Below are 57,671 nucleotides of genomic sequence, written 5' to 3'. Positions count from 1 at the left end.
TTTTTTCTTTTGAAAAAACAAGATTATGATCCTTCCGAATTGGAGTACAAAGATATATTTTGTTTCTTTGTAATCCTAATAAAATTTAGAAAAATGTCACACAAAGCAGGATTCGTAAGTATCATCGGAAAGCCAAATGCTGGTAAGTCCACCCTAATGAACGCTTTAGTGGGTGAAAAAATGTCTATCATTACACCCAAAGCGCAAACGACAAGACACCGCATTATCGGTATTGTAAACGATGAAGACCATCAAATTGTGTTTTCGGACACCCCTGGTGTCATCAAACCAAACTATTCTTTGCAAGAATCAATGATGAATTTTGTCCAAGGATCGTTGATCGATGCAGACATTATTTTATTTGTGACAGATATCCACGAAAAATACGATGAGAACGATGTCCTGGAGAAATTGCGTAAAACAAATTCCCCTGTTGCCGTGCTTATCAACAAAATTGATAAATCTTCGGAAGAAGAGGTCAAGGCTAAGATTGAATTTTGGCAGGAAAAATTAAATCCAGATACCGTTTTTGCGATTTCAGCAAAATTAAATCATAATGTCGCCGCCGTGATGCACTACATCAAGGACAAGTTACCGATTCACGAAGCCTATTATGAGAAAGATGAGCTAACGGATAAATCCATGCGTTTCTTCGTCTCTGAGATGATCCGTGAAAAAGTATTCAAACTATACGATAAGGAAATCCCCTACAGTACAGAGGTAATCGTCACATCATACAAAGAAGAAGCAAATATCACACGTATTGCTGCCGAAATTATTGTAGAGCGCGACTCTCAAAAAAATATTATCATCGGAAAAGCAGGTGCCATGATCAAAAAAGTCGGTACCTATGCCCGCCAGGATATTGAAGAGTTTATCGATGGAAAAGTATTCCTCGAACTTTTTGTTAAGGTGATTCCTGACTGGAGAAGTAAAAAGAACTACCTTAAACGTTTTGGTTACGATGATTAATTCGCTTTGAAAAGTTCGTACGGAGACCTTTTTTACCGACCTCGACTGCACGAACTATTCTTCTTCTAAATTTTTACGTTGCAAAATATTCACGAAGTGCTTTAATCTGTTTCAGATTAAGCACTTTTTTTAGTTCTTCATCGGAGGCTTCCTTCACTTTTTTTACCGATTTAAACTCAGTTAACACTTTCTCAACCGTTGTTTTTCCAATACCCGGAACATTTTCCAGCTCTGAAACGAAGGTTTTGCGGCTCCGTTGATTTCTGTGGAAGGTGATTCCGAAACGGTGTGCTTCATCCCGGAGATGTTGAATGACCTTGAGGGTTTCAGACTTCTTATCCAGATAAAGTGGATATTGATCACCCGGATAGAATAGCTCCTCCAGTCTTTTGGCAATGCCGATGACCGTGACTTTCCGTTCTATCCCCAACAAGCGCAGACTCTTTAAGGCTGCGCCCAGCTGCCCTTTTCCCCCATCGATAATGATCAATTGCGGCAAAGGCTGATCTTCATCCAATAATCGCCTATAGCGTCTAAAAACAGCCTCCTCCATCGTGGCAAAATCATTGGGCCCCTCCACGGTTTTCACATTAAAATGGCGGTAATCTTTCTTCGAAGGTTTTGCATCCTTAAAGACAACAATAGCCGATACGGGATAATTCCCCTGAATATTCGAATTATCGAAACATTCAATATGTTGCGGGAGCACATTCATGCGCAGATCTTTTTGCATCTGCTTTAAGATGCGCTCCGTCCGAATATCCGGATTAAGCTTTTCATATTGCAACAGACGCTCTTTTCTAAAAAATGCCACATTCTTTTGGGAAAGCTCCAGCAATTTTTTCTTTTCGCCCAACTTCGGAATCGTAAATCGAATCCGTTCGTTCTCTTCAATATCCAATTCAAAAGGTACGATAATTTCCCGCGAGAGGCTTTTGAAGCGCTCCCGAATCTCCGGTATCGCCAAGGCCAAAAGCTCCTGTTCACTCTCGTCCAAACGCCTTTTCATTTCGAGGGTTTGTGTCTGAATAATAACACCATTCATGACTTTCAGGTAATTGACAAAAGCGTAACCCTCGTCTGAAGCAATACTAAATACATCCACATTGGTAATGGATGAGTTGACCACCGTCGACTTGCTCTGGTAATTGTCCAGCTTATCCAACTTCGCCTTCATTAACTGTGCCCTTTCAAAATCCAAAGCCGCTGCTGCTGTCCCAATACTTTCCTTTAAACGATTGGTCACCACAGCAATCTTTCCGTTCAGAATATCCTTGATATCGCTCAGGTTCTGGTCGTAGTCGTCTTCGGACTGGTACCCTTCACAGGGCCCCTTACAATTTCCAATTTGATATTCAAGACAGATCTTAAACTTGCCTTTCCGTATATTTTCCTGTGTGAGGGCCAAATTGCAGGTACGTAGGGGAAACAATTCACGGATCAGATCCAGTACAATATGCATCATCCCCACCGAAGGATAGGGGCCATAATAACGAGACCCATCCTTGATATATTGTCTGGTCCAAAAAACCCGCGGAAAAGGTTCGTTCTTGATGACAATCCATGGATAGGTTTTATCATCCTTCAACAGAACATTATACTTGGGCTTGTGTTTCTTGATTAATGAATTCTCAAGCAACCAAGCATCAATCTCTGTATCAACTATAGTAAAAGATATACGGTTGATCTTGCGAACCAAAACACGGGTTTTGCCATTCAGCTGATTTTCATTCACGAAATACGAACCGACCCGATTACGCAGATCCTTCGCTTTACCGATATAGATCAGCTCACTATTTTTATCAAAATACTGATAGACTCCCGGTCGATGTGGTATCTTTTTTAATTCTTCTCTATAATCAAATACGTCCATTACGTTCCAATATCAAACATGTTCAGCAAAAAGGCCAGACAACAAATCTCGAAAAAATTTATTATCTGGCCCAATGGTATTCGTCAAAATAACTTAGAAACCTAAGCGATCATCTTTTAGTTTAGTCGCATCTTTACCGCTTGAATCAGTAGATCCATCTTCGACATCAGAGCCACCACCGCCCCAATACTGATTACAGTCAATGACACGGGTAAGCCCACCCTGCGGTTGCTCAAAATCGCCCTTGGTATACTTCAGATTTGAATCTTTATATACTTTCTGCATATAGTACGCAAATACAGGCATCGCTGCTGCGGCCCCCTGTCCGTACTCCATCCTGTCGAAACTAATACCTCGATCTTCTGCACCGGTCCAAACCCCTGTAACCAGTTCCGGTGTGATACCGATAAACCAGGCATCTGAGTTATCGTTGGTTGTACCTGTTTTACCACCAATTGGATTGGTGAGCTTATACATCCATTGAATACGTCTCGCCGTACCTTGGGATACCACTTTTTTCAACATATCAACAATAATATAAGCAGATTCACTATTTAAGGCTTTTACGACCTTTGGCGCTTTATCGTAGATCGGTGTACCATTTTTATCTTCAATCCGTAAGATCGCTGTTGGCTCAATCCAAGTTCCTTGATTTACAAATGCCGAATAAGCACCCACCATATCAAAGACCGACGCTTCATAAGCACCTAATGAGATCGATGGATAATTAGGCACATCACTTGTTATACCCATCCGTTTTGTCAATGCAGCTACTTCCGCAGCGCCAACTTCGTGCACCAGATAGGCCGTCGCATAGTTTTGTGAATAAGCCAATGCTTTCGCTAAAGTAATCGGGTTTCCACCTTGTGCATTTCCTCTTGGTGTCCATCCGTTATAAGTTTGTTGGTAATTAGGAATACTGTAACATGGTGAATAACCATTATCAATCGCCACCGCATACGTAAATGGTTTCGCCGTGGATCCGACTTGACGGGTACCCATTTTTACCTGATCATATTTGAAGTGGTCAAAGTCAATACCTCCAACCCAGGCTTTGATATGTCCGGTCTTCGGCTCCATAGACATCATCGCATTCCGCAACATAAGTTTATTATACTTAATGGAGTCCATTGGCGTCATTATCGTATCAACACTTCCCTTCCATGTAAATATATTCATCGGAACCTTGACATTGAAGGCCTTTTTGATCTCGTCTTCATTCAAGCCCTCTTCTTTCAAAATACGGTAACGGTCAGAGCGCTTCATTCCGCTAACGAGCAGCTTGGCTTTATCCCCTTTAAAAGGATCCCTATTTTTCCATTGCGCGGCAAATTTAGACTGCAGTTGCTTCATCCACTCTTTTTGCGAATCCTCGGCATATTGCTGCATCGACATATTGATCGTCGTATAGATTTTCAATCCATCACGATCGAGGTCATAAGGTGTGCCATCCGGTTTGGTGATGGACAATTTTGCAAATTCCTTTTTGATTTCATCCTTTAATACCGCTCTAAAATAGGGCGCCAAACCCTCACCGTAATTTGCAATCTTAAGTTCTAAACCAAGTGGTTTTTCTTTTGCTTTTGTAGCCTCCTCAGCCGAAATAAAATTTGCGGCAACCATATTATTCAACACCGTATTACGGCGTTTCATTGCATTTTGAGGATAACGTACAGGAGAATATACGCCAGGTCCTTTCAGCATCCCCACCAAAAGGGCTGCTTGATCAGCTGTCAATTTATCCGGAGTCGTATTAAAATAAGTCCGCGCTGCAGATTTGATTCCGTAGGTATTGTAAGCACCAAAGTCTACCGTGTTAAAATACATGGTAATAATCTCATCTTTGGTATAATTTCTTTCCAAGCGAACAGCTGTAATCCATTCCTGAAATTTCTGGATGACACGCTTTAGAAAATTCTTTTGCCGTCCATCCGAAAATAGATTAAGTGCCAGCTGCTGTGTAATTGTACTTCCCCCCTGTTTGTTACCGGTCAAGGTGTGAAAGATAACTGTAAATGTACGTGAGTAGTCGATCCCAGAGTGATCATAAAAGCGTTTATCCTCTGTCGAAACCAATGCTTTGACCAAATAAGGTGACAATTCACTATACTTTACATTGGAGCGGTTTTGGACATAATAGGTTCCCAATACCTTATGATCTTCCGTGATAACTTCGGAAGCTAAATTACTTTTGGGGTTTTCCAAATCACTGAAGGAGGGTAATTTTCCAAATACGCCAAGACGTATACTCAATATAAAAAGGAAACCTATCGCGACGATCCCGACGATAATTTTCCAAAAATTGAACGTATACCGTTTGACATCAGCCTCAGTAAGTTGATTTTTTTTTGATACTCGTTTCATCTATTTACTAAATTTCAGACGTAAATATTATTCAATTTAAAGACCGCAATGCAGAGACCATTTTTCCAACCGCAGTTGCATTTTGCAAACTTGGATAGGGCATCATTTTGATCTTTAAAGACTTCAATTAAGACATTAATGCTCACTCTATCAGATAGTGTGCCAAGAATCCCTACTTTGGCAAAGGTATTACTAATTGGGCCAAAAGCAAGAATTTAAACGTGAAAATATTGTGGCGAACTACGCGCGTTCAATCAAGCAAACCGCATAGGCAACCACCCCTTCCTGACGACCGATAAATCCCATTGTTTCATTTGTTGTTGCTTTAATAGAGATGTCATCGATATCCAAACCCGTTGCTTCAGCCAGTTTAACTTTCATTTGTGGAATATAGGGTTTGATCTTAGGAGCTTCGAGACACAGCATCGCATCAATATTGCCAAGCGTATATCCCTTCGCAGCAATCAGCGCCATACATTCTTTTAACAACAATAAGCTACTAATGCCTTTCCAGCGCATATCTGTATTTGGAAAGTGGTAGCCAATATCTTCTAAATTGGCAGCGCCCAAAATGGCATCACATATCGCATGGACCAACACATCGGCATCAGAATGCCCAAAGGCACCAGCATGATGCTCCAATTGCACTCCACCAACAATAAATGGATGACCTTCTTTCATCTGATGGACATCAAATCCAAATCCTACCTTAATTTTCATGACACGAATTATATACAATAAAATACAGCCAATGTATGCTATTTGATAACCTAACCTATGAGGTATAGATCACACCCGATTTATCTTCGCGGAGATCTCCTGGTATGAATAGCTAAAATCATTGACAGATTACTGCGAAGATAACAATTCGCAGCTACATTTACCGCGACAAAAGGTTTCTAGCAGGTAGCGCAACGAAAATCATTGAAATAACGGTTTGACCGGATGAAAAAAGAGACGCATAAAAAAAGGCTATCCTTGAGAATAGCCTTTTTTTATATTATTGTCTGTTTGTTTTTCGAAACGCTTCGAAAAGTAAAGCTTACGCTTCTACTTCTTCGGGCGCAAACTGATCATACACTTCTCCAAAAGCATCGTAGTCCTGATCGCCATTAGGCTCAAAAACCTGAATATCCTTTGAGCGAGCAAAATCAACTATTTCAGTGTTGACATTTTCGTCAGCGACAACCACCATATCGGTAAAATGCAAAGCACCTTTGTAGATCGCCTCATAACTACCATCACCGTACACCTGCGCATCCGCGGCTTTAAAGGAACCTTCTGGCGCCATTTCAGCATACTTTGTACCTAATGTACCTTTAAATTCTTCATTGAACAAAGAGTACATCACTTTTGCATCCTTGAATGTAGGATCGTCTTTATACGTTGTCTTCACGTAAGCCGGTACCAAAGCAGAGAACCATCCATGACAGTGTACTACATCAGGGGACCATCCTAATTTCTTCACAGTTTCCAACGCTCCTTTACAGAAGAACACTGAACGCTCATTATTGTCTGCAAAGAATTCGCCATGCTCATCACTAAAAACTTTTTTACGCTGAAAGTAGTCTTCATTATCCAAGAAATACACCTGCATACGGGCCGCAGGTAATGAAGCAACTTTAATAATTAGCGGATTATCATTATTATCCACAACAATGTTCAAGCCTGAAAGACGAATAACCTCATGTAATCTATTTCTACGCTCATTGATATTCCCAAAACGCGGCATTAAGATCCGGATCTCAAAACCCTTTTCTTGCATCGCTTGCGGAAGTTGACGTGTAATTTCAGAAATTTTAGTTAATTCGAGGAAAGGCGACATCTCGTGAGTAATAAACAATATCTTCGTTTTTGCCATCTCCAGTTATTTTTATTTATTATTTTCGAACAGTAAAATCGGTCTACAAAGGTACGAAAAAAATACTTACTATGCAATTTACTATTAATCATCGTTTTATATTCCCAAAATATTATGCACCTTTGCCAACAAAAAACTAAATAGCAAAGTGGAAATTTTCAAAACGAAAGCATCTCTCCAAGCATACCTGCAAGAAGCCCGATCAACAGGTCAAAAAATCGCCCTAATCCCTACGATGGGCGCTTTACATGAAGGACATTTATCCCTATTAAATTATGCAAAACCGATCAGTGATATTCGTGTTTGCAGCATTTTTGTAAACCCCACACAATTTAACGATCCGAAAGATCTCGAAAAATATCCACGGCCCATTGAAAACGACATCAGATTACTGGAATCCGTTGATTGCGACATTCTTTTCTTACCAAGTGTTGATGAGATGTACCCCGATAAAAATGAGGCCTGGCATCTCGATCTTGGCGAACTGGACCAAATTTGGGAAGGTGAAAGACGCCCCGGCCATTTCCAAGGAGTCACGCAGGTGGTCTATAAATTATTTACATTGGTACAACCGGATATTGCTTGTTTCGGGCAGAAAGATTTTCAGCAGGTCATGGTCATCAAACGCATGATAGCCATGAAGGATCTCGCGATTCAATTGGCGATATGTCCTATCATTAGAGACCAAGACGGCCTAGCACTGAGCTCTAGAAACGCGCGCTTAAGCGACGCTGGAAAAAGAACAGCTTTGGCGCTCTCCCGCTCCCTGCAATATGTAAAAGATCATATACATGACGCTATCCCGCTAGCGGAAATAAAGGACAAAGCCTTGCAGATTTTAACAGACACCGAAGGACTAACCGTTGAATATTTTGCCCTATGTGAGAGTTCGACCTTAAAAGAAGTCAATCACATCGATTTCAGTAAGCAGCATGTCGCACTTGTCGCTGCCTGGGTTGAAGGTGTTCGTTTGATTGATAATATGATTCTGAATAATTTGTCAAATTAATTGACAAATCTTTCAAATTCAGTAGAAAGCCCTACCTTTGCGCCATGGTAATAGAAGTAATGAAATCCAAGATTCACCGCGTTAAAGTCACACAAGCGGAATTGAATTATGTGGGTAGTATCACAATAGATGAAGATTTGATGGATGCCGCAAATATCATCGCTAACGAGAAAGTTCAAATCGTAAACAACAATAATGGAGCCCGTCTTGAAACATACGTCATCCCAGGTCAACGTGGATCAGGTATTATCTGTTTGAATGGTGCTGCGGCTCGCCTGGTTCAAGTTGGCGATATCGTCATCATTATTTCCTACGCGAACATGGACTTTGAAGAAGCTAAGCAGTTTAAACCTTCCGTTGTATTTCCAGACGACAACAATCATCTGATTAAATAATCAGGAAGCAAGTTAAGCTTAGCACATAGAAACTTTATAATTTTTTAATGAGTAGATCACGAATACTCACAAAATAAAATCGTATTTTTGAAGCGTTACCCTAAAAAGTAACGCTTTTTTATGTACCGAAAAACAACAAAATCCCCACGTCAGCTTATCGCATTATGCCAATTGGTATTAATGTCGCTGATTATTATTTCGGGTGTTGTTTTTATGCACAAGGAGGTAAAATCAACCGGTGAGATTGTCATGCACACCCACCCTTATGATTTTACAAAAAAACAAAAGCCGCAAGAAACAGATGACCAGATCGAATACCTCAATGTCATCTATCACAATACCTACGTACAAACCGAATTTACCGTCCTTGAACTTCCTATTCCGCGTGAAGTAAAAGAAGAGCATTATAATTCATTTTGTCCGGAGGCGATCACAACAACGATCGATCATTACCACTTACGTGGTCCCCCCAGCTTAGCATAAACCAAAAATCAAAGATTTCGAGGGCCTGTCCCTAGTTCCATAACGATCAAACGAACTTGGTGCAAACAAGTAAGAGATTACGTATGTGCTAAATCGCTTGGCTCCAGAACGACAGCATGAAATACCGCTATCAATATATCATCTTTGATCCCATTTTTATTTGCCTCTACTTTGAGAGTTGTCCCTGTTACAATAGCGAACTTTCGCTGAATACTGTTACTATGGTTTCAGTGAGCTCATCGGCATACATTACCTTGTCGGAAACAAGCTATTACCCTGCTTCCGATAAGACGCAATGCCTTGAACGCCGTTCATAACGAGGAACAGATCATGTTATACGAGGCCTGTATTTTTAAAATTTTCATAAAATTACGATGCTAAAGCAATACACTTTACTGGCCACATTACTGGTTGGTACATCCACTATATACGCCCAATCAAAACTTGAAGGCTACTTATTCAACAAAAACCATGAGGCGGTTCCCTCTGGTACACTGACTTTAAAAAACAGCAAGCTCGCAACTACATCCGATCCAAACGGGTACTTTAAGCTATCCGCCATACCAACGCAAAAAGTAACCTTAAATATATCGGCAGTGGGCTATCGCTCCTTCAGCAAAGTCATCTCTTTAGACACGTTGAAGTCGCCTTTGCAAATTCAACTGGAAGAAGACAACCTCAATTTGGATGAGGTCGTTGTTTCGGCTACACGCTATGGCGTCAAACGTAAGGACGCCCCCGTGGTTGTCAATGTCATAGGGCCTAAATTATTTAATGCAACACAATCTGTTGCCATGTCGGAAACATTGAATTATCAGCCGGGTGTACGGGTAGAAAACAATTGCCAGAATTGCGGCTTTTCACAAGTCCGCCTGAATGGCCTCGAAGGCCCCTATTCACAAATATTGATCAACAGTAGGGCGGTATTTTCCGCATTAAATAGCGTGTATGGATTGGATCAGATTCCAACAAGTATGATCGATCGTATTGAGGTTGTGCGCAGTGGTGGTTCGGCATTATTTGGTGCCAATGCGATCGCTGGAACAATCAATATTATTACAAAAGATCCTGTAGAAAACGACTGGCAAGTAAAATCCACCAACTCACTCATTGGCGGCAAAAGCTGGGATAATACAGTGGATTTTAATACCTCCACCGTTTCGGAAGACCTCAAAAGAGGAGCCACATTCTACGGTATGCACCGTAATCGGGAAGCTTACGATGCCAATGGCGATGGTTTTTCGGAAATAACCAAACTTCGTAACACCACGTTCGGCACAAAACTATTTTACAAACCGAGTGACCTGGATAAGATAACGGTTGATTTTAGCACCGTAAATGAGTTCCGCCGCGGTGGTGATCAACTCGATAAAGTACCGCACCTGACGCAGATCACCGAGCAGTTGGAAACCAGTTCGCTTGTTGGCGGAATTACATACGATCACTATTCCACAGATTATAAGCAAAAAATGTCGTTGTATGGCTCTGTACAGAAAACTGTTCGCGACAGTTACTATGGCGGTCTTGGAGGCGGAACAACCCTTGCGGACAGCACATTAGCCGCAAATGCCTATGGAAAAACGAATGATATCGCGCTAGTTGCTGGGGGACAATATACCTACAATTTTGAAAGAGATGTATTTACGGCCGGAGTGGAGTTTTCATACAACAATACCCAGGATGAAATACCAGGGTATAAACGAATCATTGATCAGCAGAATAAAGGACTAGGCAGTTATGCCCAATACGAATGGAAGCCTTTAAGCAATTTTAAAACGTTAATCGGAGCGCGATACGATTACACCTATGTTGACGGTAAATATAGTCTCGCAGGTATAAACCGAAACTCAGATCAGCGCTTCGGCACCTTTAGCCCACGGTTGACCATCTTATACGATATCACAAAAGACCTTCAATTTCGAGGAGGCTATGCACGGGGTTTCCGTGCACCACAAGCATTTAATGAGGACATGCACGTCACTTCCATTGGCGGAAACCAAGTATTTGTATTGATCGGTGAAAATCTGAAAACAGAATACTCCAATGCGTATACAGTTTCTTTTAGCTACAATAAAAATTTCGGAAATGTACAAACCAGTTTGCTCGTGGAGGGATTTTACACGGATCTAAATAATCAGTTTGTCAACGTCATGGCGTCTGAAAAAGACGGATTGATTATCCAGGAAATGCAAAATGGTGAAGGGGCCCGGGTGTATGGTTCTAATATTGAAATCAATATCGCGCCATCCTCCTGGTTTTCTATCCAAACCGGCGGGACGATCCAGCGCTCACGCTATAAAAAAGACCAACTCATCTATACAGGAAAAGAAGACGGGCAGGACATCCTCACCAAGAAATATGTCCGTACGCCAAATATCTATGGTTATATGAATAGCAACCTGAAAGCGACCAAACAATTTGCGATCGATCTGACGGGCGTGTACACGGGAAAAATGATTGTTCCACATATCCAACATGATGTAATGACCCTTAAAAATGCCCGGGACTTCGTGGAATTAAATCTCCGCTTAGGGTATACCTTTCCAATACATAAAGATTTCAGCATCGAAATTTTTGGGGGTGTACAAAACATGTTCAATGCTTTTCAGAAGGACTTCGACAAGGGAGCGCTACGTGATTCAGATTATATCTACGGTCCAACACGCCCTCGAACTTTTACATTTGGCCTTCGTGTTGGTCATTTTCATTAAGACAAATTTGGGATATGAAGCATTTCCAAAATATATATGTGCTATTGATCCTATTCTTTTATCCGCTCTGTTCTCAAGGACAGGAGCGGATAAATTGGATTGATTTTGCACAACTGGATTCACTCCTGAATGTTTCTCCGCGCGAAACGCTCCTCTTTATTCATACGGATTGGTGCAGCTATTGCCGGAAAATGGAACAGGAAATCTTTACAAAAAAGGAGATTGTCCAATTAATCAACAAGCGCTACTACGCCGTTCATTTAGATGCAGAATCTATCCAAGACATTTCTTTTGACCAAAGTATATGGAGGCCCTTAAGCAAAAGAAAGAAAACAGGACAATACCATCCTTTAGCTTTGCAATTGCTACAAGGAAGAAAAATGATCTTCCCAACTCTACTACGTTTTGACAGCGAATTTCGCCTAAAAAGTATACAGCAAAAATACCTGAACTCAAAGGAGTTATCGGTTTTTTTAGAATAATTTAACATTTACTTGTAGCGAACGCCATCATTCCTGCGTTTTGGATTTTATAATTAATACACACTTTAAGAAATTATGAAAAATATCACGAAATTTTTAATGGCGTTTTTGTGTCTGGGAACGATCTTCGCATCTTGTAGTAAAAGCGATGGCATTGACTGGGCAGCTGAACAAGAAAAACAAAGATTAGAAATGATCCGAATTGATTCTACAAGAAAAGCTCAGGCTCCCTTACTTGAACAATATGCCAAAACACATTTTCAAAATCCGGTTAAATCCGATTCTTCCGGAATTTGGTATGAAGTTCTTGCTGTAGGTCAATCAGATTCTTATGATTATAAAAATGGCTACCCATCAATCAGTGTAAATTACACTGGTCAACTTACGGATCAAAATGGAACTGTTTTTAGTAAAAGCAAAGAAGGTACTCCAGCTAATTTTTCCAATTTACTATTGGCAATTAGACAGAATTTTGGAATATGCTGGTATTATGCATTTGTGCCACAAACACTTAATCAAAATGGCCAAGATGCTAAATTAGGTGGCTTGCTACCAAAAGGACTACAAAAAGGTTCTAAGATTCGATTTGTGTCATCTTCGGTATTCGCATATGATAATCAAGAATATAAAGGTACAGAAAATGTAACTGTCCCTAAAAACTCTCCGGTTGTATATACTATTGAAGTAACAGATATTGCTAGAGCTACTTCCAACTAAGAAATAAAAACAATGCATTCATCGAAGCCGTTCTCCTAGTGAGAATGGCTTTTTTGTAAGTACACGTTCAGAAGTGTAAATTAATGTATCAAAATGTTAATTGTTATAGCGAAAACCTTTAACGAAGAAAAAATAATATACATTTGCAAAGCTACTTTCATAAAGAAAATAGCTTTTCCTTGAAAAACCAATAAAAAATATAATGAAAAAACTGTTATCACCACTATTCATGGGAATTGCAGCAATCGCTTTCCTTATTATCAGCTGTAACAAAAGCGACGATGCGCCGGTTTATGATGCGAATGCACAATTTAAAACGGATTCTGTAACACTTAAAAATTACGTTAGCCAAAATTACCCTGATGCGCAATACAACAGCGAAACAGGAATTTGGTATGAAATTCTTGCCGAAGGAACAGGGAACTATGAATATAAAGTGGTTGACACATTAAATGGCAAATACTTAAAATTTAAACCGACTGTAAAATACGTTGGAAAATTATTGAGTGGAAGTGTATTTGATCAAATTGATACTGCCAAAGAATTTGAAATCATCACAAACACAGGCTATCAATATCCATTTTACAGCACCATTATTCCTGCTTGGACCTTCGCATTTGCTCCGCAAAAAATCGGTGACATGAAATTAGGTGGCTTAACGGAAAAAGGTCTACAAAAGGGCAGTAAAATTCACATCATGGCACCTTCCCTTTATGGATACCAAAACCAGGCTGTGGGAACTATTCCGGCAAACTCGCCATTGGATTTTGTGATTGAAGTAACGGATATCAAATAATTATCGCTTCTCTTGAAGCAATAAAGCATAAAAGCTCCTAAAATGACATCATTTTAGGAGCTTTTTAGTTCAATGAGGTTTTCAACAATTAATTTGTTTATTGTACGATAGTTTTATATGCTAGCAAAATTATCCAAAACTTAAAAGTAAGATAGATCTTAAAACTGATATATTTTCATATCAACCTATACCTAATAACAATTTTCAATAGCTTTTTAAACAGTGATCAGTCATTGATCATTCAGTCTACACTGAGCAATCACTGAACAAGCACTGAACAATCACTGAATAAGCACTGAATAAGCACTGTCAAAAGAGTTAATTTGATCACTATCTGATCCTAATTTGCCGCTAAAAAATAAAAAAGTAGAAGCTATACTTACGTAACAAAAAGATCGCTGTTGTGCGACAATAGTATGATCCATAAACAATACCTTAAATTAATTAAACAAAGAAGGAAATTGAAACACGACTTGAAACAGGTGTATAGAAAAAATAAAAGCTCGAAGTGGGGAACTCCGAGCTTTACCTAACCAATTATTAACCTAAATTATGAAAAGTTCTTTATATATTATTTTTAAATATCTTTCGTTTCTTTTGATATATCAAAGGTACTACAGATCTGCTTTCATGTCAAGAAATTTAACAGCATTTAACGTTGTTAAAATTATGTTAAAACAATTTAGCACATTCAATACCGTCCCGCGTTGTAAAAAACATACATCTAAAACGATAGCAGCTCAACAGATAGGCTCACCATGGACTCACTGTGCATTCATTCCACTTACAGGCCATAGCTGGTAATACGATGTTCTTCAATTGATCGGAAGATAATTTAGCGCTTTTATTCGACCAAGGGCGGTCTGAGTATCAAAAAAAAGAAATAAATTTGTGAGAAGATCCGACATCAATTGGTATCTTATTTAGTTAGACGATTAATAGCATATGAAAATAGCTTTAGCACAATTGAATTACCATATCGGTAATTTTGAAGCAAATACTAAAAAAATAATTAGCGCGATCCAACAGGCCAAAGAAGCAACGGCCGATCTTATTATTTTCGCCGAACTCGCAATTGGTGGTTATCCTGCCAAGGATCTTTTGCGGAGTAAGGCCTTTAAACGTCAATGCGATGAAGCTATTCATCAAATCGCTGCTCATTGTCAGGATATCGCCTGTATCATCGGAGCCCCAGTCAAAAACAGTGATCCTGAGGGCAAAGAGCTTTATAATACCGCTGTATTTATTGAGCATGGGGCAGTCCGAAACATTGTTAAAAAAGGCCTTTTGCCCGATTACGATGTATTTGATGAATATCGTTATTTTGAACCCAGCAGACGTTTTGATTGTATCGAGTTGAAAGGCGTAAAAATCGCCTTAACCATATGTGAAGATTTGTGGGATGATGACGAAGGGGGCAACTCTTACGTTGGTGACCCCATGGCAGAGCTGAGAAAAGAAAATCCAGACCTCCTCATCAATATTGCGGCATCCCCTTTTTCCTATACCCATTTTGATGAACGGATCAAGGTCCTCAGCCAACAGGTAAAAAAGTCTGGCAGACCGCTAATTTATGTCAATCAAATTGGTGCTCACATGGATATTATCTTTGACGGCCGCTCAATCGCCCTGAATAATGAAGGAACAAAAATTGCTGAGCTAAAAAGCTTTGAAGAAGATCTTCAATTTGTCACCTACCATCAACAAAATATAACCTCCACCACAGCATCTTCGAAAGAGTCTATAGCTGAGATGGCTCTTATACATGATGCATTGATCCTTGGGCTACGTGATTATTTTCAAAAATCTGGTTTCAAGAAGGCGGTTTTAGGTTTGTCCGGTGGGCTAGATTCGGCCTTAGTTGCTGCTTTGGCCTGCGAGGCTCTGGGTGCCGATAATGTATTAGCCATACTGATGCCATCGGTCTACTCTTCCGACCATTCGATAAAAGATGCGATGGATCTTGTCAACAATACCGGTTGCAAACATTATATCGTTCCGATCAAAGATATTGCCAATGCCTTCGAACATAGTTTAGCTCCTCTTTTTGAAGGGCTGCAGCCAGATACGACTGAAGAGAATATTCAAGCGCGCGCACGTGCGGTAATTCTGATGGCCGCTTCCAATAAATTCGGCAATATTTTACTCAATACATCCAACAAAAGTGAGGCTGCTGTAGGATATGGTACACTCTATGGTGATATGGCAGGTTCCATCTCTGTAATCGGTGATGTTTACAAATCCAAAGCCTATGATTTAGCGCGCTATATCAATCGAGAAAGGGAGATCATTCCAGTCAATACCATTGAAAAAGCGCCTTCTGCGGAACTTCGGCCAGATCAAAAAGATTCGGACTCGCTGCCGGAATACGATCTATTGGATCAAATCCTCTTTGAACTCATCGAAAATGAGAAAGCGGGATCTGAGGTTGTAGCAATGGGCTTTGAAAAATCGTTAGTAGAAAGGGTATGTAAATTGGTTAATAATGCGGAATTCAAACGTTTTCAAGCTCCTCCCATCCTGCGTATTAGTCCAAAAGCTTTTGGTCCAGGAAGGCAGATTCCGTTGGTGGCAAAATATCCCTATTAATTTTACAATTCGGATTAAACCATATTTATAGTTTTTTGTCTAAAGTAATAGATTGTAAAATCAAAAAGGATGGCAGCATCCCAGACGATAAAAAAACAATTGCCATGAAGACCGTCAACTGTACTATTTTTTACAATTGAAAGGTATGCGGATAAAGAATAAGAACAAATTAGTTAAATAAATATAAGTTCCATATAGGCCATGAACCATCATGAGTGTGGTTGTCCAATGCAGCGACAGAATACTCATGGTAGATTCATCACAGTTGATAAATAAATTACTACGATGAAAAAGATTCTATTATTTTTGGTGCTTTGCGTTGCACTCGCATCATGTTCGTCTTATCAATACAATACCACTAGGGTAGAAAAGATGGATTTTACTCCTTTCAAGACGTATGCTTGGTTACCTCCGGTAGACTCGCTTTCGAAGTCTTATTTTGACAACGATATCGCCAAAGCTAATATCATGGATGCTGCGAATACTGCGCTGGAGGCAAAGGGCCTACAATATTCTAAAGATAATCCTGATTTACTATTTCGGTATATTACCATTGTCAACAATAAAAGCCGTTTGGTCTATGGCGGCGGCGGTTATTACGGATGGGGTGGCCCCTGGGGCTGGTACCGTCCATGGTTTTCACCATATTACTATGGCGGCGGTTATTACCCAGTTGCAAAAGAACGCTATCGTTATGGCCATTTGATTATCGAAGCCATCGATCGTAAAACAAACGCAGTGATCTGGCAGGCACGTGGTTCTGGCGATGTTGACAATCCAGAAAAAGCAATTAATAACATCAGCAAGGTTGCAAAAGGTGTTATTGATTTGTTCCCTGTGAAGACGTTAAAGAAATAAGAGATATTCTTATTTTAAAAAAGGCTGATTTACAAAATAAATCAGCCTTTTTAGTGAACTAAAATTATTAGATAGCATCAGTGCCCTCCCTGCCCTCCCTGCGCTCCCACAGCAAAAATATAAGCTGATTTACCATCTTTCCTCGGCAAATTTTGATTACTTTTAATTATTAATTACCGACAATTCATTGAAAAAATATTTGCTATTCTTAGATACGGAAACATCTGGTTTACCGAAAAAGTGGAACAAGAGTTACATGGACGGTGATAATTGGCCCCACATCTTGCAACTGGCTTGGATCATTTATGACGAAGAGCAACATGAAGTTAAACGAACCAATAAATATATTTATGAGCCGTTAATACCAATCAGTCCTGCATCCGAACAGATTCATGGATTGACACCACCTTTTCTAATGAAATATGGTGAGAAGAAAAAAGACGTATTACGGAAATTCAGTCATGACATCAAAAAATATAAGCCGCAGTTAATCGGCCATTTTCTATCATTCGACCTGCAGGTATTAGCAGCCGAATTCTATCGATCCAACTTGGCTATTCCATTTCATAACTTAGCATATTTTTGCACCTTGTTGCATAGCAAAAAATACGTTCGGAATCCGAATATGGTACATCTTCCACTTTCATCGCTACATGAAACGCTATTTTCGAGTCCAGCGACCGAAATGCATAATGCAGAAAAAGATGCCGAGATTACCGCTAAATGTTATTTTGAAATGATTCGAAAAGTTGAATTATCCGAGCAGGACATACAAAATCAGCAAGCTGAATTCGAAAACATCTGTTAATGTAACTTCCATGAAAAACCCCGACGCTATACCACGCCTACTGAAATCGACTCAGCCATTTCAAATTCTGCCCGAAACCCTACAATTGAGTATCGTCGACAGATTCAATGAACATCGTTTTTCCAAAGATACCTTAGTTTATCGGCAGAACATTACGGATATGGATGGTGTTGATTTAATCCTCGAAGGTGAATATGAAACGTTCTTTCTGGATGTTTCCGATAATAAACGATTGGTCGAAATACACCATAAGCCGTATTGTTTTGGTGGAATATCAGTCTTATTAAACCGAACAAAAGCACTCAAGTCTGTTATTGCGAAAAAAGGTACAATTATTTATCGTTTACCCCGAAAAGACTTTATTGAGTTGTGTAATGCGAATGAAGAGTTTTTCCATTTTTTCACCAATTCCTTTGGAAAAAGAATGTTAGATGAGGAGTTTTCTCATTTTGTGAAGTCGCCAGCTTCCTTTGAGGAAAGCTACTTTGCGGCAGACCAACTCTATTCGCGCAAAATTGAGCATATTACCTATAAAGATATCGTATCCTGTACACCCGATACCCCCATCTTTGAGGCTGCACAGACCATGGCGAAACACAAGGTAAGCTGCATATTTATTAAAAAGGAGGAGCAGATTCTCGGCTATGCAACCGATATTACCTTAAGAGACAATGTCGTGGCCCAGCAGATTCCGGCAACACAATCTATCGCGCAGGTTATGGATAACCCCATTGTCAGTATTTCCGATCAGGCCTATCTTTACGAGGCGGTACTGATGATGTTCCGCACGAAATCGAGGTATCTCCTTGTCGAGAAGGCGGGCAATTATATCGGTTTCCTTAGTCGAAATCGGCTATTGAGTGAACAGGGGCAGTCTCCGCTCGTATTCATTCAATCGGTTAAACTCGCCGAAACGCTGGATGAGTTGCGTGAAAAATGGAATAATGTTCCCGAGATTATTCACCAATTGCTCGGTAGGGGTGTAAATGCCGAGATTGCGAACCAGGTCATCACGACCGTTGCCGACAGTATTGCCCTTAAAGTAATTGAAAAAGTGATCGGGGAAATGGGCGAGCCACCCGCCAAATTTGTGTTTATGGTAACGGGCAGCGAAGGAAGGAAAGAACAAACGCTAATGACCGACCAAGATAACGCCATTATTTATGAAGATAAAGCAAACGAACAACGGGAGCTCGTACGCGCGTATTTCCTCAATTTTGCCAGTCGCGTGTCGGATCATCTCAATACCATCGGTTTTAGCTACTGTACCGGTGGATATATGGCCAGTAATCCCGAATGGACACATTCGCTGTCGCATTGGAAGAAAAATTACAAGAAATGGATTGAAGAGAGCATCCCCGAGAATGCGATTAAATTTTCGACCTTCTTCGACTGTAGGCGATTATATGGTGACCAGGGCATTATTGATCAACTCAAAGAATTTCTCAATATTGAGCTACAAAAACCCAACGAGCGTTTTTTTACGTTCATTGCAAAGAATGCGCTGCAATATGAACCGCCGCTCACATTTTTCAAGGCAATAAAAACGCAAACAATAGGTTCTTCTGAAGTCTTCAATATCAAGAAAGCGATGACACCCATTGTTGACTTAGTCCGGGTTTACGCACTGCAAAACAGAATTTATGAAGAAAATACCGGTGGTAGGTTGAAACAGCTCCTTGAATTGGGCATCTTCACACAAGAACAGTACGAGGAATTAAATCAATCCTATTATTACCTGATGTCGATCCGTTTAAAAAATCAGGCCAACCAGATCCGTATCGCTAAACTGGCGCCCAACAATTATGTACCTATCGATAGCTTAACCAATATCGAAAAGGCGACAATTAAAGAGATCTTCAAAACAATCCATAATTTTCAACTCGGTATTAAGCTGAAATTCACTAGCAATTTATTTGGTTAAGTACCTTATTGCCATATAAAGGCAATAAGGTACGAAGATCAGCGCTAACGCGCTTCTATTTTTTTGGGAAAGACAAATCAAACTGCCAATGCTTTGCTAATCGCTGCAACTCTTGCTTTGTTATTGGGATGACAGCACCATGTTTGGGCGAAGTGAAATTAGTAGATTTCATTTTACCTGCATTAAAGTGTCCCAGATCAACAAAATTTTTAAAATCTGTGGTTTCACTGAAGCCAAAATTATGTGGTGATATCCCATAGATATCATACATTAACACCCATTTTTCTTCCCCTATCCTTTTCCACACATTCGGAGCTTCACAGGCTTCTGGCTCAGGGTCATAGAAACGATCATCATACTGATAGGGTCCATTCGGGTGGTCTGAAACAGCTTGCTAATGCCTGGAACACCATCATGGGCAACATAAAAAAGATGGTATTTATTCCCCACCTTCGGCATATCGCCATCGATATAATTTTTATTTGATTTGGGGTATTGAAACAAAAGCTGTGGTTCTGATTCAAATGCTGTGAACTCCTTATTTAAGTAGGCATAGTAGAGCTGATTCAGTCCATTGCCAAACCGCATCGTAAAATAGATCATCATTTTACCATTCCGATCATCATAGATGAGTTCGGGAGCCCAAAAGGCGCCAACATTTTCCCAGCCTTAAAGGCTTTCTCCAAGTAGAGCTCCGTATGGGTCCATTGAATTAAATCAGCCGATTTCATTAAGACAATACCGCGGTTGTTACCCCATCCAAATGCGACTCCGTCGCGCTCCCATTCCGTATTTCTATACCCTTGCTTTTGTCCGTAGATATGTAGATCCGTCATGACCATTTAAAAATAACCATCTTTTCCACGCATGATATAGGGATCGCGAATACCTTTCTGCTGTGCAATGCTATCACCAGCAATGGTCGGTTTTCCTTTATTGATATCGGTGAAAGAATAGCCATCCTGACTGACAGCAACATACAGACCATGGCTTTCATCCTTAAAATAAACCATGAGGTAAGCAGCCAGATCCGATTCCTTCACCTGTGCAAACAAGTTATGCACAAATAGCATCAGGGTTGTAAAAATGAGTATGCGGATATTCATCTTATTTTACGGTCAATTTTATCAAGGTCAAGGAGTAAGGTTCAAATGTTTCAACAATTGTCTTCCCCTTATAAGTTATTGTATTTTGCTTTGGACGGATATTCAATGGTTCCTCGATACTGTTACTCTGGTTTAAGTTGGCGTTGGCCAAGGTGATTTTCTCTGCTGTCGCAGCAGGCTTTTTCTTCGAATTTATGGCAAGGTTCACTTTCATCGGCTTACTATTGTAATTGACGACTTTCACGATAAGCTGTTGCGCAACGGCATCAAATACTGCAGAAGCATATAGGCTATCTTTGCCCGCTACGAATTCACCATCCCGTTTGATCGGAACAATACTTGTCCCTTTATTGGTCGCATATAATTTTTGCACGTGGTAGCTCGGTGTTCCATATACCTGCAAGTTATCCACCCAAATTAAATCAGGTGACCACTGCCAGCCTTCGACATGACCGAATAATGGCGCGTAAGATGCCATTTCCACTACGTCGCCATTTCGTTCCAGGCCCGTCATGAAAGCGGCTTCCGAGAGGGCCGCCTCCCAGGTACTTTTGCCAGGACCGTTTGGTCGTGTGGTATGCGAAGCGTATTCCCCTGCGAAGATTTTCACCCCATTTCTAGGGTAATTATCATAACGATTGGCGCTCGACAGAAACCAGGATGGTGGGCGGTAATAATGTTCATCAATGATATCGATATTCATCGCCCGCAGTTTATCATCTAAGAAGTCAAAACGATCTCCTTCGGGATCGGTACCCGAACTGGCGATAATTTTGATCTCCGGATGTTTCTCGTTTAACGCTTTCTTGAAGACGGTTAACCGCTCGATATATTGCGGGCCCCAATTTTCATTTCCAACGCCCAACATGCTGAGGTGGAAAGGCTCAGGATGCCCCATATCCGCTCGTAATTTTCCCCATTTTGTAGCTGTTGTGCCGTTAGCAAATTCAATCAGATCCAAAGCGTCTTGAACATATGTATCTAACTCATCTAAGGGTACCACTTCACCGGTATTAAATTGGCAGGCCATACCGCAATTGAGAATTGGCACCGGAGATGCGCCAATATCTTCCGCCAGCAAAAAGTATTCATAAAATCCTAAACCGAAGGTCTGAAAATAATCAGGTGTCAGACGATGGCTAAACTCGGTATTCCAGCGGTTGATAATCAATTCCCTTTCCGTTATTGGTCCAACCGTTTTTTTCCATTGAAACCGATTGGCCAAATCTCTCCCTTCAACAATACAGCCGCCAGGAAAACGGATAAAGCCGGGTTTCATATCGGCAAGCATCTGAACCATATCTTTACGTAAACCCTTCGGTCTACCTTTCCAGGTGTCTACTGGAAATAACGAAAGCATATCGACGTCTAACGTACCTGTCCCTGTAAACCACACATTTAATTTGGCTTTATCTGTCGTTTGGTTGGCAGGAAATTTGACTGCAGCTTCAGACCATGATCCGACGGATTCAAGCGGAAGTTCAGCTGTTCCAATAACTTTATTCTGTTGATCGAGCAGTTCAACATGGATTTTCATTCCTTTAGCTGCACTTTGGTATTGTACTGAGAACTCATATGCTGCACCCGCTTTCACTCCCATTCCTCTAAAGCCTTCATTTTGTAGACCTAATTTCAGGTTAGCTGCACTATGTATCCTTAAATAACGTTTGTTCCCTTTACGTTTGCCATCGTTTAGTAGCAGGTAGCTTCCCTCAGGACCATTTTCGAGCTTTTTCCAGCCCATCCAAGGCTGATCAAACTCAAATGATCTATTCTTTACCAATTCTGCATAGATTCCCCCATCGGCACCAAGATTGATATCTTCAAAAAAGACGCCCCACATATGCGGCGATATGTTGCCTGTAGGTTTATCCAACGCAACATTTAATGTTATCGGTGACTGCGCCAATGCTGAAGAGCCCAAGCTCGCTAACAGTAACAGTGTTGACAGTACTCTTTTCATCCCTATATTTATTTTTTCAACAATAATTTATTATTTCAGGTTTTACACCAGCTTTAACAGCACAAATAGGGTAACACGACATGACAACCCTATCAAAATTAGCTGTTATATTAATTCCAATACAATAACTGAAAATGCAGGAATGTCCACTTCAATTGTACCATTTACAACCTTTGCCTTATTGTACACAACAGGTGCAATTGTTGCGGGTTTCTTAAAGGAATTATAATCGCGTAGGTTGTCCGCGGTAAGTATTCGACCTGTTACTTTTCCAGCTTTCACCGAACCCAAATCTACCTTTACCTTATTATTCTTTTTCGGATCAATATTTACTAAGGAGATATGTGTACGACCTTGCTGATCTTGAGAGGCTGAAACCGACACGGCCGGAATTTTTTCTTGGTTAAATTCAAAATCCGTTGATTGAAGGGAAATAGGAATTAACTTGGCATCCTGATGTACCTTATACATTTCCATCACATGATAAGTCGGCGTCAAAATCATATTCTTTCCTTCTGTCAGGATAACAGCTTGCAATACATTCACGGCTTGGGCAAGATTGGCCATCTTCACCCGGCGAGCATGATTGTTAAAGATATTGAGTGTCATTCCTGCAATCATGGCATCACGCATGGTATTTTGTTGGTAGAGAAAGCCCGGATTCGTGCCAGGTTCTACCGCATACCAGCCGCCCCATTCGTCTACGATCAGATCCACCAGTCCTTTCGGATCATATTTGTCCATGATGGCGATATTCTTTTCCACGAGCTCATTCATAAACCAAGCTGATTTCATGGTTTTAAAATACTCCTCCTCCGAATATTGCGTTGCAGAGCCCTTGTCGTCCCAGTTGATCACGGCATAGTGATGAAGTCCCATGCCTTTCATCAAACCACTTGGAATTTTCTTCATCAAAGTCTCCGTCCAATTATAATCGGCACTATTGGCTCCCGAGGCGATTCGATACAAACCGCTTCCATTGGTCCAGTCCGACATAAACGTGGCGTATTTGCGGTAGATGTCTGTATAGTAATCGGCAGTCATATTTCCGCCACAGCCCCAGGCTTCATTTCCTACGCCCCAGAATTTCACCTTCCAAGGCTCTTGCCGACCATTTTTTCGTCGCCAATCCGACATGGGGCTCTCGCCTTTAAAATTCACATATTGAACCCAGTCGGCAAGTTCCTGCACCTCACCGCTCCCCACATTTCCCGCCAGATAAGGCTCTGCACCCAACAATTCACACATATTGAGAAAATCGTGTGTACCAAAAGAGTTATCCTCTGTCACGCCGCCCCACCAATTGTTTACGATAGCAGGACGCTGGGCTTTGGGGCCAACGCCATCCTTCCAATGATACGTATCGGCAAAACATCCTCCTGGCCAACGCAAATTGGGAATATTCAACTTCTTAAGAGCTTCGATGATATCTTTCCGGACGCCGTCAGCATGGGGAATCGAATCATTTTTCTCACCGACATAAAATCCATCATAAATACAGCGTCCCAAATGTTCGGCAAAATGTCCATAGATATGTCGACTTATAATCTGCTCCTGCTGTGGTGTTTCCAATCTTACACTACTCTGTCCATACAGTAATCCAGTGGCCAGCGTAAAAACAACGCCTAATTTTAATCTTAGCTTCATCATATCGATTTTATTATTTCACACTAAATTGATAGGTTGTCTTTGAACTATATTTTTCGCCAGGTTTTAACACCGTTGACGCAAAACTGGGGTGATTTGGTGCATCTGGAAAATGTTGTGTCTCCAAGCAGAAGGCAGAACGGAATGGATACACTTTTCCCTCTTTCCCTTTAGGATCCGAATCCTTCATAAAATTACCGCTGTAAAACTGCAAGCCTGGTTCGGTTGTGTAGATGTCCATTTCAATACCTGTCTTGGTAGCATACACCTGTGCGACCTTCTGGAAACCATCCTTCTTGTTGAGTTCAAAATTATGGTCATAGCCCTTTCCAATCTTCAGTTGAGCATTTTGATCTTCAATACGAGCGCCAATGCGTGTCGGTTTGGTAAAATCGAATGCGGTGCCCGCGACAGGCAAGCTCTTTCCTGTTGGGATCAAGGTATTATCAACTTCGGTAATTGCCTTTGCATCAATCTGAAGTTCATGATCCAAAATAGAAGAATCTCCGGCTCCATTGAGGTTAAAATACGCATGGTTGGTCAGATTTAAGACCGTCTCTTTATCTGTTGTCGCCTGATAGGCTATGGCCAAAGCACCATTGTCCTCCAGGGTGTAGGTAACCTCCATCTTGACCGTTCCTGGATACCCCGCTTCTTTATCAGGTGAGGTATAGGCTAATGTGATTGATGTATTAGTGCTACTAACAACATCCCACACCTTATTGTAAACGCCATTGGTACCGCCATGAAGTGAGTTCTCGCCATCATTCTTTTCCAACGTATACACCTCACCATTCAGTTTAAATGATGCTTTCCCGATCCGGTTACCATAACGCCCTACAATGGCGCCGTAAAAATTATTATAGTTATCCTTGTATTCTTTGGCCGAATCATAGCCCAAAATCACATCAGTCGCTTTACCGTTCTTATCCGGGACTTTTAAACTCACCAGACGTGCACCATAATTTGTCAACGTAATGGCGAGTTTGTCGTTCTTGAGCTGGAACAGTTTAACTTCTTTACCATCAATCTGACTGTCGAAAGCAGGGCTGGAAGTAGAATCAGCCATCGTTGCTGCTTGCTTATTTTGAGTTGATGAAGATTGGCAGCCATAGGCCAATGAAGCACAAGTCAACAAACCAATAATAATTTTCTTATTCATCTGTAATTAAGTTTTACCCCATCGGTCTGATGGAGGCTTCCTAATTTTCATTAGGAATGGTTCATAATTTTTTAATTATTCAAATGGCAACATTCTACCAAAAACGCACGTAGATAGCGGTCACCAACAATAAAGTCACAACAATTAATGCCAATACGGATGGTTCTACTTTAAACATCGACCGATCCAATACAAAAGCTTTTGGATTAACCTTTGGTCCAAATAAGCTCACAGCAATCATAGCAATCATTGTAAATACAAATGCGAGTCCCATACATATCTGGAATGGTATTTCATAAACGCCCGCTTTGTTGAGATATGCCGTATAGATCCATGTCTCTGGTCCGAAAACCTTTGTTGCAAACTCATTGAAAAATATAGACAACGCAAATCCCGTAACAAGGCCTGTAATGGCGGCTGCACCTGTCGTCCTTTTCCAAAACATTCCTAGCAAAAACATCGCAAAAACACCTGGGCTGATGAAGCCTGTATATTTTTGGATAAAAGTAAATCCGCCGGCACCACCGATGCCCAGCGCATCATTCCAGGTAAACAAAACAGAAAGTAGAATAGAGATCACGATGGTTATCTTTCCAACCCACACCATTTTTGCTTCGCCCGCATCTTTATTGATGTATTTTTTAAAGATATCCAATGTAAAGATCGTTGCGATACTATTGGCCTTTCCGGCCAATCCGGCCACAATAGCCGCTGTAAGCGCCGCCAGCGCAAGCCCTTTCATTCCATTGGGCAGATAGCCCAATATCGCTGAATATGCATTATCGGCGTGAAACACTCCTCCAGGAGCCATTTCGTGTTGTAACGCACCATTTTTGTATAGCACATAAGCGGCTATACCTGGAAGCATAACGATAATTGGCATAAACAATTTTAGAAATCCCGCAAAAAGAATCCCTGTGCGTGCAGTCTTTAGATCGGCTCCCAAAGCGCGTTGTGTGATGTATTGATTACAACCCCAGTAATTTAGGTTGACAATCCAGATTCCGGCAAGGTACATTCCTATTCCAGGCAGCATCAGATACTTATTGATATCTTCCTGACTAGCTCCTGGCCCTGGTTTATCGACAAATAGGTTAAAATGCTCCGGCGAATCTTCCATCAATTTATTGAATCCAGCCAAGGCGTCTTGTCCCAAACCAAAATGTTCACTGACCAAGGTCAATGCCACATAGGTCGTCGCTATACCGCCAATAATTAATACAACAACCTGAATAACATCTGTAAAACCAATAACACGCATTCCGCCTAAAGTAATAATGACGGCAAATACGGCTAAAGCAACTGTAATGGTGTGGAAGCTGTCGCCACCTCCGGCCATACTCGAAATGGCAATTGCCCCGAGATACAGGATAGATGTCAGATTGACAAAAACATACAAAAACAACCAGAAGATTGCCATGATGAGACTCGTCGTTTCATTGTATCGGTTGTTCAAAAACTGAGGCATCGTGAAAATCTTGTTTTTCAGATAGACCGGAATAAACCAAACCGCAACAATAATTAACGCTACCGCAGCAATGAGCTCGTAAGCAGCTACAGCAATACCAACCTCAAATCCATTGCCGCTCATGCCAATAAACTGTTCAGCAGAAATATTCGATGCGATCAATGAAGAGCCTATGGCCCACCAGGTCAGTGATCCTTCTGCCAGAAAGTAGTCCTTGCTGCTGCTTAAACTATTCGTCTTTTTACGATAAATCCAATAGCCATAGCCGGCTACAATAAAGAAGTAAATTACGAAGATGATGTAATCTACCGTTGCAAATTTTTCCATATTTCCCAAATTGGTTATTATCAATAAGCCATTTATACCGCGAAGAACAGGTATAAATGGCTTAGGTTATTATTTACCCAGTAAATAATAGAGTTCATTCCATTTCAATTGGTCTTCGAGTCTTGCTACCGTAGTGTCCTCGTCGATCAATACATATTCTAAACCCGCCATACGTGCAAAATCTTCCAGGTATTCGGGTGTTAAGCTCAAACTGTAGGCAGTATGGTGCGCACCCCCAGCCACAATCCAGGCACTGCAACCTGTTTTCATATCGGGCAGCGGTTTCCATAACACCCGTGCGACAGGAAGTTTAGGGAGTTCTTCTTCTACAGCAACACCTTGTACTTTGTTCACGATCAAACGGAAACGCGTTCCCATATCGACCAAAGAAGCATTCAATGCATCACCACTTTGGCCATTAAAAACCAAGCGAGCAGGATCTGCCTTGCCGCCAATGCCTAGTGGATGCACTTCTATTCGTGGTTTTCCAATTGCCAATGCGGGGTCCACTTCCAACATGTGTGAGCCAAGTACCATGGGATTCTGCGGATCAAAATGATAGGTGTAGTCTTCCATAAATGCCGTCGTACCCGGTAATCCTGCTCCCATTACTTTGCAAGCACGCACCAAAGCCGGCGTCTTCCAATCCCCTTCACCGGCAAAACCATACCCCTCAGCCATTAAACGCTGTACCGCCAGGCCCGGAAGTTGTACCATGCCATGCAGATCCTCAAAAGTATCCGTAAAACCTTTAAAGTCTCCTTGTTCCAAAAACTTCCGTAGGCCAATTTCTATCTTAGCAGCTTCGATGAGGTTAGCACGATATTCACCGCCAGCTTTCACATTTTCGGCTAGCTCATAAGTTGCTTCGTACTCTGCTAATAATGCCGCGATTTCCGCTTCAGTGCTCGCATTAATCACCTCCACTAGATCCCCAATGGCATAGGTGTTTACAGCGAAACCAAATTGCGACTCTGCCTCCACTTTATCGCCATCTGTAACAGCCACATAACGCATATTGTCACCGAAGCGTGCAAATTTGGCTCCTTGCCAGTCATGCCAGCCTGCGGCTGCACGCGCCCAAACATTAATCCGTTCCAATACTTCCGCATCTTGCCAATGGCCAGTGACGACTTTACGCGCTATTTTTAAGCGGCTAACGATATGTCCAAATTCACGATCCCCATGCGCACTTTGGTTAAGGTTCATAAAATCCATATCGATACTATGCCACGGGATATCCTGGTTGTACTGCGTATGCAGATGCAACAATGGCTTTTGCAACGCTTTTAATCCTCGGATCCACATCTTTGCAGGTGAAAAGGTATGCATCCAAGTAATGACCCCAATACAATTTTTTTCACTATTGGCGGCTGCCAATGTTGCATAAATCTCGTCTGTATTTTTTACGATCGGTTTATATTTTACCGCTACCGGAATCACCGCTTGGGTATCTAAATAATGGGCTATTTCTTCAGCATGTAGGGCCACTTGTCGCAAGGTCTCTTCACCATAAAGGTCTTGGCTTCCCACGACAAACCAGACTTCAAGCTCTTTTAAATTGATATTCATGTAAATTGTAGTTTTTGCTATAGATTTTTTATTAAAATTATTGACCATAATAGGCATTGGCCCCATGCTTCCGCTCGTAATGCTTTTTGACCAGCGCAGACTTTAATCGAGGTGCATTCGGGTTGATCTGTTCTGTCAACCAAGCCATTTTCGCCACCTGTTCCAACACCGCACTGTTATAGACAGACTTTATTCCGGTTTTACCCCAAGCAAACGGCGCGTGGTTGCCAACCAGAATCATTTCCACTTCTTTATAGTCCAGCTTATTTTCGACAAAGTGATTGATAATTTGAAACCCCGTTTCATGTTCGTAGTTTCCGGCGATCATCTCATCGTGCATTGGTGGGGCACAAGGAATATCGACGGTCAAATGATCGGCATGTGTCGTTCCAAAAATGGGAATATCCCGCTGTGCCTGTGCCCATGCTGTCGCATAGGTGGAGTGTGTATGTGTTATACCGCCAATCTCTTTCCACTGTTTATACAATAGGGCATGGGTTTTCGTATCTGATGATGGCCGAAGATTACCCTCAACCACATGACCATCAAAATCTACAATCACCATATGTTCCGGTGTAAGCTCCTCATAAGGGACCCCACTGGGTTTAATGGCAAAAACTTCATGGTGACGGTCAACAACACTCACATTTCCAAATGTAAAAAGCACCAATCCCAGCTGGGGCAATTGCATATTGCAATGGTAGGCTTCTTCTTTAATTGAATTATACATGATTAAAATTTGAATGGTTAAACAGTAATGGCGAGCGATTCCTTTCCTTCGACAAAAGCACCCAGCGCTTTGTAATGTTCATAACGCTCGGCATAAATGGACACCCATTTTTCCTCAGGGATATAAGTCCGTTCAAAACCTTGCCCCATTGCCTTCATGGCATCCTCGACCCGGTTATATAAACCAGCTGCTGTTGCGGCAAACATGGCTGCGCCAATGGCACAAGTCTGTTCACTTTTATGAATACGAATAGGCATATTCATCACATTGGCCATCATTTGCATAATAAAAGGTGATTTTTTTGCAACTCCGCCTAAACCGATTAAGCCTTTTACAGGAATACCCTGCTCCACGAAACGGTCAACAATAGCCTTTGCACCGAAACAGGTCGCTTCGACAATCGCTCTGAAGATCCGCGGCGCATCTGTTCCGAGGTGTAAGCCTGTGATCGCCCCTTTCAAGGATTGATTCGCATCCGGAGTTCGGCGGCCATTGAGCCAATCTAAAGCTAATTCTGATGTTTCTGTTACGGGAAGTAATGCCGCCTGCTCACTTAGACTGACCAATAGTTTCTCTTCCAACGCTGCGATCAATTGTTCGCGCGTTCGTTCATCGATCTCTTCAACATCTTGTATCAAATTTTTCGTTGGCCATAGCAACACCTGTTTCAGCCAGGCGTAAGCATCTCCAAATGCCGACTGACCAGCTTCCATACCTATCATTCCTGGTATAATGGAACCGTCTACCTGACCACAGATTCCCCTGACCAACGTATGCTGTACCTCCTCTTTTGGAGCAACTAACATATCACAGGTTGATGTCCCCATCACCTTACTCAGATAATAGGGCTCAATTTGTCCTCCAACTGCACCCATGTGGCAGTCAAATGCACCTACACCAACAACAACTGATGTTGTAAGACCTAATCGTTGCGCCCATTCTTCCGAAAGCTGACCTGCAGATTGATCAGCAGTGTAGGTTTCTGAAAACAGGCGATCAACCAAACCATCCAACAATGGGTCAAGTGTTGAAAAGAAAGAATTTGGAGGTAGGCAGTCAAATTCTTCAGCCCAAAGTGATTTATGACCCGCTGAACAAACCCCACGCTTCATAGCAGATACCTGTGTTCCTCCAGTCAATAGAAAAGGAATATAATCACAATGCTCCACCCAGCTATAGGTGGCGGCACGGACCTTTTCATCAGCCCGAAATACATGGAGTAATTTGGCCCAGAACCATTCCGAAGAGTATACACCGCCTACATACTTCAGATAATCCACCGAACTATTTTGATTGTGCAGGTTAATTTCTTTGGCCTCTCTAACGGCTGTATGATCTTTCCATAAGACAAACATGGCATTGGGGTTGTCTTTAAACTCGTCCAACAGCGCCAATGGAACGCCGGCTGCGTTGACAGCAACTGGAGTAGATCCTGTTGTATCCACGGAAATTGCTTTTACAGCTTTGCCAATATTGTCGACTCCCGATTTGAGCAAGCAATCTTTAATTGTCGCTTCCAAGCCTTCGATATAATCCAACGGGTGTTGCCTAAACTGACTTAAAGCAGCATCACAATACGCCCCTCTTTTCCATCGCGGGTAGTAAAATACAGAAGAAGCTATCTCCTCGCCATTGTTAGCATCAACCAATACTGAACGGACCGAATCACTTCCATAGTCCACCCCAATGACATACGATTTATTCATTTTTGCTGAATTTGGTTTATAACTTATAATTGTCTCTAATGCCTTACTTTCCACTATCCCCCTTCCGAAGCTAGCCATGGAAAATAATTAGTGTCAAATAAACATTTATTTTTTTAAATATGAAAGAAAATTTTCATATTTAAAAAATAGAGCTAACTTCATAGCAGCAAATTATGGTTAACCCGAATTCCTGATATAGGGGTATAAATGCCTTTTAAAGGGATGTATCAGACAATTATTATACTTATTTTTAGCTATTTACTTTTTTACATAGTTTTGCTCGTGGAATAAATGGGGTGGTGTCAGATAAAAAGATAAAACGATAGACGATGGAATATTATAAAAAAGATTCAGGGATCCTTTTGGCAGTAGACTGCATCATATTTGGATTTAACGGCGAATCCCTTGAAGTACTTTTAATTAAACGTGATTTCGAACCAGAAAGAAATAAATGGAGTCTGATGGGTGGTTTCGTTCAATCCGACGAAAGTCCGGAAGAGGCCGCGAGCCGAGTACTCAAACAGCTAACAGGACTTGAAAATGTATACATGGAGCAATGTAGTGTATTCGGCGAACCTAATCGGGAACCTAGCGACCGGGTTGTCAGTATCTGTTATTTTGCATTGATTGACACACAGCAATATAAACATATCCTAAGCGACGATTACGAAGCCCAATGGTTTCCATTGCGGGAGCACCCAACACTGATCTTCGATCATGATCAAATGATCGCTTCGGCACAACACCGGCTACGCATGAAAGCGGCTTTGTATCCGATATTATTTGAACTGCTGCCCGAGAAATTCACGATTCCCCAAATTGCAGCACTTTATGAGGGTGTTTACAATATTGAGTTGGACAAGCGGAATTTCAGCCGAAAACTGCTTTCCTCAGACCTCATCATCAAACTGGAGGAAAAGGATAAGGAAAATTCAAAAAAAGGAGCCTACTATTTCAAACTAAACACGGCGATCTATAAGGAAAAGATCATGTCCTTTTTACGGTATTTGCCAAGTTGGTCGATCGAATCATAATAAAGTGACGGAAAATCAGGTATGTATTGGAATATATTTCACTTAACATTTTCGTTTTTTCAATAATTCCTTATATTTATCACAGGTATATCCTGGTTTTGCAATTTGGATAGGCTGGATTAACGCATTTTATAAAATAAACAACATGAGCAAATTGAGATTAGCATTTATATTCTTTACAATTTTATTTATTTCATCACATACATTACTGGAGGCACAAACTCCTACTGCGGCTCCCGCCACTACAGCAGCACAACAGGATAATGCTTTCAAGTACAGTCCGGATGGATTAAAAAAAGGAAGTTTGGCAAATCAATTTGACCACCTGAATTATATTTCGAAAAACAACTATGATTTCAAGATGGTGCGAAAAACCAATCTGGATATTGTGAAACGAAATGTCATAGATACCGTAGCAAAACTCCACAAGGAAATCAGCTCTTTAAAATCATCTTCAAGCAACTATACATCCAATACCAAAACTTTGCAAGATTCTATTCAGGTTTTAAAAGATCAGCTGGCGCAGGAGAAGGAAAAAACAGAAAGTTTTTCTTTCTTGGGCATCAATACCTCTAAAACTTTTTACAATACAGTTGTTTGGACGATCATTGCGGTATTGGCCGTAGCAGCATTTATCTTTTTATTTTCTTATCGGAAAGCGAAAGTGGACACGGTGGAATTCCAAAAGACAGCGGAGCAATCGCAAGAAGAATTCGCTACGTTCCGTAAAAAATCCATGGAAAAGGAACAGCTGCTCAAGCGCCAGTTGCAGGACGAACTAAATAAAAAAATATAGTCCTGCTTCTCATAAAATAGCATATTTATTTTGATCGACCTGTAACGACTCCTTGAGGTACTCCGTTACAGGTCGATTTTATTTCATCAGGTACCATTCCTCAAAACAAACAAAAGATTCAACGAAGTAATGCAGTAAACTTCAAAAATACCTAGCCGAATAAAAGAGAAAAACTATATTTGCAGGTATAGAAATCGAAACATACAGAATTACAATAGATAACATTTTGACCTACATTAATAAAATTGTAATTTAATTGCAAATTCTATTTGTTTTTAAAAACGAATAACCTTATTTTTGCTGACCAAAAAAGAGGCCTTTTATGTCTCTTATATAAAATTGATTAATAAATATTTAGTCCCTATAATATGCCCAAGATTGGTAAAATAGCGCAGATTATCGGCCCAGTTGTTGACGTCAACTTCGCCGACAGTGAAAATCTACCTAAAATTTACGATGCATTGTACATTCAAAAAGAAAATGGACAACGTGTTGTATTAGAAGTTCAACAACACTTAGGTCAGGATCGTGTACGTACAATTGCCATGGACGCAACTGAAGGTTTAGTTCGCGGAATGGAAGTTGTCGATACTGGTGCTCCTATCAAAATGCCTGTTGGTGAAGAAATCAAAGGTCGTGTATTCAATGTAGTTGGTGATGCCATAGACGGGATCCAAAATTTGAATAAAGAGAATGGTCGTCCTATCCACAACGTACCTCCTAAATTCGAAGATTTGTCAACTGAATCCGAAGTACTTTTTACTGGTATCAAAGTTATTGACCTTTTAGAGCCATATGCTAAAGGTGGTAAAATTGGTTTATTCGGTGGTGCCGGTGTAGGTAAAACTGTATTAATCCAAGAATTAATCAACAATATCGCAAAAGGTCACGGTGGTCTTTCTGTATTCGCCGGTGTAGGTGAACGTACACGTGAGGGTAATGACTTATTGCGCGAGATGTTGGAGTCTGGTATCATCAAATATGGTGAGCACTTTATGGAAGGCATGGAAAAAGGCGAATGGCCTTTGGAAACTGTTGACCACGAACTGATGAAAGATTCAAAATGTACTTTCGTATTCGGTCAAATGAACGAGCCTCCTGGGGCACGTGCACGTGTTGCTTTATCAGGTTTGACAGTAGCGGAATACTTCCGTGACGGTGATGGCGAAGGTCAAGGCCGTGACGTATTATTCTTCATTGATAACATCTTCCGTTTTACACAAGCAGGTTCTGAAGTATCTGCCCTATTGGGTCGTATGCCTTCAGCCGTAGGTTACCAACCAACATTGGCAACTGAGATGGGTTTAATGCAAGAGCGCATCACTTCAACTAAAAACGGTTCAATCACTTCGGTTCAAGCCGTATATGTACCTGCCGATGACTTAACTGACCCTGCTCCAGCGACAACTTTCGCTCACTTGGATGCAACGACAGTATTGTCTCGTAAAATTGCTGAGTTAGGTATCTACCCTGCTGTGGATCCTTTGGATTCTACATCACGTATCCTTTCTCCTGCCGTTTTAGGTAACGAACACTATAATACTGCACAACGTGTAAAAGAAATTCTTCAACGTTATAAAGAATTACAAGATATCATCGCCATTTTAGGTATGGACGAATTATCGGAAGAAGATAAATTAACAGTACACCGCGCACGTCGTGTACAACGTTTCTTATCTCAACCTTTCCACGTTGCAGAACAATTTACAGGTTTAAAAGGTGTATTGGTAGACATCAAAGATACCATCAAAGGTTTCAATATGATCATTGACGGTGAAGTAGATGAGTACCCTGAAGCTGCCTTCAACTTAGTCGGTAACATTGATGATGCTATCGAAAAAGGTAAAAAATTATTAGCAGAAGCAGTTTAATCTAGATTATATCTAAGAATAATGAAGTTAACAATTATCACTCCAGACAAATTAGCATTCGAAGGCGAAGTAACATCCGTTACTGTACCGGGCACTGCGGGTTCTTTTCAAATTTTGAAAGACCATGCTGCCATCGTTTCTACTTTGGAAGATGGAAAAGTAATTATTCAACAAGGTAAAGGTGAACAGGAAGTGTTCATTAAAGGTGGTGTTGTGGAAGCAAAAAACAATGTCATTACCGTGCTTGCTGAAGGAATTATCGGAGATTAAATCAAATCGATTTTATAAAATCTAAAAAGCTTCCGATAGAAATATCGGAAGCTTTTTTTTTAAAGTTTTTTTGACATTTTCTTCATTTTAGGAAGAAAATCAACCATTGTAACAAAAAATAATTTTTCAACCGTGTAGACCAATTTTAAATATGGTATGCGACTAACAAAATATAAAACCGAATAAAAGGCATTATTAAAAAATAAAATTTCATAAAAACACACCTAATGAAATTTTATTCTAAATACAAAATTAGCACTTTACCTATTGCCAATTATTGTAATTCCTGCTACCTTGAGGAAATGAAAATCGAAAGTTTTTATAGAAGCTCGAGATAGCATGATTTACCACCAATATTACAACAAAGGGAACTACTATCATCAGGTAAATTTTGGGTTATGAAATATTACGATAAAAACACATTGATCTATTTAGATGGAGCTTTTGTAAAAGCTTCCGAGGCTGCATTGGATCCCTTTGCACAGTCATTGCATTATGGGTATGCGGTGTTCGATGGTTTACGTGCGTATAACACCCACAATGGACCACGTATCTTTAAAGCTGACAAGCATTTCGATCGCTTAAAGAGATCATGTGGAGCCGTTAATATCCCCTATCGCTGGAGCAACCGAGAGCTGATCGACATCTGTTATGAGCTCTTGGCCAACAACAACCTAAGAGAAGCTTATATACGTCCTTTGGTATTGACTGGTTCAAATATGCATCTCACCTCATCAACCGAAGCAACCCTCATGATGGCAGCATGGGAATGGGGTCCATATCTTGGTCAAAACCTATTAAAGGTATGTATCTCTGATATCAAAAGACCCAATCCAAAATCCTTTAAAATTGACTCGAAGATCTCTGGGCAGTATGTTAACTCCATTCTTGCGACAACAGAAGCCATCAGGAAAGGCTACGACGAAGCTTTAATGCTCGACCACGAAGGCTACGTTGCCCAAGCATCCAGTGAAAATATTTTCATCGAAAAGGATTTCAAAATCTATACGCCGCCAGCGAAGAATATCTTTCCGGGCATTACACGCCAGACGGTAAAAAACATTTGTAAAAAATTAAACTTCGAAGTCATTGAAAAGCAATTGACGGTAGAGGATATTTACACTGCTGACAGCGCTTTCTTATGTGGAACTGCGGCAGAAATTATCGGAATCAAACAAGTCGATGATGTCATCTACAAAGAAGCCTGGGAACACAGCATAGGTGCATCAATCCAAAGAAGATATAAAAATTTAGTATTAGAGAACGAAAATTATGAAGTCATCATCTAACGGCGAAAACACAATGAACAAATACAGCCGTACATTTACACAAGACGAAACGCAACCTGCTGCAAAAGCAATGCTTTATGGTATCGGTCTTACAGATGCCGACATGGACAAAGCACAGGTCGGTATTGCCAGCATGGGATATGATGGTAATACGTGTAATATGCACTTAAATGATTTGGCACAAATCGTCAAGAAGGGCGTTTGGAACAATGAGTTAGTGGGTTTGACCTTTGGAACTATTGGCGTCAGTGACGGTATGAGCAATGGTACCGATGGAATGCGTTATTCGTTGGTAAGCCGTGATGTGATCGCTGATAGTATCGAAACGATCTGTGGCGGACAATATTATGATGGCTTGATCTCTATTCCTGGCTGTGACAAAAACATGCCTGGTGCTATTATGGCCATGGCCCGTTTGGACCGTCCTTCTCTAATGGTATATGGCGGTACCATCGCTCCAGGACACTATAAAGGTGAAGAATTAAACATTGTGTCTGCATTTGAAGCATTGGGACAACGCATCTGCGGAAATCTTTCCGATGAAGACTATGAAGGCATTATCAAACATACCTGCCCTGGTGCTGGTGCTTGTGGCGGAATGTATACCGCAAATACCATGGCTTCGGCAATTGAAGCCTTGGGAATGAGTTTACCCTACTCATCTTCCAATCCGGCGATCTCGGAAGAAAAGAAAAATGAATGTTTAGAAGCAGGTCGACATATCCGCACGCTGCTTGAGAAAGATATTAAACCCTCTGATATCATGACACGTAAAGCATTTGAGAACGCGCTACGTACCATTGTTATCTTGGGTGGGAGTACCAATGCTGTACTTCACTTTATTGCAATAGGCAAAGCCGTAGGCGTAGACATCACGCAAGACGACTTCCAACGCATGAGTGATGAAACCCCTGTATTAGCTGACTTTAAACCGTCGGGTAAATACTTGATGCAAGATCTTCAGCAATTTGGCGGAACACCTGCTGTCATGAAATATCTTTTAAATGAAGGTTTATTGCATGGTGACTGTATCACGGTAACAGGAAAAACGGTCGCTGAGAACTTGGCGGATGTTAAATCAATCATGGAATATGATCAACCGATTATCAAACCCTTGAGCGATCCAATCAAAGCTACAGGACACTTACAAATTCTTTACGGGAACTTAGCAGAGAAAGGTTCTGTTGCTAAGATCTCCGGCAAAGAAGGTGAAAAATTCACTGGTCCTGCACGCGTATTCGATGGAGAGCATGATTTAGTAGCGGGCATCGCATCTGGTAGAATCAAACCAGGAGATGTAGTGGTGATCAAAAATGAAGGTCCTGTTGGAGCGCCAGGCATGCCTGAAATGCTTAAACCAACCTCCTTGATTATTGGTGCTGGCCTTGGTAAATCTGTTGCTTTAATCACCGATGGCCGTTTCTCGGGTGGTACACATGGTTTTGTCGTCGGACATATCACACCAGAATCTTACAAAGGCGGATTGATCGGTCTTGTAAATGATGATGACATTATCGAGATCGATGCGGTAAATAACAGCATCAATGTGCTGCTTTCCGATGAAGAGATTGCGCAACGCCGTGCCGCTTGGGTACAACCAGCGTTAAAAGTTAGCAAAGGAGTTTTATACAAATACGCTAAAACTGTTGCCGATGCATCAGAAGGCTGTGTAACGGATCAGTAGAAAATAAAAAACAGAGACATTAAGCAAATACAGACCTAAACAATCGACGCTTAATGTCTCAGATCTAATATCTAAATACTAAAAGACTGAATAATCAACAATAAAAAAATCAACGTAATGAGTACACTGGAAATAACAGAAAATAAGGCCGCTACAGAGCAGCAAACTCCGACACAAATTTCGGGATCGAAAGCTGTATTGGAGGCCTTATTGAGCGAAGGAGTTGATACCGTATTTGGTTATCCTGGAGGCGCAATTATGCCGATCTATGATGCCCTTTATGATTATACGGATCGTCTGAAGCATATTTTAGTGCGCCATGAACAAGGTGGAATCCACGCGGCGCAAGGTTATGCAAGAACTTCAGGTCGTACAGGCGTCGTCTTTGCGACAAGTGGCCCTGGAGCAACAAACCTAGTTACTGGACTGGCTGATGCCATGATCGATAGTAACCCTATCGTCTGTGTCACAGGCCAGGTCTTTGCTTCACTTTTGGGAACGGATGCTTTTCAGGAAACAGATGTCATCAATATCACGGCACCTGTCACCAAATGGAACTACCAAGTCACCGACGCAACTGAAATTCCAGCCGCACTCGCAAAAGCATTTTATATTGCCAGCACAGGTCGTCCAGGACCGGTATTGATCGATATTACCAAAAATGCACAGCTACAATTGTTCGATTACTTCGGTTACGAAAAATGCAGCCATGTACGCAGTTACAGACCTGCACCACAAGTTCGTAAAGAATATGTTGAGCAAGCTGCAGCGTTAATCAACGATGCAAAAAAACCATTTGTTCTTTTTGGACAAGGCATCATTCTTGGAAAAGCAGAGGAAGAATTCAAAGCTTTTATCGAGAAAACTGGCATTCCTTCGGCATCGACTGTCATGGGCTTAAGTGCACTTCCAACGGATCATAAACTTCACGTCGGGATGCTAGGTATGCATGGCAACTATGCGCCAAATGTCATGACCAATGAATGTGATGTTTTAATAGCCATCGGCATGCGTTTCGATGACCGTGTGACAGGTCGTTTGGACAAATATGCCAAACAGGCAAAAGTAATCCATTTGGATATAGATCCCGCAGAGATTGACAAAAACGTACAAACAACCGTACCTGTATGGGGCGATTGTAAGGAATCACTTCCCATGCTGACGAAATTGGTAAATGCCGCAGATCACTCCGCTTGGTTGGAACAATTCCGTGAACTTGAAAAAGAAGAAATCAAGGAAGTCATCCAAAACGAACTTCACCCACAAACCGATATTATGACCATGGGTGAGGTCATCCATGTGTTGAATGAATTGACAGGCGGTGATGCGATCATTACAACGGACGTCGGTCAACATCAAATGGTCACTTGTCGCTATGCTAAGTTCAACAACAGCAAATCGAATGTAACCTCCGGGGGTTTAGGAACGATGGGTTTTGGTCTTCCGGCAGCAATCGGTGCCTGGTATGGCGCGCCAGAGAAAACTGTCGTAGCAATCATCGGTGATGGTGGTATACAAATGACGATCCAGGAGCTGGGAACAATTATGCAATTTGGTGCAAAAGTCAAAATCATGATCCTCAACAATGAGTTCTTGGGCATGGTACGCCAGTGGCAGCAATTGTTTCATGACAAACGTTATTCGTTCGTGAATATCACGAGTCCTGACTTTGTTGCTGTTGCGAAAGGCTATTACATCGACGGTCAGAAGATTTCGGAACGTAAAGACTTACGTAATGCACTGAAAACCATGATTGATCACGACGGAGCATATCTATTGGAAGTGATGGTAGGTAAGGAAAACAATGTATTTCCAATGGTTGCACAAGGAACATCGGTATCTGAGATACGTTTAAAGTAGAATTTGACATGGAAAAACAAGAATATACCATCACCCTATATACAGAGAATTCAATCGGTCTTATCGGTCGAATCTCAACCATTTTTTCAAGAAGAAAAATCAATATTGAAAGCTTGAATACTTCCCCTTCTGAAGTAGAAGGGATACATCGTTTTACCATCGTCATCACGGAGGCTGAAGATGTTCTGCGTAAGCTTTGTCGTCAACTGGAAAAACAGATTGATATCCTCAAGGCCTATTACAATACCAATGATGAAGTGATCTGGCAAGAACAGGCGCTCTATAAAGTGCCTGCGGATGTTGTGAATGAAAAGGTATACGTAGAACGTTTATTGCGTCAATATGGTGCCAATGTTGTTGTGATCCGCAACGACTATATCGTCTTTGAAACTGCAGGTCACCGTGAGGAGATCGATAAGTTGACAGAAGAATTGACCAAATATGGTTTGATCGAATTTGTCCGTGGCGCACGTATCGCCATCATTAAAGATAGCGCAGGTTTCCACTCCAAATTGGTTCAGTTTGAAGCCAAGGAACCATCGATAGAAATTGTAGAGAACGAGTATCTCGACAAAAGAGATGATGTATTTACAATGTAAGCTTTAAAAGTATTATGCAAGAGACATTTAAATTTATCTTAAAGTCACGTCAAAAATTCATTGAATTACTTGACGGTCTTTCCATTGAACAGCTTAACAAAATTCCCACGGGATTTAACAACAATATCATCTGGAATTTTGCCCACATTGTCGTCAGTACACAGACCTTAGTCTATGTCCGTACAGGTATTAAAGCCGACACGACCTGGGTAAAATATAATGAAGACTATAAAAAAGACACCAAGCCAACCCGCTTTGTTGAACAAGCAGAGGTTGATGAATTGAAAGAAATTGCAATCCGCAGTATTGAGCAAATTGCTGCTGACTATGAACACGGTGTTTTCGGAGAAATCACCTCCTTCTCAACAGCAACCTATGGCTATCCAATGGATACCATCGAAGAAGTTATTGCCCTGACATCAGGTCACGATAACGTTCATTTCGGTTACGCCATGGCGCAACGCAGATTAGTACAATAATTAAAATAAATAATCAACAACCCATAACAGAAAGAAAGTAAAACAATGGCAAATTATTTCAACACCTTACCGCTTAGAGAGCAGTTAGAACAATTAAGTCACGCTGAATTCATGGACAACACTGAATTCACAGATGGTGTAAATGCTTTAAAAGGTAAAAAAATCGTAATCGTAGGATGTGGTGCGCAAGGCTTGAACCAAGGTTTAAACCTAAGAGATAGCGGACTGGACGTTTCTTATGCTTTGCGTAAAGAAGCTATTGAACAAAAAAGAGATTCTTGGAAAAACGCTACGGACAACAACTTTAACGTAGGCACTTACGAGGATTTGATCCCATCTGCGGATTTAGTTATCAACTTGACTCCAGATAAACAACATACGTCAGTAATCAACGCTGTCATGCCGTTGATGAAAGAAGGCGCTACATTATCGTATTCACACGGTTTCAACATCGTTGAAGAAGGTATGCAAATCCGTAAAGATATTACTGTCATCATGGTTGCTCCAAAATGTCCAGGTTCTGAGGTTCGTGCAGAGTACCTTCGTGGTTTTGGTGTTCCTACCTTAATCGCTGTTCACCCAGAGAATGATCCGCAAGGAAAAGGCTGGGCTGAAGCAAAAGCATACTGCGTAGGAACAGGTGGACATAAAGCCGGTGTATTGAAATCTTCATTCGTAGCCGAGGTAAAATCAGATTTAATGGGTGAGCAAACGATTCTTTGTGGATTGTTGCAAACAGGTTCGATCTTATCTTTCGACAAAATGATCGAGAAAGGTATCGAAGCTGGTTACGCATCAAAATTGGTACAGTACGGTGTAGAAGTAATCACGGAAGCCTTGAAACATGGTGGTGTGAGCGGAATGATGGACCGTTTGAGCAATCCAGCAAAAGTAAAAGCCTTTGAGATCTCTGAAGAATTGAAGGATATTATGCGTCCTTTATTCCAAAAACACCAAGATGATATCATGTCAGGTCACTTTAGCAAGACCATGATGGAAGACTGGGCAAATGGTGATGCGAATTTATTGAAATGGAGAGCTGAAACAGGTGAAACTGCGTTCGAAAAAACACCTGCTGGTGATGTTAAAATCAACGAACAAGAATACTTCGACAACTATACACTGATGGTTGCTTTCATCCGTGCAGGTGTTGAATTGGCATTTGAAACAATGGTTGAAGCAGGTATCAAACCAGAATCAGCATATTATGAATCATTGCACGAAACACCATTGATCGCTAACACAATCGCTCGCAAGAAATTGTTCGAAATGAACCGTGTTATCTCTGATACAGCAGAATACGGTTGTTACCTATTCGACCAAGCTTGTAAACCTTTGTTGGCCGACTTCATGAAAACTGTTGATACTGATCTCGTAGGTAAAAACTTCAATGAAGGTAGAGATGCTGCAGTTGATAACGCACAATTAGTTGTCATCAATGAAATTCTACGCGATCACCCTGTAGAAATCGTCGGTCGCAAATTGCGCAAAGCGATGACTGCAATGAAAGCAATCAAAACTGTTTAAAAGTCCATACGAAATTATACATGCTCCAAAAATCATGAATATTTCGTAATTTAGTATATCGAAATCAAGGTGATATTGAGACATTTGCAATATCACCTTGGTTCATATAAAAATAACATAAGAGAGATTAAAAAATGTCAAAAACATTAGTAGAAAAGATTTGGGATGCGCACGTCGTCAAGCGTGAAGAAGGGTTTCCGGATATTATATATATCGACACCCACTTGATTCATGAAGTTACTTCACCTCAAGCTTTCGATGGCTTGCGTAAAAGAGGAATCCCAGTTTTTCGTCCAAAGCAAACGGTAGCTACTGCCGACCACAACGTACCGACACTCAATCAACATTTACCGATCAAAGAAGAGCTATCCCGTTATCAAGTTGATATGCTCACCAAAAATTGTGCTGAATTTGGTATTGAATTATATGGTTTAGGTCATCCATACCAAGGGATTGTACACGTTATTGGTCCGGAGCTGGGTATCACCCTACCAGGTAAAACGATGGTCTGTGGCGATAGTCATACCTCAACACATGGTGCTTTTGGAGCTATTGCTTTTGGTATTGGAACCTCTCAGGTTGAACAGGTCTTCGCAACACAATGTTTGTTGCAGTCGAAGCCAAAAACAATGAAAATTGAAGTCAACGGTACCCTTCAAAAAGGTGTTGGAGCAAAAGATATCATCCTATATATCATCTCTAAAATCTCTGCTGCGGGCGGTACAGGTTACTTTATTGAATATGCTGGTTCAGCAATCCGTTCTTTAAGCATGGAAGCACGTATGACCATTTGTAATATGAGTATAGAAATGGGTGCACGTGGAGGCTTAATTGCTCCAGATCAGATCACTTTCGACTACGTAGAAGGCCGTGAATTCGCACCGAAAGGTGAGGAATGGGATCAAGCCCTAGCATACTGGAAAACATTATATTCTGACGAAGATGCCATCTTTGATAAAGTGTTGACTTTTGATGCTGCAGATATTGCACCAATGATTACTTATGGCACCAACCCAGGCATGGGTATGGGTATCGCGGAACATATTCCAGCAACTAACGCACAACCAGAATCAGAACGGCCATCGTACCAAAAAGCATTGGATTACATGGGTTTTAAAGATGATTCAACAGTCTTAGGCAACCGTGTTGATTATGTGTTTATCGGAAGTTGTACCAATTCCCGTATTGAAGATTTACGTGAAGTAGCTTCATTCGTTAAAGGCAAGCAAAAAGCACAAGACGTTGAAGTATGGATTGTACCGGGCTCAAAACAAGTAGAAAAACAAGCGAAAGAAGAAGGCTTGGATAAAATATTTGAAGCGGCAGGATTCCAGCTACGTGAACCAGGATGTTCGGCATGTTTAGGGATGAACGAAGATAAAATCCCTGCTGGTAAATATTGTGTTTCGACTTCAAATAGAAATTTCGAAGGCCGTCAGGGACCGAATGCCCGCACCATGCTGGTATCTCCTTTGACAGCAGCAGCTGCGGCAGTAACAGGTAAAGTAACAGATGTAAGAGAGTTGATCTAAGCAGAAAAAAATGAAAAAATTTGAAACTTTAACGTCACAGGTAGTCCCACTACCTATCGAAAATATTGATACTGATCAAATTATTCCCGCACGCTTTCTAAAAGCGACCACGCGTGAAGGTTTTGGTGATAATTTATTCCGCGACTGGCGTTTTGACACAGACAATCAGCCTAAAACTGATTTTGTGTTGAACAACCCGACCTATACGGGAAAAATATTGGTTGCCGGTAAAAACTTTGGTTGTGGTTCAAGCCGCGAGCATGCCGCTTGGGCTATTCAAGACTATGGTTTTGATGTGGTCATCAGCTCATTCTTTGCCGATATATTCAAAGGAAATGCCCTTAACAACGGTGTATTACCGATTCAGGTACCTGAAGAGTTTTTGGCGAAAATTTTCGAATTGGTGCACCAAAATCCGTCAACGGCGATTATTGTTGATCTTGAAAAACAGACAGTCATGTTGACAGAGACAGGTGATCAATTTGAGTTTGAAATCAATCCATACAAAAAATCATGTTTGATCAATGGCTATGATGACATTGATTTTATCCTTAACCAAAAAGATTCAATCGAAGCATTTGAAGCAAACAGACAATGGTAGATCCTGTCGTCCATATTGCCAATTTAACCATTCAGTACGGTAAAGATACCGTACTGCAAGACTTAAATTGGCAAATTTTTCCTGGCGAGCAATGGATCTTAGGCGGTCCGAGCGGTACAGGAAAAACCACGCTGGCAAAAGCGATTGCCGGGCAATTGAAGTATGAAGGCCAGATTACATTCCATCTTGACCCAACGAGCCTATTGCCGGCAAAAATTCATTACGTTTCCAATTGGTTTCAGTTTACCAATCTTGAAGGCGATCGCAATTTCTATTACCAACAGCGCTACAATAAATTTGCAAAAAACGATACATTAACGGTTTTTGCCGAGTTGAAACATTTTGCAAAAGAAGAACAGCTTTCTTTTGAAAACGTACGTTCTTACCTGAACATTTTTGGATTCGAGAATTTCAAAGATCAGCAGTTGATTGAACTTTCGAGTGGCGAACACAAAAGACTGCAATTGATCAAGGCCTTGTGGCTTCAACCTCAGGTGCTCATTATCGACCAGCCTTATACAGGACTGGATGCACAGTCCAGAAAAGATCTCAATCAGATTTTCGATCAGCTTGCGGATAAAGGGGTCACCTTGTTGTTGATCAGTAATGATGACGAACAACCGGATTGTATCAATCGTTTTGCGGAAATTCAGGAAGGTAAAATCAGGATTCGCCAACGGAGTGAAGAGCTATCCAAAGGCTTGCCCCGAATAAGAAAGGCGCTGCCTTATTTTCTACAACAGGCACCTCAGGTATCTGCCCAGGTCATGGTAAAAATGAACAAAATCAATATTTCATACGGCGAAAAACAAGTCTTAAAGAATATTGACTGGGAAGTAAAAGCCGGTGAAAAATGGTTGCTACAAGGGCATAATGGTTCAGGAAAATCAACTTTGCTTAGTCTCATCAACGGCGATCATCCACAGGCTTACGCCAATGACATCCATCTTTTTGGCAAAAAAAGAGGATCTGGAGAAAGTATTTGGGATATCAAAGAACATTTGGGTATTATATCTCCGGAATTACATTGGTACTATGATATGAATGCCAACGTTGGGCAGACGATTGCTTCTGGATTTTTTGACTCCATGAGCCTATACCAACGCTTAGGATTTGAACAACAGCAAAAGCTCGAGCAAATTCTCTATTTTTTTGACCTCAAAGAGGTTAAACACAAAACATTGGGATCATTGCCTTTAGGTCAACAACGTTTGGTCCTATTGGCCCGCACGATCGTGAAACATCCAGAATTGCTGATTTTGGACGAACCTTGTCAGGGCTTAGATAAAGAGCAGACCCAGTATTTCAACGACGTCATCGATGACCTCAGTAAAAGTGGCCAGACGCTCATTTATGTAGGTCACTTCCAAACCCAGCTACCAACGTGCATTGACAATAAAATCGTGTTGGAAAAGGGAGAAGTAAAGGCTATATCCGAAGTTATCCACAAAAAAGAAACTTTATCAACATAAAAATTGTGGAAAACTTCAATTAATTCGAAAATAAGAACAAAAAATAAAAAGAGAATCAAGATATCGGAAAACACTGGAAATCAAAAGTCAAAAATAAAGATAACTCAATAGGTTTTAGGCCTATTTTCCAAAGTTTCATTAGACCTATCTCTGATAGCTCAATATTAAAAATACAATGAAGAAAAATATTTTAATCATACCTGGAGATGGCATCGGCCAAGAAGTAACAACTTGGGGTAAAAAAGTTTTAGAAAAAATAGGTGAAAATTATGGTCATGAGTTCAGCTTTGATGAAGCTATCATGGGCCATACTGCAATTGAAGCGACAGGCAACCCGCTTCCTGATGAGACATTATCTAAAGCAAAAGCTTCTGATGCGATCCTTTTCGGCGCCATTGGCCATATTAAGTATGATAATGATCCTTCTGCTAAGGTAAGACCTGAACAAGGCTTGTTGAAAATCCGTAAAGAACTAGGTCTTTACGCAAATCTTCGTCCAATCCTTTTATTCGATGAGTTATTGGATGCTTCGAGTTTAAAGCCCGAAATTCTTCAAGGTACAGATATTCTTTTCTTCCGTGAACTGACAGGTGATGTCTATTTTGGTGAGAAAAATCGCAATGAGGATAATACCTTTGCTTCAGACTTGATGAATTATCACCGTTACGAGGTTGAGCGTATCGCACGTAAAGCTTATGATGCAGCACGCACGCGTAACAAAAGACTATGCTCTGTTGATAAAGCCAATGTATTGGAAACATCCCGCCTGTGGAGAGAAGTTGTCCAGGATATCGCAAAAGAATATCCGGATGTTGAAACCGAGCACATGTTTATCGATAATGCGGCCATGCAATTGGTGAAAAATCCAAAGAAATTCGATGTGGTATTGACAGCCAATCTTTTTGGTGATATCCTGACAGACGAAGCGTCACAGATCGCAGGCTCGATGGGTATGTTGGCTTCTGCTTCCGTAGGTGATGGCACAGGCTTCTTCGAACCTATCCACGGCTCTGCACACGATATCGCTGGTCAAAATAAAGCAAATCCATTGGCTTCAATTTTATCTGCTGCCTTGATGCTTGATATTAGCTTTGGTCTACAGGAGGAAGCTAAAGCGGTTACCAATGCTGTTGCAGAAACATTAAAAGCTGGTTGGAGAACCGGTGATATTGCCAACAGCAGCACAGAAGCTTCAAAAATCTTAGGTACTCAGGAAATGGGTGAAAAAGTATTGGAGTTTATTAAATAGTATACCCTTTTTAATTTGTAAATCTTTTGAATTAAGAAATTATGTTACACGATCCTAATCATCTTTACATTTTCGACACCACTTTACGTGATGGCGAACAGGTACCAGGCTGCCAATTAACTACTCCAGAGAAAATTGAGATTGCTAAAGACCTGGAAAAACTAGGGGTGGATATTATCGAAGCCGGTTTCCCAGTGTCTAGCCCTGGTGATTTTCAATCGGTCGTCGAATTATCTAAAGCGGTAAACGATGTCATTATATGTGCATTGACCCGTGCCAATCAAAACGATATTGACGTAGCTGCCGAGGCATTAAAATATGCCAAACGCCCACGTATCCATACGGGTATTGGTTCTTCGGACATGCATATCAAATATAAATTCAACAGCACAAGAGAAGAAATTTTAGAACGTGCCGTCGCGGCTGTAAAACATGCCAAATCCTATGTGGAAGATGTCGAGTTTTATGCAGAAGATGCGGGTCGCGCAGACTTGGCATTTCTAGCTAAAATGGTTGAATCGGTGATTGCTGCCGGTGCTACGGTAGTCAATATCCCCGATACAAACGGTTATTGTCTGCCAGACCAATATGGCTCAAAAATCAATTACCTCAAGGAGAATGTACGCAATATCGATCAGGCCATTATTTCGGCACATTGTCACAATGACTTGGGACTTGCAACAGCAAATTCTATCGCTGCGATTCAAAATGGAGCCCGTCAGGTGGAATGTACCATCAACGGTATCGGTGAGCGTGCCGGAAACACGTCACTTGAAGAAGTAGCCATGATCCTTAAAGTGCACAACCAGTCGTTTGGAAGCTTGACATCAAACATCGATAGCCGCATGTTTACGTACTTATCGCGCAAGGTAAGTGAAATGATGAACATGCCTGTACAACCGAATAAAGCGATCGTTGGTCGCAACGCCTTCGCACACAGCTCGGGGATTCACCAAGATGGTTTCCTAAAACACCGTGAGAACTATGAGATCATCAGACCAGAAGATGTTGGTTTGGTTGAAGCTGATATTATCTTAACTGCACGTTCAGGAAGACATGCCCTTAAGCACCATTTGGAGCGTTTAGGCTTCCATCTTGAAAAAGATGATTTAGCTGATTGCTATCAACGTTTCTTGGTTTTGGCCGACGAAAAGAAAAATATTTGTGATGATGACCTAAAAAGCCTCATCCAAGAAAAAATATAAAAAAAGGAAGGCTGCAGATGCAGCCTTTTTTTATCATAAATACATTTTTTTAAAAGGATCCAAATGATACGTTGCTAATTATTATTTTATCATACGTACAAACGATCTTCCATTTAAAATCAACTAAATTTAAATACTGTATAGGTAGAATCTCTCATATAACAGCGAATATCTGCGTTTTATTTGCTACCTTAACTAGGCAATCATCTAACAATGAATCTATCAACCTTAAACATCAATTCAGAAGCTACACTTGACCGCATCAAGTCTGTGGTCAACAGAACACCGCTTCAATATAATCGGCATCTATCCGAAAAATATGGCGCTGAAGTCTATCTCAAACGGGAAGATTTACAAGTCGTACGTTCCTATAAATTACGCGGTGCCTACAATAAAATTATTTCCTTAACAGCGGAAGAGCGACAACGTGGCGTTGTATGTGCCAGCGCAGGCAACCACGCTCAGGGCGTTGCTTTCTCCTGCAATAAACTCGACATCAAAGGCGTGATATTTATGCCGGGGCCGACACCACGCCAAAAGATTTCACAAACGGAAATGTGGGGTAACGGCAATGTAGAAATTATCTTGACCGGAGACACTTTTGATGACTGCCAAAAAGCAGCGCTGGCTTATACAGCAGAGCATGGCATGACTTTCATTCCGCCATTTGATGATCTCAAAGTTGTGGAAGGACAGGGTACTGTAGCCGTTGAAGCTTTACAAGATCTTCCCGATATGGACGCCATATTTATCCCAATTGGTGGCGGTGGACTTGCCGCGGGAGCGAGCTATTACCTAAAAAGTAAAAACAACGCAATCAAATGCTATGGTGTTGAACCCGAAGGAGCCCCCTCCATGCAAGCGGCCTTGACTCACGGCGCACCGATCGAGCTCGAGCATATCAACAAATTTGTTGATGGGGCAGCTGTTAAAAAAATCGGTGCAACGACATTTGAAATTGCCAAACAATTGTTGGATGATACACGCTCTATTCCCGAAGGAAAGATCTGTACCTGTATCCTAGAGCTGTACAATAAGGATGCAATTGTCGTTGAGCCTGCAGGCGCTCTATCCGTGGCCGCTCTTGAATTTCACAAAGATGAAATTAAAGGTAAGAAAGTCGTCTGCATCATATCCGGTGGAAACAACGATATCGACCGCATGAGTGAAATCAAAGAATTGTCTCTACTTTACGAAGGGTACAAGCATTATTTTATCGTTCGTTTCCCACAACGTCCAGGCGCCTTAAAACTCTTCGTTTCCGAAGTATTGGGGCCTAAGGATGATATTACCCGTTTTGAGTTTATCAAAAAAACAGAACGCGAAAGAGGTCCAGCGCTAGTCGGCATTGAGCTCAACAAGCCTGAGGATTACGAAACACTGATTGAACGCATGAAAGAATATAAGTTTGATGTCATTGAAATCAATAAAGACCAGACACTATTTGAATATCTTGTATAAATAATAGGTATAAACGAGAAAAGCCAGGATATGAATCACTGGCTTTTCTCGTTTATATAACCAAAATATCCCACTCAAAGCCTTCAAAAAAACGAACAATTCCATAACCTAAAAAATCGTATATTTCCGTTATTAAAAGATATTCAATAGCTTAGGAGAGAGCGATAAATTATTTTTATTTGACCAAAGGCATATTGCATATAAAAAGTAATTTATCTAAGTTTAATTGTTTAATCAATACTATACGAAAAATGAGAGTACTAATTTTAACGATTCTGACCTTAATAGGTCAACTTACTTTTGCTCAGACCGACAAAAGTAAACGCCCAAGTCCTCCAGACAACACTAAGGTAACCACCACCGATGGTGTCACGATTGACATTAATTATAGCCGCCCTTCATTGAAAGGTCGTCAGCTTGGTGTTGATATCGCCCCTATCGGTATTGTATGGCGTACTGGAGCAAATGAAGCGACCACCATCGAATTTAATAAAGATGTATTGGTTGAAGGCAAGAAATTAGCTGCTGGTAAATATGGCCTTTACAGCATCCCTGGGGAACACGAAACAACAATTATGTTTAATAAAGTGTGGAATCAGTGGGGAACAAAATATGATGCCAACGAAGATGCGCTCCGCGTTTCCGTAAGCAACGCTACTGCAAGTACCTCACAGGAACAATTTAAGATCAACGCTACTCCGCAAGGAACTATTTCTTTGGAGTGGGGACAGTATGTCGTTCCATTTACGGTTAAAGTGAGTAAATAGCAAAAAAACTTATTTATGATTACGCAAGTCTACCATTGTATAAATGGAAGCGCAAGGTTTATTCAGACCAATGAACTCGTTGCATTTCGCGATAAACCAAACGATTGATTCTATTGATACTTTAGTAAAAAAAACACAAATCAATAAAACAAATACTTCATTCAATATAAAAGGGGCAGTCCAAAGGGGGATAGCCCCTTTTATATGGAATTTTTACCGAATCCCTATACAGGTACTTTTCAAATATTCAATTCTCAGAGGGTTTGTTTTTACTTTTTAGACACCTTCTTTTACATTGAATCCTTGTACACCTTAACACTATTGCTTCTGGTTAATCGACCGGTTATTTTTTAAGGTATTTTTCCAAAAATTGATCCTGCTCCCAAAGTAAATGGAAGATATTTTCTTTGGCGACATATCCATGAGCTTCGCGTGGTAAAATGACCATACGCACGGGAGCTCCCAAATTTTTCAGGGCCTGGAAATAGCGTTCCGTCTGCAGGGTGAATGTTCCGGGATTATTATCGGCTCCGCCGTGAACCAACAAAAGTGGGGTTTTCATCCGATCAGCACTCACAAATGGAGACATGGTCATATACAAGGTTGGATCATCCCAGAAGTTTCGTTGTTCACTCTGAAAACCAAATGGTGTTAAGGTCCGATTGTATGCTCCAGAACGCGCAATTCCTGCGGCAAACAATTTTGAATTGGACAACAGATGTGCTGTCATAAACGCACCATAGGAATGCCCACCCACAGCAACTTTTTTCCGATCGATATAACCCAAATGATCTACCGCATCAATTGCAGCTTCGGCATTTGCCACAAGTTGCTCAATAAAGGTATCATTCGGTTCTTTTGTTCCCTCTCCAACAATAGGGAAGGCCGCATTATCCAATACAGCATAGCCCTTCGATACCCAGTAGATAAAAGAGCCATAACTTGGGAAGGTAAACTCCTTCGGATTGGCCGTGCTTTGTCCGGCTGTATTCTTGTCCTTATATTCCCGTGGATAAGCCCACATTAGCAGAGGCAACTTCTCTTTCTTCGTAAAATCATAACCGGCAGGTAAATATAATGTTCCAGAAAGTTCGACTCCATCCTTGCGCTTGTATTTTAAAATCTCTTTATGAACTTTTTCCAACGATTTAAACGGGTTTTCCAACGTGGTGAGCGTCACCTGTTTCCCCGATTTCATATTTTTCATGAAATAATTCGGATAAAACGATGCTGACTGAAGCGAAATCAACAGATCACCAGTTTTAGGGTTCACGAGTTGGGCGATACGTTCTTGCATTTCAGATGCTGGAGCAGTGTAGATGCGTTTTTTCTTCAATGAATGCAGATCAAGCTCATCCACAAAAGGAAACTCGCCATTTTTAGTAAAACCCTTACCTACAAACAACGCTTTATCCTTATCTATATACATCGAATAAGTGCCTAAACTATTTTTTTCCATATACACATCTCCCGGATCATTATAGACGTCCTGACTGTTCCGGTCATGCAATAGTTTAGATTCTCCCGAGGAAGGATTCACCACAAAAGTTTTTGCATTTCTCGTATCATACCATTGCGAATTGATCAATGCATATTTATCATTCCCCCATGTTACACCAGCATAACGGTCTTTGATTTTAAAAATAAGCTTTCCCGCACCATTGTAAGGGTAAGATAAAGTATATAAGGCATCACGAAACTCCGCAGGTTTGTTCGCATCCCCGCCATCCAAGGCTTCTACATAAGCCAACGTAGCTGGCTGATCACTCCGCCAATGCCAGGCCCGTTTTCCCGATCGTGTCGACGAAAAACCTTTCGGCATTACCTCTGTCAAGGGGGTCTCATTCACCAGCGCTATTTCCTTGCCCGACCGATCATAAATTCGAACCTGCTGTGGAAAAGACGAAACCGGAACTACGTAGGAATAAGGTTTTGTAATGGTCGTGACCATCACATATTCTCCATCCGGTGAGAAGCTGATCCCTGTATAAATGGCTTTATCTTTAAAGGAAGAAATCTTGCCGTCCAGATCTACAAGTTCAAGGTTGGATTGTACCAATGTTTCAAAATTCACTTCATCCTGCGGATTTTTAAGCAGGTCTTGGTATGTCCTCAATTGGGATACCTTCCCATCACTTGTTGAGACAATAGGTCCTGTCGGCAAATCTTTTGAAGGATCCAACAGTGCCGCCCTATCCTTTGGCAGACTTGTTATTATTAAACCGGAAGAATTTCTCAGCCACTGAAATGGTGCTGTCAATGTTCCGTTCAAATTGTAAGCAGTCAACTGTTTGACATTTCGCGTTGCAAGATCAATGACAAATAAGGCAGTTCCGCTTTCATTTGTATTGCTAAATGCCAAACGCTTATTGTCTGGAGAGAACACAAAATTGGCCATCGCCGCTTTTTCGGGCATTCCCGTGAAGTCGGAAAATTCCATATTTTGTCCTATTTTTTTCAAGGCAATCTTATCGAAAAAGATTGTCGAACTTTCCATGTTGGTCTTTGGATTAATCCGCAATCCCGCCAGTTTCATTTCTTCCTGGCCTAAGTCTGCCAGGCTTTTATACGTAGACCGGAACGTAAATAACATCCAATTTCTATCGCTAGAAATTTTTATCTGAGGGGGGCGCACATAATCGGCTAAGGCCAAAATTTCAGTAGAGGGTTTTTGAAAGGTAATGTTTTCCTGCGCTTGCGTCTGTAGCGACGTTAGAAGCAAGAGACCATAGAATAGTTTCTTCATAAATTTATTTTTCAAATTAGGGCAAAATAAGATAATAAAAATTTCATAAAAAAGCAAGTTTTGTAGCTTTTTTATGACAGTAAAATTAAACTTAAATCATTTGTAAAATAGTGGTAAAAATTACGAATTTAAAGTTATCCACATTTATAAAACACAGAAAAACAACAACTTACAAACACTAATCTGCAGCAAACGCATTCTCTGACAAACTTTTGCCCAAAATGTGGAAAAGTCAAACTACCGCATCGAAAGAAAATATAAGATATTTGTTAAGCTAATGAAAGAATTGGCAACTCAACGAAGTTTTTAAGTATCGAAACACAGACTTTTCTTTTTGACGAATTGTCTATTTTTAATGGCTAGATTAACCTTCAATCTGGTCTCCCCGATTAAAATTGATACCATTAACTTCGTACCGAGTTTTTCTATAAAGATTGGAATAAAAAAATAAACAAGTAAACATGGCAAGAATTATCAAATTTGAGAAAAACGATTGTGCTCCTTGTGCGCAAGTATCGGCTTATTTGGATCAAAAAGGTATCCAATATGAAACGGTTAATCCTTTTGATGAACCAGACTTGGCCGCAAGATTCAAAATCCGCACAGTTCCTACGGTAATTGTGTTGGAAAATGAAGAGATTCAACACCGTATCATTGGCTTTAAACCAGAGGAATTGGCTGCCATTGCACTTTAATAAATTCAGCGTATCATTAAAATTAAACAGTGACATGATACACATTTATTATGATTCCAGAACGGGGAACGTACAACGTTTTATGGATAAAGTAGCGCAGATAACGGGTTGGCAAATCCATAAGATCACCGCCGATTTAACGGTAAAAGCCCCTGGTCATTTGGTCACTTTCACCACAAATTTTGGACAAGTGCCCGAAAACACAAAAGAATTCATGAAACGCGAAGCTAAAAATATCTATTCTGTTACTTCCAGTGGCAACCGCAACTGGGGACCGAATTTTGGTCTAGCAGCTGATCGCATTTCACAGGATTTCGACATTCCACTGGCGTTCAAATTTGAACTGTCCGGAACAATGGAAGATATTAATCAATTTATTGACATCTTAAAGAACTTTTGCGATGGTAGCAAACGAAGTAGCAAAAAACTGGATATTGCTTAATAATGAAATCATGATTAAGCATGATGACGAATTCAGCTTACATAAAGATAAGGAAGCGGTTCGTGCATATTTCTTGGAATATGTAAATAAGAACACCGTGTTCTTTTATACATTAAAAGAAAAAATAGACTATTTGGTAGAAAACAACTATTATATTGACTTTTACCAATGGTTTACATTTGAAGAAATGGAAACGGTATTCAACTATGTCTATGCGAAAAAATTCCGTTTCGAATCTTTTATGGCGGCATTCAAATTCTTCCAGAGCTACGCTTTACGTGATGACTCTGGCGAGAAGTTTTTAGAGCGTTATGAAGACCGTGTAGTTGCTGTTTCCTTGTTCTTAGCAAGAGAAGAGGGTGTTCAAAAAGCAATTGAGTACGCAGAAATCATGATCAATCAAGAATATCAGCCAGCGACCCCTACATTCTTGAATGCAGGAAAGAAACGCTCGGGTGAATTGGTATCTTGTTTCTTGGATGAAATCGGCGACAACTTAAATGGTATCGGTTACGCTGTTGATTCCGCCATGAAGTTGTCTTCTATCGGCGGTGGTGTATCGTTCAATATCTCTAAAATCCGTGCTCGCGGAGAAGCTATCAAAGGTGTTGAAGGCCGTGCCGGCGGTGTACTTCCAATCATGAAGATTATGGAAGATACATTCTCATATGCTAACCAGTTGGGACAACGTCCGGGTGCTGGTGCAGTATACCTCAATATTTTCCACTCTGACATCGAAGAATTTTTAGATTGTAAAAAAATCAACGTTGACGAGAAAGTACGTATCAAATCATTGTCGATCGGTATCATCGTTCCCGATAAATTCATGGAATTGGCAGAAAAAGATGAACCATGCTATTTGATCTACCCACATACGGTGATGCAAGAGTATGGACAATTCTTGGATGAGATGGATATGGACAAAATGTACGACGAATTGATCACGAATCCAAACGTGAAAAAGAAAAAAATCAATGCTCGTCACCTTTTAGTTAAAATTGCTCAGACACAAAAAGAATCAGGATATCCTTATATTTTCTTCAAAGAGAACACCAACCGTGTCCATGCATTGAATGAAATCGGTCAAGTGAAATTCTCGAACTTGTGTACTGAAATCATGCAAGTATCTCAAGTATCCGATATTGAGATCTATGGCAAACAGGACACGATCCGTTATGGTATCTCCTGTAACTTAGGCTCCTTAAATATCGCGACTGTAATGGACAACAAACGTATCAAAGAGACCGTAAAAACGGCTATGCGCGCTTTGACTGTCGTTACAGACGTGACCAATATCGATATGGTTCCATCTATTGCAAAAGCAAACCGCGAGTTGCATTCTGTAGGGCTAGGTGCAATGAACCTCCATGGTTACCTTGCAAAAAGCTTCATCATGTATGAATCTAACGAAGCACTGGATTTTGCCAATACTTTCTTTATGATGATGAACTATTATTCATTGGAAGCATCGATGGAAATTGCCAAAGAACGTGGTAAAACATTTGTTGGATTTGAAAAATCAGCCTATGCCGATGGTACGTATTTCAACAATTACATAAACCGCGATTACATGCCTAAAACAGCTAAGGTAACGGAGTTATTTGAAGGAATACATATTCCAACAGTCGAAGATTGGTTGGAATTAAAAGCGAAAATCAAAGAACATGGTATTTATCATGCTTACCGCTTGGCTATTGCTCCAAATCAATCGACTTCGTATATCATGAATGCAACCGCATCAGTTATGCCAATCGTCGATATCATTGAGGTACGTGAGTATGGAGATAGTACAACTTACTATCCAATGCCATACTTGACAAACGATAATTATTTCTATTTCAAATCGGCTTATGATATGGATCAATTCAAGGTCTTAAAATTGATCTCGGTTATCCAACGCCATATTGATCAAGGTGTATCTACAATTTTGCATACAAACTCAAAGGATTCGACAAGAGATTTGTCTAGATATTATATCTATGCACATAAATTGGGGTTGAAATCCCTTTATTATACACGGACAAGAAAATCGACCATCGACGAATGTGTCTCTTGTTCAGCTTAATTTTGAGATTTTAGTATTTGGATATATAATGGGAGAAAGTCAAAAGTTGCCTACGCCATTGGCGGCTTTTGGCTTATCTAAAATCAACAATCCAAATACGTGATAATAAATGCCTAATACTTTAAACTAAAAATGAGTAAAACATATAAAGCTGTCAACTGGAATACCCCTGAGAACGATTATGTATTGATGTTCTGGGAACAAAATATCCGTCAATTCTGGATCGATACGGAATACATTCCTTCAAAAGATATCGATAGCTGGAAACGTATCAGCCCAGAAATGAAAGATGCGTATAAAAAAGCTTTAGGAGGATTAACCTTATTGGATACCCTTCAAAGCCACACAGGTATGCCTAAAATCATCGATCATATCGATACATTACAGAATAAAGCTGTATTGTCCTATATGTGTATGATGGAAGCTATCCACGCAAAATCGTATTCCACTATTTTCACGACAGTTTCTACAACCGCCGAAATAAACGACATTTTCGAATGGGTT

General features: G+C 40.8%; 49 protein-coding genes (1 of these 49 cut by a window edge). 33 read left to right on the top strand and 16 right to left on the bottom strand.

All coding sequences use genetic code 11. From position 1 onward, the window contains the following. Positions 1–93: 93 nt before the first annotated feature. On the top strand, positions 94–972 hold the full coding sequence (era, locus tag B3H30_RS07780) for a GTPase Era (protein ID WP_070570335.1): 879 nt from the start codon (positions 94–96) through the stop codon (positions 970–972). A 73-nt stretch (positions 973–1,045) separates the two neighbouring features. Here era and uvrC read toward each other — a convergent pair whose 3' ends face one another. The 4 genes from uvrC to B3H30_RS07760 form a co-directional block, all read right to left on the bottom strand. Continuing rightward, positions 1,046–2,845 carry an excinuclease ABC subunit UvrC gene (gene uvrC, locus B3H30_RS07775; protein WP_115046553.1) on the bottom strand — a complete coding sequence of 600 codons (1,800 nt, stop codon included), beginning with the start codon at positions 2,843–2,845 and terminating at the stop codon, positions 1,046–1,048. 93 nt (positions 2,846–2,938) lie between these two features. Further along, positions 2,939–5,209: a penicillin-binding protein 1A gene (locus B3H30_RS07770; RefSeq protein ID WP_286775149.1), complete on the bottom strand. Its 2,271-nt coding sequence runs from the start codon at positions 5,207–5,209 to the stop codon at positions 2,939–2,941. A gap of 240 nt (positions 5,210–5,449) precedes the next feature. Then, entirely contained in the window at positions 5,450–5,929 is a 480-nt protein-coding gene (gene ispF / locus B3H30_RS07765; protein ID WP_070570337.1) for a 2-C-methyl-D-erythritol 2,4-cyclodiphosphate synthase, read from the bottom strand. A gap of 322 nt (positions 5,930–6,251) precedes the next feature. Beyond that, on the bottom strand, positions 6,252–7,070 hold the full coding sequence (locus B3H30_RS07760; RefSeq protein ID WP_070570107.1) for a glycogen/starch synthase: 819 nt from the start codon (positions 7,068–7,070) through the stop codon (positions 6,252–6,254). A gap of 148 nt (positions 7,071–7,218) precedes the next feature. Here B3H30_RS07760 and panC point away from each other — a divergent pair, with 148 nt between their 5' ends. The 11 genes from panC (at position 7,219) to B3H30_RS07705 (ending at position 19,842) form a co-directional block, all read left to right on the top strand. After that, a complete protein-coding gene (gene panC, locus B3H30_RS07755) occupies positions 7,219–8,079 on the top strand; it encodes a pantoate--beta-alanine ligase (protein ID WP_201640076.1) in 861 nt (286 codons plus the stop codon). Positions 8,080–8,123: 44 nt separating this feature from the next. Next, positions 8,124–8,474 (top strand): aspartate 1-decarboxylase, encoded by a 351-nt coding sequence (gene panD / locus B3H30_RS07750; protein WP_070570112.1) that lies wholly within the window; start codon positions 8,124–8,126, stop codon positions 8,472–8,474. A gap of 120 nt (positions 8,475–8,594) precedes the next feature. Beyond that, on the top strand, positions 8,595–8,957 hold the full coding sequence (locus tag B3H30_RS07745; protein WP_070570114.1) for a hypothetical protein: 363 nt from the start codon (positions 8,595–8,597) through the stop codon (positions 8,955–8,957). A 374-nt stretch (positions 8,958–9,331) separates the two neighbouring features. Beyond that, positions 9,332–11,668 carry a TonB-dependent receptor gene (locus B3H30_RS07740; protein ID WP_070570116.1) on the top strand — a complete coding sequence of 779 codons (2,337 nt, stop codon included), beginning with the start codon at positions 9,332–9,334 and terminating at the stop codon, positions 11,666–11,668. A 14-nt stretch (positions 11,669–11,682) separates the two neighbouring features. Further along, positions 11,683–12,150, top strand: coding sequence for a thioredoxin family protein (locus tag B3H30_RS07735; protein ID WP_070570118.1), 468 nt, complete (start codon positions 11,683–11,685; stop codon positions 12,148–12,150). 75 nt (positions 12,151–12,225) lie between these two features. Then, the gene (locus tag B3H30_RS07730) at positions 12,226–12,867 is read left to right on the top strand and encodes an FKBP-type peptidyl-prolyl cis-trans isomerase (RefSeq protein WP_070570120.1); all 642 of its coding nucleotides are present in this window, start codon (positions 12,226–12,228) and stop codon (positions 12,865–12,867) included. A gap of 202 nt (positions 12,868–13,069) precedes the next feature. Next, positions 13,070–13,663, top strand: coding sequence for an FKBP-type peptidyl-prolyl cis-trans isomerase (locus B3H30_RS07725; RefSeq protein ID WP_083296122.1), 594 nt, complete (start codon positions 13,070–13,072; stop codon positions 13,661–13,663). 945 nt (positions 13,664–14,608) lie between these two features. Beyond that, positions 14,609–16,252, top strand: a complete 1,644-nt coding sequence (locus B3H30_RS07720; RefSeq protein ID WP_070570123.1) for an NAD+ synthase — start codon at positions 14,609–14,611, stop codon at positions 16,250–16,252. Positions 16,253–16,537: 285 nt separating this feature from the next. Beyond that, on the top strand, positions 16,538–17,110 hold the full coding sequence (locus tag B3H30_RS07715; RefSeq protein ID WP_286775150.1) for a DUF4136 domain-containing protein: 573 nt from the start codon (positions 16,538–16,540) through the stop codon (positions 17,108–17,110). 187 nt (positions 17,111–17,297) lie between these two features. Then, positions 17,298–17,918, top strand: coding sequence for a 3'-5' exonuclease (locus B3H30_RS07710; protein ID WP_070570127.1), 621 nt, complete (start codon positions 17,298–17,300; stop codon positions 17,916–17,918). A 10-nt stretch (positions 17,919–17,928) separates the two neighbouring features. Next, positions 17,929–19,842, top strand: coding sequence for a DUF294 nucleotidyltransferase-like domain-containing protein (locus tag B3H30_RS07705; RefSeq protein ID WP_070570129.1), 1,914 nt, complete (start codon positions 17,929–17,931; stop codon positions 19,840–19,842). Between the two features lie 55 nt (positions 19,843–19,897). On the opposite strand, the gene B3H30_RS07700 is transcribed toward B3H30_RS07705, so the two are convergent. The 11 genes from B3H30_RS07700 to B3H30_RS07650 all read right to left on the bottom strand — a co-directional run bounded on the left by B3H30_RS07700 (position 19,898) and on the right by B3H30_RS07650 (position 31,523). Beyond that, complete coding sequence (locus tag B3H30_RS07700; RefSeq protein WP_286833851.1) at positions 19,898–20,113, bottom strand: hypothetical protein; 216 nt, start codon at positions 20,111–20,113, stop codon at positions 19,898–19,900. Between the two features lie 20 nt (positions 20,114–20,133). Next, positions 20,134–20,448, bottom strand: coding sequence for a hypothetical protein (locus tag B3H30_RS07695; protein ID WP_286833849.1), 315 nt, complete (start codon positions 20,446–20,448; stop codon positions 20,134–20,136). After that, positions 20,445–20,678, bottom strand: a complete 234-nt coding sequence (locus B3H30_RS07690; RefSeq protein WP_147281984.1) for a hypothetical protein — start codon at positions 20,676–20,678, stop codon at positions 20,445–20,447. The genes B3H30_RS07695 and B3H30_RS07690 overlap by 4 nt, the downstream gene beginning before the upstream one ends. A 6-nt stretch (positions 20,679–20,684) precedes the next feature. Continuing rightward, positions 20,685–20,948 carry a hypothetical protein gene (locus tag B3H30_RS07685; RefSeq protein WP_070570132.1) on the bottom strand — a complete coding sequence of 88 codons (264 nt, stop codon included), beginning with the start codon at positions 20,946–20,948 and terminating at the stop codon, positions 20,685–20,687. Between the two features lies 1 nt (position 20,949). Then, positions 20,950–22,911 (bottom strand): alpha-L-arabinofuranosidase C-terminal domain-containing protein, encoded by a 1,962-nt coding sequence (locus tag B3H30_RS07680; protein WP_115046533.1) that lies wholly within the window; start codon positions 22,909–22,911, stop codon positions 20,950–20,952. Between the two features lie 105 nt (positions 22,912–23,016). Next, a complete protein-coding gene (locus B3H30_RS07675) occupies positions 23,017–24,561 on the bottom strand; it encodes an alpha-N-arabinofuranosidase (RefSeq protein ID WP_236560294.1) in 1,545 nt (514 codons plus the stop codon). Between the two features lie 10 nt (positions 24,562–24,571). Continuing rightward, the gene (locus B3H30_RS07670; protein ID WP_112374964.1) at positions 24,572–25,720 is read right to left on the bottom strand and encodes an aldose epimerase family protein; all 1,149 of its coding nucleotides are present in this window, start codon (positions 25,718–25,720) and stop codon (positions 24,572–24,574) included. Positions 25,721–25,814: 94 nt separating this feature from the next. Continuing rightward, positions 25,815–27,515: a sodium:solute symporter family transporter gene (locus tag B3H30_RS07665; protein WP_070570138.1), complete on the bottom strand. Its 1,701-nt coding sequence runs from the start codon at positions 27,513–27,515 to the stop codon at positions 25,815–25,817. A 69-nt stretch (positions 27,516–27,584) separates the two neighbouring features. Next, the gene (araA, locus tag B3H30_RS07660; RefSeq protein ID WP_070570341.1) at positions 27,585–29,087 is read right to left on the bottom strand and encodes an L-arabinose isomerase; all 1,503 of its coding nucleotides are present in this window, start codon (positions 29,085–29,087) and stop codon (positions 27,585–27,587) included. A 37-nt stretch (positions 29,088–29,124) separates the two neighbouring features. After that, positions 29,125–29,817, bottom strand: a complete 693-nt coding sequence (locus B3H30_RS07655; protein WP_070570140.1) for an L-ribulose-5-phosphate 4-epimerase — start codon at positions 29,815–29,817, stop codon at positions 29,125–29,127. Between the two features lie 17 nt (positions 29,818–29,834). Then, the gene (locus B3H30_RS07650) at positions 29,835–31,523 is read right to left on the bottom strand and encodes a ribulokinase (protein ID WP_286775152.1); all 1,689 of its coding nucleotides are present in this window, start codon (positions 31,521–31,523) and stop codon (positions 29,835–29,837) included. 329 nt (positions 31,524–31,852) lie between these two features. On the opposite strand from B3H30_RS07650, the gene B3H30_RS07645 reads away from it, so the two are divergent. The 17 genes from B3H30_RS07645 to B3H30_RS07565 all read left to right on the top strand — a co-directional run bounded on the left by B3H30_RS07645 (position 31,853) and on the right by B3H30_RS07565 (position 51,219). Then, positions 31,853–32,557: an NUDIX hydrolase gene (locus B3H30_RS07645; protein WP_070570142.1), complete on the top strand. Its 705-nt coding sequence runs from the start codon at positions 31,853–31,855 to the stop codon at positions 32,555–32,557. A 145-nt stretch (positions 32,558–32,702) separates the two neighbouring features. Next, a complete protein-coding gene (locus tag B3H30_RS07640; protein WP_070570144.1) occupies positions 32,703–33,353 on the top strand; it encodes a hypothetical protein in 651 nt (216 codons plus the stop codon). Between the two features lie 368 nt (positions 33,354–33,721). Next, positions 33,722–35,224 carry a F0F1 ATP synthase subunit beta gene (gene atpD, locus B3H30_RS07635; RefSeq protein WP_070570146.1) on the top strand — a complete coding sequence of 501 codons (1,503 nt, stop codon included), beginning with the start codon at positions 33,722–33,724 and terminating at the stop codon, positions 35,222–35,224. A 21-nt stretch (positions 35,225–35,245) separates the two neighbouring features. Then, positions 35,246–35,494 carry an ATP synthase F1 subunit epsilon gene (atpC, locus tag B3H30_RS07630; protein ID WP_070570148.1) on the top strand — a complete coding sequence of 83 codons (249 nt, stop codon included), beginning with the start codon at positions 35,246–35,248 and terminating at the stop codon, positions 35,492–35,494. A 398-nt stretch (positions 35,495–35,892) separates the two neighbouring features. Further along, positions 35,893–36,783, top strand: coding sequence for a branched-chain amino acid transaminase (locus B3H30_RS07625; RefSeq protein ID WP_070570150.1), 891 nt, complete (start codon positions 35,893–35,895; stop codon positions 36,781–36,783). Next, complete coding sequence (gene ilvD, locus B3H30_RS07620; RefSeq protein ID WP_070570151.1) at positions 36,767–38,467, top strand: dihydroxy-acid dehydratase; 1,701 nt, start codon at positions 36,767–36,769, stop codon at positions 38,465–38,467. The genes B3H30_RS07625 and ilvD overlap by 17 nt, the downstream gene beginning before the upstream one ends. A gap of 117 nt (positions 38,468–38,584) precedes the next feature. Next, complete coding sequence (gene ilvB, locus B3H30_RS07615; RefSeq protein WP_115046528.1) at positions 38,585–40,327, top strand: biosynthetic-type acetolactate synthase large subunit; 1,743 nt, start codon at positions 38,585–38,587, stop codon at positions 40,325–40,327. A gap of 8 nt (positions 40,328–40,335) precedes the next feature. After that, on the top strand, positions 40,336–40,926 hold the full coding sequence (gene ilvN, locus B3H30_RS07610) for an acetolactate synthase small subunit (protein WP_070570155.1): 591 nt from the start codon (positions 40,336–40,338) through the stop codon (positions 40,924–40,926). 14 nt (positions 40,927–40,940) lie between these two features. After that, on the top strand, positions 40,941–41,405 hold the full coding sequence (locus B3H30_RS07605) for a DinB family protein (protein ID WP_236560296.1): 465 nt from the start codon (positions 40,941–40,943) through the stop codon (positions 41,403–41,405). 45 nt (positions 41,406–41,450) lie between these two features. Further along, positions 41,451–42,932, top strand: a complete 1,482-nt coding sequence (gene ilvC / locus B3H30_RS07600) for a ketol-acid reductoisomerase (RefSeq protein WP_286833843.1) — start codon at positions 41,451–41,453, stop codon at positions 42,930–42,932. Positions 42,933–43,066: 134 nt separating this feature from the next. Beyond that, positions 43,067–44,464 (top strand): 3-isopropylmalate dehydratase large subunit, encoded by a 1,398-nt coding sequence (gene leuC / locus B3H30_RS07595; protein WP_104383784.1) that lies wholly within the window; start codon positions 43,067–43,069, stop codon positions 44,462–44,464. Between the two features lie 10 nt (positions 44,465–44,474). Beyond that, positions 44,475–45,065 carry a 3-isopropylmalate dehydratase small subunit gene (gene leuD, locus B3H30_RS07590; RefSeq protein ID WP_070570164.1) on the top strand — a complete coding sequence of 197 codons (591 nt, stop codon included), beginning with the start codon at positions 44,475–44,477 and terminating at the stop codon, positions 45,063–45,065. After that, positions 45,059–46,537, top strand: a complete 1,479-nt coding sequence (locus tag B3H30_RS07585; protein WP_115046526.1) for an ATP-binding cassette domain-containing protein — start codon at positions 45,059–45,061, stop codon at positions 46,535–46,537. Before leuD ends, B3H30_RS07585 begins: the two co-directional genes overlap by 7 nt. Positions 46,538–46,712: 175 nt before the next feature. Beyond that, the gene (leuB, locus tag B3H30_RS07580; RefSeq protein WP_286833839.1) at positions 46,713–47,786 is read left to right on the top strand and encodes a 3-isopropylmalate dehydrogenase; all 1,074 of its coding nucleotides are present in this window, start codon (positions 46,713–46,715) and stop codon (positions 47,784–47,786) included. Positions 47,787–47,827: 41 nt separating this feature from the next. Next, positions 47,828–48,991, top strand: a complete 1,164-nt coding sequence (locus B3H30_RS07575; RefSeq protein ID WP_083296124.1) for a 2-isopropylmalate synthase — start codon at positions 47,828–47,830, stop codon at positions 48,989–48,991. Positions 48,992–49,204: 213 nt separating this feature from the next. After that, positions 49,205–50,452 (top strand): threonine ammonia-lyase IlvA, encoded by a 1,248-nt coding sequence (ilvA, locus tag B3H30_RS07570; protein WP_070570170.1) that lies wholly within the window; start codon positions 49,205–49,207, stop codon positions 50,450–50,452. A gap of 251 nt (positions 50,453–50,703) precedes the next feature. Beyond that, complete coding sequence (locus B3H30_RS07565; protein WP_070570172.1) at positions 50,704–51,219, top strand: DUF2911 domain-containing protein; 516 nt, start codon at positions 50,704–50,706, stop codon at positions 51,217–51,219. 343 nt (positions 51,220–51,562) lie between these two features. Here B3H30_RS07565 and B3H30_RS07560 read toward each other — a convergent pair whose 3' ends face one another. Beyond that, on the bottom strand, positions 51,563–53,965 hold the full coding sequence (locus B3H30_RS07560) for a S9 family peptidase (RefSeq protein ID WP_070570176.1): 2,403 nt from the start codon (positions 53,963–53,965) through the stop codon (positions 51,563–51,565). Between the two features lie 461 nt (positions 53,966–54,426). Between B3H30_RS07560 and B3H30_RS07555 the strand changes: the two genes are divergently transcribed. The 4 genes from B3H30_RS07555 to nrdF form a co-directional block, all read left to right on the top strand. Beyond that, a complete protein-coding gene (locus B3H30_RS07555) occupies positions 54,427–54,660 on the top strand; it encodes a thioredoxin family protein (RefSeq protein WP_046673718.1) in 234 nt (77 codons plus the stop codon). A 34-nt stretch (positions 54,661–54,694) separates the two neighbouring features. Continuing rightward, a complete protein-coding gene (gene nrdI / locus B3H30_RS07550; RefSeq protein WP_083296125.1) occupies positions 54,695–55,102 on the top strand; it encodes a class Ib ribonucleoside-diphosphate reductase assembly flavoprotein NrdI in 408 nt (135 codons plus the stop codon). Next, positions 55,062–57,167 carry a class 1b ribonucleoside-diphosphate reductase subunit alpha gene (nrdE, locus tag B3H30_RS07545; protein ID WP_070570178.1) on the top strand — a complete coding sequence of 702 codons (2,106 nt, stop codon included), beginning with the start codon at positions 55,062–55,064 and terminating at the stop codon, positions 57,165–57,167. The genes nrdI and nrdE overlap by 41 nt, the downstream gene beginning before the upstream one ends. A gap of 132 nt (positions 57,168–57,299) precedes the next feature. After that, positions 57,300–57,671: the 5' end (the start) of a class 1b ribonucleoside-diphosphate reductase subunit beta gene (nrdF, locus tag B3H30_RS07540; protein ID WP_070570180.1), read on the top strand. The gene runs 615 nt beyond the window's last position; the window shows 372 of its 987 coding nt (coding positions 1–372); the start codon lies at positions 57,300–57,302; the stop codon falls past the right edge of the window.

The organism is Sphingobacterium sp. UBA7038 (genome assembly GCF_002494055.1).
Classification (GTDB): domain Bacteria; phylum Bacteroidota; class Bacteroidia; order Sphingobacteriales; family Sphingobacteriaceae; genus Sphingobacterium; species Sphingobacterium multivorum.
Note: the sequence above shows the minus strand (reverse complement) of the source record. Positions and strands in the feature narration are given on the sequence as shown.

Excerpts from the sequence above, each read along its gene's own strand:
- era (WP_070570335.1), top strand. The coding sequence starts at position 94 with ATGTCACACAAAGCAGGATTCGTAAGTATCATCGGAAAGCCAAATGCT.
- uvrC (WP_115046553.1), bottom strand. The coding sequence starts at position 2,845 with ATGGACGTATTTGATTATAGAGAAGAATTAAAAAAGATACCACATCGA.
- B3H30_RS07770 (WP_286775149.1), bottom strand. The coding sequence starts at position 5,209 with ATGAAACGAGTATCAAAAAAAAATCAACTTACTGAGGCTGATGTCAAA.
- ispF (WP_070570337.1), bottom strand. The coding sequence starts at position 5,929 with ATGAAAATTAAGGTAGGATTTGGATTTGATGTCCATCAGATGAAAGAA.
- B3H30_RS07760 (WP_070570107.1), bottom strand. The coding sequence starts at position 7,070 with ATGGCAAAAACGAAGATATTGTTTATTACTCACGAGATGTCGCCTTTC.
- panD (WP_070570112.1), top strand. The coding sequence starts at position 8,124 with ATGGTAATAGAAGTAATGAAATCCAAGATTCACCGCGTTAAAGTCACA.
- B3H30_RS07745 (WP_070570114.1), top strand. The coding sequence starts at position 8,595 with ATGTACCGAAAAACAACAAAATCCCCACGTCAGCTTATCGCATTATGC.
- B3H30_RS07740 (WP_070570116.1), top strand. The coding sequence starts at position 9,332 with ATGCTAAAGCAATACACTTTACTGGCCACATTACTGGTTGGTACATCC.
- B3H30_RS07735 (WP_070570118.1), top strand. The coding sequence starts at position 11,683 with ATGAAGCATTTCCAAAATATATATGTGCTATTGATCCTATTCTTTTAT.
- B3H30_RS07730 (WP_070570120.1), top strand. The coding sequence starts at position 12,226 with ATGAAAAATATCACGAAATTTTTAATGGCGTTTTTGTGTCTGGGAACG.
- B3H30_RS07725 (WP_083296122.1), top strand. The coding sequence starts at position 13,070 with ATGAAAAAACTGTTATCACCACTATTCATGGGAATTGCAGCAATCGCT.
- B3H30_RS07720 (WP_070570123.1), top strand. The coding sequence starts at position 14,609 with ATGAAAATAGCTTTAGCACAATTGAATTACCATATCGGTAATTTTGAA.
- B3H30_RS07715 (WP_286775150.1), top strand. The coding sequence starts at position 16,538 with ATGAAAAAGATTCTATTATTTTTGGTGCTTTGCGTTGCACTCGCATCA.
- B3H30_RS07705 (WP_070570129.1), top strand. The coding sequence starts at position 17,929 with ATGAAAAACCCCGACGCTATACCACGCCTACTGAAATCGACTCAGCCA.
- B3H30_RS07700 (WP_286833851.1), bottom strand. The coding sequence starts at position 20,113 with ATGTATGATATCTATGGGATATCACCACATAATTTTGGCTTCAGTGAA.
- B3H30_RS07695 (WP_286833849.1), bottom strand. The coding sequence starts at position 20,448 with ATGATGATCTATTTTACGATGCGGTTTGGCAATGGACTGAATCAGCTC.
- B3H30_RS07690 (WP_147281984.1), bottom strand. The coding sequence starts at position 20,678 with ATGACGGATCTACATATCTACGGACAAAAGCAAGGGTATAGAAATACG.
- B3H30_RS07685 (WP_070570132.1), bottom strand. The coding sequence starts at position 20,948 with ATGAATATCCGCATACTCATTTTTACAACCCTGATGCTATTTGTGCAT.
- B3H30_RS07680 (WP_115046533.1), bottom strand. The coding sequence starts at position 22,911 with ATGAAAAGAGTACTGTCAACACTGTTACTGTTAGCGAGCTTGGGCTCT.
- B3H30_RS07675 (WP_236560294.1), bottom strand. The coding sequence starts at position 24,561 with ATGATGAAGCTAAGATTAAAATTAGGCGTTGTTTTTACGCTGGCCACT.
- B3H30_RS07670 (WP_112374964.1), bottom strand. The coding sequence starts at position 25,720 with ATGAATAAGAAAATTATTATTGGTTTGTTGACTTGTGCTTCATTGGCC.
- B3H30_RS07665 (WP_070570138.1), bottom strand. The coding sequence starts at position 27,515 with ATGGAAAAATTTGCAACGGTAGATTACATCATCTTCGTAATTTACTTC.
- araA (WP_070570341.1), bottom strand. The coding sequence starts at position 29,087 with ATGAATATCAATTTAAAAGAGCTTGAAGTCTGGTTTGTCGTGGGAAGC.
- B3H30_RS07655 (WP_070570140.1), bottom strand. The coding sequence starts at position 29,817 with ATGTATAATTCAATTAAAGAAGAAGCCTACCATTGCAATATGCAATTG.
- B3H30_RS07650 (WP_286775152.1), bottom strand. The coding sequence starts at position 31,523 with ATGAATAAATCGTATGTCATTGGGGTGGACTATGGAAGTGATTCGGTC.
- B3H30_RS07645 (WP_070570142.1), top strand. The coding sequence starts at position 31,853 with ATGGAATATTATAAAAAAGATTCAGGGATCCTTTTGGCAGTAGACTGC.
- B3H30_RS07640 (WP_070570144.1), top strand. The coding sequence starts at position 32,703 with ATGAGCAAATTGAGATTAGCATTTATATTCTTTACAATTTTATTTATT.
- atpD (WP_070570146.1), top strand. The coding sequence starts at position 33,722 with ATGCCCAAGATTGGTAAAATAGCGCAGATTATCGGCCCAGTTGTTGAC.
- atpC (WP_070570148.1), top strand. The coding sequence starts at position 35,246 with ATGAAGTTAACAATTATCACTCCAGACAAATTAGCATTCGAAGGCGAA.
- B3H30_RS07625 (WP_070570150.1), top strand. The coding sequence starts at position 35,893 with ATGAAATATTACGATAAAAACACATTGATCTATTTAGATGGAGCTTTT.
- ilvD (WP_070570151.1), top strand. The coding sequence starts at position 36,767 with ATGAAGTCATCATCTAACGGCGAAAACACAATGAACAAATACAGCCGT.
- ilvB (WP_115046528.1), top strand. The coding sequence starts at position 38,585 with ATGAGTACACTGGAAATAACAGAAAATAAGGCCGCTACAGAGCAGCAA.
- ilvN (WP_070570155.1), top strand. The coding sequence starts at position 40,336 with ATGGAAAAACAAGAATATACCATCACCCTATATACAGAGAATTCAATC.
- B3H30_RS07605 (WP_236560296.1), top strand. The coding sequence starts at position 40,941 with ATGCAAGAGACATTTAAATTTATCTTAAAGTCACGTCAAAAATTCATT.
- ilvC (WP_286833843.1), top strand. The coding sequence starts at position 41,451 with ATGGCAAATTATTTCAACACCTTACCGCTTAGAGAGCAGTTAGAACAA.
- leuC (WP_104383784.1), top strand. The coding sequence starts at position 43,067 with ATGTCAAAAACATTAGTAGAAAAGATTTGGGATGCGCACGTCGTCAAG.
- leuD (WP_070570164.1), top strand. The coding sequence starts at position 44,475 with ATGAAAAAATTTGAAACTTTAACGTCACAGGTAGTCCCACTACCTATC.
- B3H30_RS07585 (WP_115046526.1), top strand. The coding sequence starts at position 45,059 with ATGGTAGATCCTGTCGTCCATATTGCCAATTTAACCATTCAGTACGGT.
- leuB (WP_286833839.1), top strand. The coding sequence starts at position 46,713 with ATGAAGAAAAATATTTTAATCATACCTGGAGATGGCATCGGCCAAGAA.
- B3H30_RS07575 (WP_083296124.1), top strand. The coding sequence starts at position 47,828 with ATGTTACACGATCCTAATCATCTTTACATTTTCGACACCACTTTACGT.
- ilvA (WP_070570170.1), top strand. The coding sequence starts at position 49,205 with ATGAATCTATCAACCTTAAACATCAATTCAGAAGCTACACTTGACCGC.
- B3H30_RS07565 (WP_070570172.1), top strand. The coding sequence starts at position 50,704 with ATGAGAGTACTAATTTTAACGATTCTGACCTTAATAGGTCAACTTACT.
- B3H30_RS07560 (WP_070570176.1), bottom strand. The coding sequence starts at position 53,965 with ATGAAGAAACTATTCTATGGTCTCTTGCTTCTAACGTCGCTACAGACG.
- B3H30_RS07555 (WP_046673718.1), top strand. The coding sequence starts at position 54,427 with ATGGCAAGAATTATCAAATTTGAGAAAAACGATTGTGCTCCTTGTGCG.
- nrdI (WP_083296125.1), top strand. The coding sequence starts at position 54,695 with ATGATACACATTTATTATGATTCCAGAACGGGGAACGTACAACGTTTT.
- nrdE (WP_070570178.1), top strand. The coding sequence starts at position 55,062 with ATGGTAGCAAACGAAGTAGCAAAAAACTGGATATTGCTTAATAATGAA.